This is a genomic window from Blautia sp. Sow4_E7 (genome assembly GCF_052116245.1).
In the GTDB taxonomy this organism is placed as follows: Bacteria; Bacillota; Clostridia; order Lachnospirales; family Lachnospiraceae; genus Blautia_A.
Genome location: NZ_JBQKLL010000030.1, coordinates 1 through 42,273, shown reverse-complemented (window position 1 = coordinate 42,273; position 42,273 = coordinate 1). Strand labels below are relative to the sequence as shown.

The window sequence follows — 42,273 nt, the reverse complement described above, 5'->3', positions numbered from 1 at the left end:
GCATTTTTCGTCATCATAAAAAACACCGCCCTTCTGATATTTATTATATCAGAAAAGCGGTTCCAACAATAGCAAAACCCTGCAAAAGCAGGGCTTTGTCTACAATCTGAGCACCTCAGATGAGGTGCTTTTTTCATGTTGTGAAAGCTTCTTATTTATTCTTTACTCGTTAATAATCTTTAATGTATCTGCATTACCTGAATATCTGAGTTTGTAGATGCCTTTTTTACATCAGATATATCTGCATTTGACTTCTTAAACCAGTTGCAGATGCTTTTTTGAAGGCCAATGTATCTACAACTTGCACTTTCTAAAAAATAAAGATACTTTTTAACCTACCAATCATGCTCAATTTCATCTGCAACTTGCTCATTTTTAAGGATGAAGATGCTTCTCTCCACAAGAATACATCCTCAACTTGCTTTTTCTTATACTTGAGGATGCTTTCTGCCGTCAAAACGCATCTTCATCCGCTGAATTTTCAATCTCGCAGATACATCCTAGATTATGTTTGAAAAAGGCTTTCTGTAAGATGTGCGTCACAATTTGCGGGAATGATTTTTCAAACACGCTCTATCCACACACCATAACAGTTATATCGCTTAAAAACAATACTTTTTGTTTTGCCTTTTGTTAAAGTACATTTCTTTATCCGCTTCTTCTATTTCCAGTTTCAGCTCATTTTCATTATTGGCAATAGAACCATGCTTATCCGTTCTTGGCTTTAGCAATACTGCATACTGCCTCTGCTCTTCATAATTGTAACGAACCATTAAAACACGACATTTTTATCAATATTTCTAAAACAAATCCAGCATATTGTCCAGATATATTTTTTCCCTGACGTGAATCTGATACTCCGGTTTCGTCATATAATAAAGCAAAAATTCCAGAATCAATGCACTTCCAAGACTACGGCCTTCGATTTTAAAATTGGAAAATCCCATTGGCAGATAAACATTTTTTATATCTGAAATTCCGATAAAGCCCGGATTCGTCATTGCCTTTGAAAAAAGATATCCCTCCTTTGCATTCGGCGCACTACACCGATGATCCAGGCACCGCTCTCCCAGATTTTTGCGGCTTACATTTTCATAACAGCGTTTCCGGTCTTTGCAGCCAAACCAACAGCATTCGTTACAAAGAAACTCCACTTTTTCCTTCTGTTTTTTCGTCAATCCATCCAGCTGTTTAAACGCTTTATTCAAACGAAAATCCGGCACTACATAACGAAATTCATCCCGTTGTATTTCACTAAAAAGCTGCTCAAATTGTGTAAGCACTTTCGTTGTTGAAGATACAAGGTAAAGTCCCGGATAATTTTTTTTCAGATAATTAAGCAGCAGTTCTGAATGAACAATTACACCATTTTGAACTGCTCCTTCACTTTCCAAAAGCTTACACAATGCATTACATTTTTCATCTGAAAGGTGTTCCTCGCGAAGCAATGAATTGCTGAATGTCAGCCGCGCAGAAATCCCCCATTTCTTCATCAGCGCCAAAGCTTCACCAGGATCGCAATCTCCAAATCCAACTCGACCGCCGCCCCAGATACAATCTGCCGGAGCCCCATAAATGGAACCAATCTCACACCAGTCATAAAAATATTCTCTATGCTCATAAAACAACGGCAAAAATTCCTGATATAACTCATAAAACTCGAACAAGCCAGGAAGATGATAATAGGCTTTGTTTGTCATCTCTGTTATTTCTCCCATGAAAATCACTGATATCTGATATTCTTATATTGTACTGCTTTTCCAATATTTTACACTTAATCAAATCTCTGTCAATTGATATTTTTCTCCGGTTTTAAAAGCCCCTTCACTTGATATCCAAATTAATCTACGAAAAACAGCCGGAAGAGTTCTCTCACCCCTTTCCGGCCGTTGTTAATTTACATAATTTTATTTTCCAAGATATCCAAGTACACCCTCTGCAACCAGCTCTTCCCACCCTGTTTCAGATTATAGGCATTTAAAAATACCACATTTTCCGGCTTCTCTGTGACAAACAATTCAAGTGCCGTAATAAAACCAGCTAGTTCTTCTTTTCCAGTCTTAAATGCACGTCCGATCCTTGCATTGTGGCTTGCAGCCATACGGCAGGCCTCAGTCAGATCCTTTCGTCCCACGATCAGGCCCGTACTCTGTGGTCCACGGATATGCTTTCCACCACTGAATACACACAGATCAGCACCAAGTTCCTTCGTATAATACCAGAGATTAGAGCTTGGCGGAAGCTGTGCCGCAGCGTCCACAACAATGGTAACTCCGGTCTTCTTCAGTTCCGGGATTACTTCCTCGCAGGTAGGGATTCCCTCCTCATATAATGTTGCCGGGAAAAGAAATACCGCAGCTGTCTTCTCATTTACCGCATTCACCATAGCCTCAACAGTTGGCTCAACAGAAACAATTTTTGCTCCTGTCCGGCCTGTAATCTTCCAATAAGGAATAATCTCACGGAATTTTCCATCAAACATGAGAATCTCATTTTTCTCAAAATTCTCCACATGAGGCAGCTGATCCAACTTCTTTTCATCTGGTCCGCAAATTGCAGCTGCAGCGGAAAGAATTACTCCGCCATATAACGAGCCACCCATAAAACAGGTGGCTCCGCATATAGCTATATGCCTTTCACATTTTGTAGCAATTCACTCCAGGACCAGCAGTGTATCTTTTATAATCTCTGTCCAGCATTCTGCTATTCTTCTGTGTCCTGCCCCACTGGGATGTACCATATCAGTAGAAATGTAAGCAGAATTGTCCAGCAAATGCAAACCATTCGTATAAAACATATTTTTTGCCGTTGCATTCCGATAGATAATCTCCCGGAAAACCTTTGCCCTTTCCTGATTATTCTGGTTATTTCCAAAAATGTCTGTTACAAAAACCGGACGTCCGTCCTTTGCAAAAAAATCCAGAAACTTTATAACTCTTTGCTCATATTCCTCATCTGAGATCGAGGTTCCAAGCATATTTATTTCCAGTTCCAATGTAGCAAAATCCCAGTCTTTTCTGGATACCATATATTCAGCCACCGAAGCCTCCATAAATGCAGAACCGGCATAGCCCTGATTAATACAATCTACTCCCAATGCTTCCGCAATAAGAAATGGATATGAAAAAGGCAAGATCAGGCTGAGACTTCCATGAGTAATAGAAGAGCCATAAGCCAGATAACGTACTGATGGAGTATCTTCTTCCCTTGGCGGTTCTGTTTCCCCCTCTTTGCCATAATAATGGCAGATGCCGCCAGGAAGAAGCACACGCACAAGCCGCGTACAAAACGGAAGATGCTGCTCTTTTTCAATCATTTCCAACTTCTGCAGTTCTTCTGGATATCGTATGGAAATGACAGTCTCCCTTATATTTTACATTAATTCAAATGAGTGAAGACTTGTAGTTCCCCCTCCTGTATAGGTGAAATACAGCGCCTGTACTCCATCCGGAATATCAACCTTTGTTTCATATGTTTCCCACACGTTTGTATATTTAATTTTTACAGTTCCCAGGACAGGTCCATCCCAGGCGGTTTTTATCTGGAAGGTTCCATCGCCATATCCCCTGGTCGTAATACGCATACCATGTACATTCTTCATATCAAAATATTTAAAGCCAATCGTTGTGGAGTCTTTGATATTTGCAATATAACCTTGTTCCTCATCTCCATCTTTTCCATCCTGCATTACCCTTGGATACTTATCCCCATCCACATAAACGGAAGGCTGATCCGTAAATAATCTACAGGCAATATACGCCGGATATACTCCTTTTCCCGGAAGTGGGCCTCCATTTAATCCGCAAGATGTAAGCTCCGCCTGTTCAAAGCTTCCGTCTGGATTCATATGCAGCTTTTCCGCACACCCCTGTCTGCTGTACCAGGTTCCATTTGTATGACGATGATAGAAAATGTACCAGTCTCCATTAATTTCAACAATGCTTCCATGATTGTTTGCCCCATATGCCATCGGCATGTCAGCTGGTTTATCATGATTAATATGTAAATCACAGTTGCTGTTCAATACTCCTCTGTATTGAAAATCACCTACTGGAGATTTACTTGTCGCATAACAAAGCTCATGCATTACTTCTGAAGAATAAATAAAATAATAAGTATCCCTGATTTTCCGAATAGAAGGAGCTTCAAAAAAAGCATGCTTTTCAAAGCTGGTGCCTTTACTGTATTCGCAGCCTGGAGCTACAAATGCTGGTGCTTTCCTTATTGTAATCATATCTTTCTCCAAAACGGTCACCATTGCTCCTGTTCTGGACTTATCCCCGATTCCACAAAATCCAGTGTAAAGATATGTAACCTCTCCCTCAGTCAGCACTCCTGGATCAAACTGCGGCTGATCTCCTTCTTTTTCCCCAAGAAGAGTTCCATCCGGATAATGAACATAGCCGTAGAACTCATAACAACCAGCTGGATGGTCGCAAACTGCAACCGAGACTACCGAAACATGATCCAGAACATAATACAGATAATACCGGCCGTCTGGTCCCACTGTCACATCTGGTGCATACAAACACATTTTTCCGTCTTTATTCAATGGATCCTCATTGCGTGGATAAATAATTCCTTCATATCTCCAATCCGAAAGATCATCAACTGGTGCTGACCAGCATACATAATCTCCCATACAGAAAACGTAGCCATTATAAAAATCATGAGAACCATATACATAAACTCTTCCGTTAAATACATAAGGTTCTCCATCCGGGATATACTCCCATGATGGTAAATATGGATTAAATGCTTTTCCCTTCATTTCACATGTTCCCCTTTCATATTAATATACTTTAACTTTCCCAATCTATACTGTTGGTTTCCTAAACTTTTCCAGCTAATCACTTGAGTTTTCTCCTTCCAGAACAAATCTGTAATACAGTAATCTCCTTTTTCATAACCATAACCGTCTTCTGCATCCTCATACAACACACCATGTCCATCGCATCCCGGATATATTTGTAAAATAATATCCCGGTCCTTCATGTCTGCCGTATTGGCTCCAGGCTCCTGAGTTGGAATTACGGAACCAGCACGCACAAATACTGGAATCTGCTCTAATGGTACTTCTACCTCTATCCACTGTCCGCCAGTATAAAATTTACTGGTATTCCAATCATACCAGTCTCCCCCTGTGGGAAGGTACACCAGTCTCTTTCCTCCAGGATTCACAATTGGGCAGACCAGCAAGCTATCCCCCAGCATATACTGATCCGAAATACTTCCCACCGTTTTATCCTCTGAAAAATCAAATATCAGAGGTCTCATAAGCATTCCGTCATTTTTGCACGCCATAGCTGCCTGTGAATATAAATAAGGCAACAATCTATAGCGCCCTTTTATGCACACTTCCGCAGCTTCATAAAAAGTTGTTCCTGTCTTCCCTAATGCCCAGGGTTCTCTTCTCACATCTGTCCCATGTGCCCTGAAAACAGGTAAAAATGCCGCATACTCCATCCACCTTATGTAAAGCTCCCGATACGCCGGATCTTCCATTCCTTTATCGAACTCACCGTTCCAGTACCACTGTCTTCCCTTTTTTACAAAAAAAGCTCCTATATCCAGCGTCCAGTAAAGCATTCCACTGGCAGCATACTGAAGTCCTGCACATACCTGATTTTTCAGGCATTCCCAACTGGCAGCAATATCGCCAGACCACATAATTGTCCCATATCTCTGACTTCCAGCCCAACCGCTTCTTGTAAGATTTACAACTCTCTTTTCAGGAAAACTGTCACACTGCCCCTCCCAGATTGTCTGCGCATGGTACATTCCAAAAGCATTTACTTTTTCAGGCGGCATCACTGCAAAGGTATCATGAACATATTCACTATATGCCTGGCCGGCCTCTGGCTCTATGGTATGCTCCCATTCCGGAGTGATTGGTTCACTGGAATCGGCCCACCAACCATCAATTCCATGACATGCAAGCTTCTTTTCTACCTGCTTCCAGTAAAGCTCCCTGCCCTCTTCTTTAAACGCATTGTAAATCTCTGTTCCCGGGAAAAGCAGTTTCTTTTCTGCAAATTCTTTATAATCTGCTGTGATACTGCTCATATTTGGCCAGATAGAAAGCATAAAGTGAATTCCTTTTTTATGCAGTGTTTCTATCATTCCAGAAGGATCTGGAAATCTGTTGGAATCAAAAGTTTTCTGTCCCCACTGTCCGTCTGGCCAAGACATCCAGTCCAGGACAAGACAATCCACTCCAATATCACGTCTTTGGAATTCATCCGCAATTGCCAGAATTTCTTCTTCACTTTCATAGCGTTCCTGAGACTGAATATAGCCATATGCCCATTTCGGAAGCATAGCCGCCTTCCCTGTGATCTGCCTATAATCCCGAATTATCTGAAGCATATCACCTCCACCCAGAAAATAATAATCCAGGTACCAGTCCGCTTCCGTCTGTAAATAAGCCTCAGCCCTGTTTTCTGTAAACAAAGCCGCAGACTGTGTGCTCAGTAAAATTCCATACCCTTTACTGGATACCAGCATAGGAATCCCGATTTTTCGGTTTGCCTGATGTATATATTGCGTTGTATTCCGAAAGTTCCAGTCTCCATTTTCATTCTGTCCGAGTCCCAGAATTATTTCTTCTGGCGCAAAGTCAAAGTATGTCCTGGTACGGTATGCACATCTGGAAAAAGCCTTATCGCCTCCGCTTATTTTCCGCTTTACACCATCTGCTGTAACAATTTCTTTTACTTCCAGATTTTCGTTTTCTACCGTTTCGTATATATCAAACTTCTCCATCATTCTGGATTCTTTCGTCCGTTCTTTTCCAAGAACGGTTCCTGCACCGTTCATATAGCATACAGACCCGGTGGCTTTATCCACACTGATGCTCACACGCTCCGTTGCAACAATCGTTTCATTCTGCCTGTCAAGCCAGTTCCACAACAAATCCTTTTGCGGCTTCTTATATTCCTTTCCCTGCTCCTGGCAAAACTCTTCCTGATCTGTATATGAAATCCGAATTGCAGTTTCTGTTTGTGGACAAATGCGGATCAGGCTTTCTTCCTGTTTCAGATATATCCCGTCATCCTGCTGCCAGACTTTAAGAATGCAGCTTTTTGCCGGATGAATTACATTCATCATCTTCTTTTTCCCCGTTGCATTTGTATTTTTACTTTCCAGGTATTACTTCTTTTTGCTCTCCATTGACATAAACAATAAATTTATCTCTTAAATCACAACCTCTGTCTTTTTTTATTTTCCAGTTTGTAACTTTTCTATTTTTCCACTCCATTGACAGGAGCAGACCATTCCTCAATCGGACTCCCTCTGCCTTTCCTTCGGAAAATTCGTCGGGCAGTGCAGGTAAAAGCCATATGCAGTCATCCTCGCACTGTACAAGCATTTCAATCATCGCAGCAGCAGCCCCTAAATTACCATCAATCTGAAAAACATACCCGTCCAACATAGGATGATTGTCCATAAGATTAGGAAACGTACTACCAGAAAGCAGTGCCTGTAAATTCTCGTATACCTTTTGTCCGCTTCTAAAGTGTGCCCACAGCCCAATGATCCAGGCCCTTGACCACCCGGTATGCCCGCCTCCTGCTGCCAATCTTCTTTTTAAAGTGACCTCTGCTGCCTGCATAAGCTTAGGCGTTTTCTTCCAGCTGACAGAATGTCCCGGATAAACTCCATATAAGTGGGAAATATGCCGATGCCCCGGTTCTGCTTCCTCATAATCTTCCTGCCATTCCTGAAGCTGTCCGTATTTTCCAATTTTTAAGGGTGGAAGTGCCTTTAATATCTCTTCAGCCTGCTGCCTGTATTTTTCTGGTTTTCTTAATACTTCACAGGCTTTTTTATACCCTTCCAACAACTCCATCAGGATTTCTACATCCATAACAGCTCCCTCGCACATGCAGCCTTGTCTGCCATCTTTCATAATATAGGTATTTTCCGGTGACACAGAGGGAGATGTAACAAGTGTCAGATCATCTGCTCGGATCATAAAATCTGTAAAAAATTCCACACAAGCCTGGAGGATTTCAAAATGTTCTTTCAGAAATTTCTTATCTCCTGTATATTCAAAATGTTCCCAGATGTGCGTTGCCAGCCACGCTTCTCCCATAACCCAAAAGCTGGCAGGAATATAAAAATCCTGGGGTGCTGTATCCGCATAGATATCTGAGTTATGATGCGCCACAGAGCCTTTGCATCCATACATTTCCCACGCTGTTTTTCGCCCATTCTCACAAAGCCTTTTCAAAAAATTAAAATATGGAAGATGGCACTCACTTAAATTTCCACTTTCTGCAAGCCAGTAATTCATTTCTGTGTTGATATTGATTGTAAATTTGCTGTCCCATGGAGGAGTCAGACTGTTATTCCAGATTCCCTGGAGATTAGCTGGAAGACTGTTTCCTCTGCTTGATGACAAAAGCAGATATCTGCCATACTGAAAATACAAGGCATAAAGTGCAGGATCTTCTTCCCCGTTTTTTATTGCTTCAAGTCGCTTATCTGTGGAAGTCAGGTCTGCTTTCTGTTGGTTTTCTGCTCCCAGCGTAAGTCGCATCCGTTCTGATATTTCTATAAAATCTTTTACATGTGTATCCCGGCATTTTTCCCATTCCTGTTCTGCTGCCCGACTGATTTTTTCACGGCATACTTCCTTAAACTTTTTTTCACGGAAACTGGTTTCAATATTAATATAAATAACTGCTTCTTTCGCACCTTCTACCAGCAAATGCTCTCCGATTGGATATACATCGCCTTCATCTGTATACACGGCCAGCTGTACAGAAAAAGAGATTCCTTTTCCTCCATCGACCACAAAGCCAATTGTATTTTCCTGTGCCCATACCTCGTCTGTCCTGTTGTGACATCTTTCCAGATGACAACAGAAATCAAGTGTTCCTTTGCCTTCTGCTTTCATATGCAGCACCATCACCTGTTCTGGAAAAGAAGCAAACATTTCTCTTTTATATTTCGTACCATCAACTACATACTGCACTGTACTGATCCCTTTATTCAAATCCAAGGCTCTCCTGTAATTATGCCATTCCCCACCATTTTTAAATTTAATATACAGTTCTCCCGCAGACTGGTAAGCTCTCTCAGAATTAGGTGTTCCTGCCAGAGCCTTTAAGGACAGAGATTCCGCATTTGCAATATTTCCTTGGCGTATCATTTCCCGAATATATGGCAAATACTTTTTTGCATCTGGATTAATTCTATTCAGAGGTTTTCCACTCCAAATACTATCCTCATTCAGCCAGATAGTCTCCTGATCTGGACTGCCGGCAATCATTGCACCCAGTCTGCCGTTTCCTACCGGTAATGCCTCTTCCCAGTTTTTAGCTGGCTGCTCATACCACAGTTCCATACTTTTTCTCCTTGTAAAACGGTCTGATTTATTATGCATACACATCTATTTTTCTTACACCAGGCTCTTTATCACTTAACAGAAGACAAATATACCTGCTTTGTTCTTCCATTTTCAGCGTCAAATGTGTCAAAGCCGGACGCTTATCTGATATATACATTTGTTTTAAATTTTTTCTGTCTTCGGACAACGCCACTGCAAACTCTGTGTAAACCATATCTTCGAAAGTAAAATTTATTTCCCTGATTTCTTTTGTTCCTTCCAGATCCAGCATTAACCAATGCGAATATTCTGTTCCTCCCAGCTGTATTGGTTTTTCTGAATCTCCGCAATGCCAGAATGTGCCCTCACTTCCATCCACTATATTTCGTGCTTCATTCCCAACTCTTTCACTGCTGAAAAATACTGGTCTATACATACTTATCTGATTTAGCCTCTCTCGTTTTGGTGCTTCTGTCAGATATGGTGGTGGAGACAGAAGATTCCAGTTTTCTCTTGTTCTCCTGACTTTCTCACCCTCATGTTGAGCTTCTTCGTTGTCCCATACCTCTACTTCCAGCTGAGTCACAATCCCAGACTCACTTTTTGCCTGAATCAAAGCTTTTCCCGGAAAACAAGCATGAAGTTCTATGGCTCCAAGACCATCTGACAGGTTTCCATTTTCCTCAGACATTACATATTCCCAACCTGTTGGAAAATAAATTCCACCATATAAAACAGATAAAGTTACTGTATCCTCACCACATACCCTCTTGCCTTCCTTATCAGTCAGGCTGACACAAAGCCAGATATCTTCTGTTCCATCACATGCTACTTTATTTCGATCCGCTTTTAAAATAATCTGATCTGCCTTTTTACACAGTGCATGTGCCGGAGCCGGAATACCCTTAAATTTTTTCCTGTACCAGTACCAGGTATCCAGCGGAAGACGGTAATAATCAATCATTCCCATATGCCCCATATCACCTAAAATACTTCCATGATGAAATCCGCACCATATTGCTTTTCCTGAACGCCATGGATGATCAATCTCTACCCCATCGGTATATCGTGATTCAAATTTTCCTGGTCTGTCAGATACCGTACTTCCATATTCAGATACAAAATTAGGAAATCCCGGATCATGGAAAATGGCAGCCCCATCACCATTATATCCAGCAATATCTCCTAGCACATCAAAACCACCTCTCTGTGCACCACCAATTGCTGCCGGTCTGGTTGGATCCAGTTTATGCGATAAATCAACCAGCTGTTTCAGCAATTCCCGGGTCTTCTGTTCTGTTCCCGCATCCGTAAAAAAAGGCTCATTACACATGCTCCAGACAATAATACTTGGGTGATTTCTATTTGCACGTATCATTTCCGCCAATGTATTTTTGCAACTTTCCTCAAATGCATTCTCATCTTCCTCATGGACTGGATAAGCACTGGCTGTCCAATAGCCTTCCTCTTTCGGTCCTCCAGTTCCCCAGAAGCAGTTCTCTGACCAGAAAAGAATTCCCTGTCTGTCACATTCTTCTGCGAAATATGTATGATGAGGATAATGAGACCCACGGATAAAATTCATTCCGCACTCTTTTATCATCTGAACATCTCTTTTAATTCCAGATCTTGGAACAGCATCAGACCAGCCTGCATGATCCTGATGAACGTTTGCACCATGTATCTTGTAATGCTCTCCATTTAAAAAAAAGCCTTTCCTTGCGGAGAAATGAAACCACCTGATTCCAAACTCCGTTATACATCGGTCAATTTTCTGATTATTTTCATAAAGCAAACTTTCCATTTCATATAATTCTGGATTTTCCGGGCTCCATAAATGGGGATTTTCTATCTGTATTCTTTGCAAAACCTCTGTTTTTTGTATCTTTTCTGTATTTTCTATAGAACAGCATTCTTCTATTCTGCTGATTTCTTTTCCCTGAAATCTGATTATTGACACCAGCTGATATTCTGCATCTGCATTTTTGCAGTTATATGAAAGCTGTTTTTCCAATTCTGTGCGTATTTCGATTACGGCCCGTTGTCTGGAAACTTCTGGTGTAGTAACCCAGATTCCATACCAGGAAATATGTACTGGTTCTGTTACAATAACCGAAACATCCCTGTAAATACCACCGTTAAAAACATGTTCTCCTGCCCTCGGTGCAATTTGCGGATTCCACAGGTTATTAACCCGTACAAAGATTAGATTATCACCGGGCTGCATAAAATCTGTTATGTCTATTATAAAAGCTGTATAGCCGCCTTTATGCTCTCCTGCCTTTTTTCCATTCACATACAGTTCCATTTCCTGAAAAACGCCTTGAAATTCCAGACTGATTCTTTTTCCAAACCACTCTTTTTTCATGGTAAAATGCTTCCTATAGCATCCATATCCTACATAGAACTCGCTTTCCATAAAATAGGGAATTCCAAAGGAGTGGGGAATACAGATATCATACCATTTGTTATCATCAAACTCTGGATTCATTCCCTCTGACCAATCTCCATGAAGGAACTTCCACCCTTCATTCCATAATTTTTTTTCTCTACTCATATCTTTTCCTTTATTCCTTTTCATAAATCCATGCTTCTGCTGTAAAATTTTTTTCAGCATTTCCAAAGTGTTCCAAAATATTTTTGTTTTCCAGCCTGGTCAGATCCATATCTTCAGAATTATCAAATCTGTGAAAAACAGCCAGTCCCATGTTCTTCCATTCCCGTAATACTAACTGGCTGCCTTGAGGATTGTTATAACTATTTGTTGTATATTCCTGCAAAATCGTACAACCATTTTTGATAATATCTGCAGCCTTTTTATAGAATTCAATTCCCTCACTGACGAGCTTCCACTGTTCCTCTGACAAATCATGGATATCCCCGCTTAAGCACATTCTTCCAAGAAAAGTCGCTGCCAGGGAATAAACAATTCTTTCCCGGCTGTCACCAGCTCGCAGCACGGCCCATATCTGGCTTTGTTCCGGCCGTATAACCCGATGCATATTCGCTGCAATCAATGGAATTGCTGTTGTTTCATGAGCATCAGAAAAGCTTGCCTGGCTTGCCAGTTCCATCATGGAGGAAACCAGTCTGTGGCCGCCACTGGAACAGTTTTCTATTACAATTTCCGGAATTTCTTCTTTTATTTTTCTAAAGAAGCTTTGAGTGGCTGCTATTTTTTTATATAAGCCATCTCCCAGACTGTCACCGCCGTCACAGCCCATTCCAATTGTGTCATTGTAATCCACCTTCAGATATCCAAAGCCGCCTTCTTTTAAGGTTCCAATCACTTCTTTTGTAAGATGTTCAATTACCCACGGATCCTCCATATCCCAGAATCTTCTTCCTGAAACTGTCAACGGCATTCCATCTTTTTTCAACAGATGCTCCGTCTCATTAAAATACGGACTATGAGGTCCTACCACCTCAATTTCAAACCATAACCCAGGAACCATCCCTTTCGAACGGATAATGTCAGCTGCCTGCTTCATTCCTCCTGGGAATCTGTCTTTATTTACTTTCCAGTTTCCTACACTTTGCGCCCAGTCCTGAGGCATTCCGTACCATCCTGAATCAATAACCAGATACTGTATTCCTTTTTCTTCTAAAACATCACTTATCTGTCTGATGCTTTCTATATCCGGATTTCCCCAGCTTGTGCAGTACTCATTAAACATAATTCCCATATGGTCATCTACCGGCGAAATTTCAGGGTGTTGGACTTTTACCAGCTTGTCACAAACCTCATACATAGAATTTCCTTCCGCGATTACAGCTGCTGGAGTAACAAAGCTCTCTCCTGACGGAATCTTTTTATACCAATGTCCAAAGTCTCTATCTGCAATTCCGCCTGTTACCTCAAATTTTTGTGATTCTTTACAGGAAATTTCAATCTGCCATGAGGACGCCATTCCCAGTTGAATTCCCACTATGTGCCCTGTTTTACTATCTTCCAATGCAACAAAAGGAAAATATTTTCTCACTGGCATAGAACCCACATTTCCAAATTTTTCAATTCTGGAAGCACAGCCATTCCAGGATTTTTCAAGATGCAGATCTTCTATTGTCTCTGTCCGTAGCTTTCCTTCGGCACTCCAAAAGGACTGTAACCGATGGATTTTATCCGCCTCAATATTTTTAAGAGCAAAAGAAGCGATCATTTCTATAGTGACTTCCTGGTTACTTCCATTCACAAATTCACTCCATACTTTTTCTGCTTCTCCATCTAGTTCCCTATGTACTTTTAGAATAAGTCCCGTATTATTTTTATAAATCTTTACAGACTCCGTTTCTCCTTCTATACTTTCAGAAATAGAAAATCCTTCTATAGTTTCACTCCTGCTCATGCTCATGCCACTTGTAAAACCACCGGCATAACCATCTCCCATTAATTTTATTTCTGCATATAATTCCATGCATTTTCCTCACTTAATCTTCAAATTTAATCCAGCTCCATCCGACAATTCTGTTTCCAGCTTCTCTCTGATTGCGTCTTCTCCCGCCAGATAAGAATCTGCCAGAAAAACAAACGGTACCATCTGGTCTTCTTCTGGTACATTATATTTCTCAAACATTTTACGAATCAGCTTTCCATTATCACCTTCTCTGGAATTCAGGCTTATCATGTGAAAACCGGATTCAGTTCCATTACAGTTTATTGTTTCCGGAAGGCTCTCCATAAAAAGTTTTACCCGATTGCACTCGTCGCAGTCTTCTCTGTAAAAATATACTGCTTCCGCCTCCCCCACAGCCTGATAAGCTGCTGGAAGAAGCTCATTTATTTCCTCCTCACCTTCCAATACATATCCGTTCACCAAAATTACAGGATAATTTAATCCATCCTCTTCCATCTCATTTTCCTGTAAAACCTTGGCTCCCAGCTCTCTTTCTTCTGTTTTAAACATATTATAAAAAGTGACCTCACAAGGAATTTCATCCTTATAAGCACCTGTTTTTTCGTCGATTATTTCCTGCAATTCTTTCTGAACATTGCAGGATCTGCATCCATTTTCATAAAACACCTGCAAGGTTATCGTATCTATCTTTTCAGCTTCTGCTTTTACACTAAAAGCGTTTGCTCCCAAAGCACAAATCGCTACCAATCCTAATAAACCTGATCTTATTCCCGTTCCCAATCCTTTCTTCATATGCCCACCTCTTAAAAAGCAAGGACGGACACCGTCCTTAACAATGCCCGTCCTTTTAGTTACCATGTCATAAAGCTTTCTCTGTCATTTATTTGTTCTCATAAGCATCATAATAGCTCTGCCATGTAGCAAGATAATTTTCTACACCCATATTATTCAGTTTTTCAATATAAGTATCCCAGTCTTTATCTACATCTAATTCACCAGTAATAAATTGAACAGTTGCCTGATTTACATAACCTCCAATTGTAAGAGTACCCTCAGAAATTGTCTGTGCATCAGCTCCTTCAAATACAAGATCTGGCACAAGTGAATCTAATTCAGGAGAGTATTTTTCATATGCTGATGCAGCTTCCTGCAAATAATACTCTGTATCATGATCCGGGTCATCTACTTTTACCTGGTTTCTCTGCTCAGTATCTCTTGACCAGATACATGCATCAGGCACATATACTGTTTTGGTATATTCTTTGTCAAATCCGTTTCCAAGCCAGTCATACTTTTCAGCATCATACTTATGGGTTTCGTAGGCAGGAGTTCCTCCACCTAATGAAGTTCCATCTGTTGTCCAGTCCCAGCCAACGCCCTCCGGACCATAAGCCTGTACATTACTTGCTTCCGGAGATGCCAGGAAATCAAATAACGCTACCGCAATTTCCGGATATTTACAGTTTGCAGATACACTTCCGATACAGGAACCAAAGTATGTCTGAATATTACGTGCCACAAGTCTTACACCCTCTGGACCAGCTACAGGTTCCATAATAGCCCAATCCTGCCATTCACCATCCTGATTTGCCCAGAATTCAGTACCACCTGCATTTGGACCGCCAGCCGCATACATTGCAACTTTATGTCCATTTTCGCTGTTTAATGCTGCGTTAAACTGAGTATTATCCTGTGTAAATGTCTGATTATCAAGAAGACCATCTTTATACAATTTGTTAATAAATCGAAGTGCTTCCTTATATTCATCCTTCATCACAGAATACTCGATTTTTCCATCATTTACTACAAGCCCTGCTCCAACTGTCGGATTTGTGTTGCTAAGTGGGTTATTGCACTGTACAAAAGAGTTAATCAGCCATACAGTAGGATCTGTAGCCCAACCGCCAATGAATCCAGTCATAGGAATTTCATCGGCCTCACCATTCCCATTAGGATCCTCATTCTTAACTTTATAAAGGAAATCATACAATTCATCTGTTGTTTCCGGAACTTTTCCATCGCAGTATTTCTCTACCCATGGCATATAGATCCACATACGATTCTGGAACACGCAGTGAAAGCACTCATTGTCATCACCATAGGTATAAATATTGCCATCACTCATAGTAATGTCATCTTTTCTTGTAGGGCTGACCTCATTCAGATGATTCCAATTCGGTGCATCTTCAAGATAGTCTCCAAGAGGAACCAGTAATCCCTGCTGTCCATATGACTGGACCTCGGCCTTACTCCAACCGGTAGATAAGAAAATATCAGGAAGACTGCCTGGATCTGTCATTACCAGGTTCAGTTTTGTTTTTGCATCATCACCATCTACATCATACACATAATCCAGATGAATGTTTGTTTTCTCTTCAATCCAGTCTGTAACATAGTTGTCCTGGTAGGTACCGCCACCAGTAGTCGGTGCATTGACAAATACTGTCAGATTCAGCTTTTCCTTCAATGGAAATGTTACATCGCTTACGGAATCAAATGCAAACGGATCTGAATCATCAGCTTTAACCATCTGTACATTGCTGATGGAAACTCCTGCAGCCATTGATAATGCCATAACTGTTGCTAAAACTTTTTGTAACACAACTTTTCTTTTCATGTAAATCCTCCTTACATACACCTCTTTGTTTTTATAATTCACAGGGAATCTGCAGCCTCCCCGTTTCTTATCCTGTATAAATCATCCCTTTACAGAACCAACCATAACACCTTTTACAAAATATTTCTGTACAAATGGATAAATCACCATTAATGGAATCGTACTGATAATAATCGTTCCATATTTTAACATTTCACTTAAATACTGATTCTTCGCTATTGTCGCCGGATCTACATTTGATGAACTAAAGTTTACCTGAGACATCAGCAATATTTTTCGAAGAATAAGCTGTAATGGATATTTTTCCTCAGAGTTCATATAAATCATCGGACCAAAATAGGAATTCCACAGTGAAACTGCAACCCACAGGCTAAGTACCGCGATAATGGGGGCTGACAATGGCACAACAATCTGGGAAAAGAATCTGAAATCAGAACATCCATCCATTTCCGCTGCTTCTAAAAGCTCTTTTGGAATATTCTGGCTGAAATAGGTTCTGGCAACAATAATATTATAGGCACTAACTGCTCCTGGTAAAATAATTGCCCAGATACTGTTAAGAAGTCCCATATTTTTTACCAATAGATAACTTGGAATCAGTCCCCCTGAAAACATCATCGTGAACAAGATCAGTCTCATGAACCATTTTCTTCCTCTGAAATCCTCTCTAGACAATGGATATGCTGCAAGTAATGTAAGTACTACACTAAGCACAGTTCCTGCTACTGTATAAATAATAGAGTTTAAATAACCGCTCCAGATAGACTGATATTTAAATACCGCCTTATAACTGTCAAGTGTGAACTCTACTGGCAATAATCTGACTTTTCCAGCCATCAGCGCATTTCCTGAACTAAATGAACAACTGATAATATAAATGATTGGGTATAACACGATCAGAAGAAGCAGTGTAAGCATTATGTAATTGACCGTATATACAACCTTATCCTGTGAAACTTTTTTCTTCATTTCCCTCTCCTCCTTACCTGGACACTTTATAAAAATCCGTTTCCAGTGAGCTTGTCTGCTACCTTATTTGTAATAATAATTAGCAAAAGTCCCACAAGTGACTGGAACAATCCAATTGCCGTAGCGTAGGAATAATCGGGGAACGTAGATACCAGCGACACCTTATATGAATATGTACTTATTACTTCAGACATTGCAATATTATTCTGGTTCTGCATTGCAAGAATTTTTTCATATCCAACATTCAGAACGCTTCCCATATTGAGAATCATCATAATCACAGCTGTTGGCATAATTGCAGGCAGATCCACATACCAGATTCGCTGCAGGAGAGTTGCTCCGTCAATGATTGCTGCTTCATGCTGCTGCATATCTACACCAGACAACGCTGCAATATAAATAATCGCTCCAAATCCAATTCCCTGCCATACTCCAGTCCATACATATAAAGATGGAAAAAGAGAAGCTTTTCCAAGAACATTGATTCCCAGATGTTCAAATAAAAACTTTCCAATTACACCCACTCGATTATCTAACATCAGGTTGATAATTCCTACAAATACAATTGTTGAAATAAAATACGGGCAATAACTAATCATCTGCACTGTCTTTTTGAACTTCACATTCTTTGCGTAGTTCAAAGACAATGCAAGAATAATAGAACAAGGCATAGATACTACCATTGAATACAATGAAATTACAATGGTATTTCTCAGACATTCCTTAAAATTATAATTGTTAAAGAATCTAATAAAGTTATTCAGTCCATGATTGGATGTCCATGGGCTGTTCCAGATTCCCAACGTTACCTTATAATCTTTAAAGGCAAGTAAGATACCATACATTGGTACATAAGAAAAAATAATTAAAAGTATAAGCGGCAATGCGATCATAACATATAACTGCCAATGTGCGACCATATACTTTCCCAGGTGCTTATCATTCTTTTTCATATCAGGCACTCCCTTTTGCTTTTTCAGAAGTTTTCTTCCGTGCCCTTATCATTCCACACTTTCAGAAAAAAGTATATATTCCGTTGCTTTTTAGCAGTATTCAATTCTTCACATTGCCGTATTTATCAGCTTTTTCGGTATTCTGTGGTGCTAAGACCAGTCATTCTTTTGAATGCCCTGCAAAAAGAATTTGCAGAATAATATCCTGTTGCCAGTGCAATATCCCCCACTGACATATTGGTTTGTTTCAGCATTTCCTTCGCTTTATCAATCCTTACGCTTCCCACATAGCTGGAAAAATTAATTCCCATAGACTGCTTGAACATAGAAGACAGATAAGGCTCACTAATATTAAATACGCCTGCAACCTTAGCAAGTGATAACTCACCATCTCCATAATTAGCATCAATATATCCTACTATTGCAGGCATCAAATCCTGACAATTCTCGCTCTTCTTTCTTTCATTAATAGCAGAGCAGATATCTTGATACAGATTCAGTGTATTTGTTATCTGTGCAAGCACCGGAATATGCTGATTCTTCTCCATCAGCTCATAATATTTATAATAATCCGCTGTCTCTAGGCCAAGGTTTCCAATTATCCGCAATAAAATACCCTGAAGTTCAGTTACAATTAACTGCTGCAAATATGGCGAAATGCGATTATCCATAATATATTTGGTCATAACCAGTTTCAGCGTATCATGAAGCCCCTGTTCATCTCCAGCAGTCATCACTTTTGTCAAACGGGCTGCCATTTCTGACGACGGGAATATCGGCATCTGACCTTCAGAAGCATGATACCAGATTATGGAACTTTCCACCTCTCTCAGTTCATTCTGAAAAGCAATAGTAGCTGTCTGATAAGATTCGTGTACCTCTCCAAGAGAATCCACGATCATACCACCATAGATAAATATTCTTTCCGCAATATTTCCAGGCAACCCCCTTTTGACGTTCTCCACAACTTTTTCCATCTGCTTTCTCAGCGCATTTTCGTCCTGAGCTTCCATATTCATAATCAGACTTACCTGATTCTCACCAGTATTCGCATAAAGACTTCTCGGAAGTTCCCTTTCCAGCATTTCCATAAGTGATAAAAGGCATGTATTCAGCAATGCCAGCTGCTCCGTCTCTATTTCTTCTGATAAAAGCATTTTAAAAACCAGCACACAAAATTTTCTTCCCTGCTGATAAATCCCCATGTACTCTGCTGTTCTTCCCGTTTCCTTCTCTGAAATAACATTTTCAAATAATATTTTGTATACAAAAGCATTTCGAATATAAACTTTCTGTTCCTCCAGCTGATCCGTTATCTCCTTGTTAACTCCTGTAAGATAACGGAATGTATCTGAAAGACGCTCGAATGCATTTTGATGCCCTTCCTTCTGCTCAATGACTCTGGATGTCTGCTGAAGCAGCTCGTTCAGTGGAGTGGCAGTCCGCGCTGACATGTGAAAACTTAACAATATCCCGACAACTCCAGCCAGCAATATACATACACTAACCATTAAAATACTCGTAAGTCTTCTTTGATACAACTGATTCTTGGGTAGAAGCATCACATAGGTATAATCTTCAGAAGAGTTTTCTCTCAGAAGCATATAATCAGTCCCGCCAACTTTTACAGAATGAATTACCTTATCAGCATCTTTTCCATCCTCGTCCTTGTCGTTTTCGATAATCTTCTGCAGATCTCCAGAAAGTATGTCATCTGTATTATTGCAATATAAAATGTTTCCAGAAGAATCTAATATGTATTGAATTCCATCTGTACCCATTACTGGCATTAATTCGTTCAAAATTCCTTTTTTCAGGAAAATTCTTACCACACCGTTGCTGCTGTCATCACCATTCAAAGGCAGTGCCTTTGAATAACATAAAAGTTCTCTCTTCTTCTCTCCCAAATACAGGTAAGTTTCCTCAGAATGTATTCCCCGTTTCATACTGTCTTCTGATAAAAAATTTTGCCAATCTTCGTAAGATGTATCTTTTTCCCTTCTTAAATGAAGATTATAAAAGTCTTTATAATCATATACTATTTCATCATTTACAACCAACTGGCTTTTGTCAAAAAATATATAATATGCAAACACTGATCTATTGATATTTTTTACATTCAGTAATTTCTTCTGCAGATCAATTACCTCATATGTATTCGGGTACTCTACTACATTTTTCTGAAACCTGAAAAGATTTACATCCGTTTGCCCTGCCAGTGATTCGGCTAGTGAACGGACTTCGTCCATAAGCGTATTAATTCTTACAGCACTGTGATGTAGCTCTTCCTGTTTCGCCTGCATGTCATCAGCAGTAATTACCGAAAGAACACGGATATAATAGCTACTGCATATAATAAGCGGAATAATTAAAACAATAATATAAGTAACCAAATACTGTCTTAGAAGTTTTTTATCTTTTTTCTTTTTTAATTCTTCCATTTCAATTTCTCCAATAAACATATTTCATAACTATTGGCATTTTACACAATGTTTTCTGAAAACATCTGACACTAATTATATGTCACTGAACAATTATCTTTCCATTATACCATCATTTTTTACATTCTGTGAAAAAATTTATAATAATTTTCTGGATTTCTGTGAACTTGTATTCACAAAAAACACCTCGCTGAATGTTACCAGTAAACAATAACTTTGAAGCACCATAAAAAGAAACCTCTTATAAAATCATTTTGACATTCCATTTAAAGCATGATAATATAATTAGTATAAAAAAGGTGCTACTGATAGACGGTTAGTCCGATTTTATGTATACACAAAATAGTCGCTCAGTTTGTCGGACCGGGGCGGCTATTTTTGTGGCTTATTAGTATCCTTGCCGAATGTGTATCCGGCACAAAAGCAAGTAATGCCAAAACTCATTACTGCAATAAAGTCCAAAATACTCATTGGCTTAGCCCTCCTTTCCGTTTGATTCCCTTCCGGGTTTCTATGTAATCAGAGGGTCACAGTCCCTCTGCCGAAGGACTAACCGCCTACCGTTATGGTAGCACCCAAATATAATTATATCAGTTGTATTCTTTTTTTTACAATTAGTAATCGTCTCTAATTTCTGCTTATCTCAAAGGATAAATTTTCTATTCCCCCAGCGTCAACATCGTATCAATACAAGCCTTCGCCTTCACTCTCACATTCTCATCCAGCTTGATCTCTTCTCCGCCCTGACCGCAGACGCAATTATAGACATCCATCAAGGTTGTCAGCTTCATATTGTGGCATACGCAGTCCTTTGACAGCGGATAAAATTTCTTGTCCGGGCACTCGTACTGGAGATGCTGAACGATGCTGTTCTCGGTGCCGATAATAAATTCTTTAGCATCGCTTTCCTTGGCATATTTCATAATTCCGGTAGTACTTCCAATATAATCTGCCATTGCAGAAACCTCTGGCAGACACTCCGGATGAACCAGTAACTTCGCTTCCGGATGAGCGGCTCTGGCTTTTTTCACATCTCTCACGGACATTCTAAGATGAGTAGGGCATCCACCATGAACAAACTTAAATGTCTTCTCTGGCACTTGTTTTTCAACCCATGCACCAAGATTACAGTCCGGGATAAACAGGATCTTGTCATTGTCGATATTCTTCACGATCTTCACAGCAGAGGAAGAAGTTACGCACACATCACAGATGGTTTTCAGTTCAGAAGTAGTGTTGATGTAAGCCACAACGGTATAGTCCGGATTGGACTCTTTCAGTGCCGTAAGCATCTCCACATCCAGCTGCTCTGCCATTGGACATCCTGCACCACTGTTGGAAAGGTAAACCGTTTTCTCCGGAGAAAGGATCTTCACTGTTTCTGCCATAAATCTCACACCACACATCAGCACGTTCTTCTGCGGAGCCTTGGCAGCCTGCTGGCTTAATCCATAAGAATCTCCTGTGTAATCTGCTACCTCCAGAATCTCATGGTTCTGGTATGCATGAGCCAGAATGCAAATATCTTTTTCCTTCTTTAAACGCAGAATTTCATCCTGCAGCTGTCTTGTTGTCATCATAATCGTTATTCACTCCTGTTTTTTCACTTATTACGGAACCCTCATTCACTGCTAGAGCGTGTTTGAAAAAGGCTTTCTGCAAGATGCGCGTCACAATTTGTGGTAGATTTCGCTCGAATGAGGGCGCCGTAGCGGGCTACGGCAACCGAATTCGGGTGAAATCTCCCACAAAGTGGGGCGTGCAGATTGCGGGAATGATTTTTCAAACACGCTCTAATGGCTCCACTCTTTTCAGACATTTTCTTAGGATTATATGCCCTGTCATCCTCACTGTCAAGAAAAAAGTTTACAGCTATCTTGTCAATTGTAAAGTTTGGTGTTATACTACAAGGCATATTGCTCGGCCAGACAACTAACCGAACATATTTATGCAACCATTCACATGAGAATTTCTAGACTATTCTCTGTGAACGCCAACCTGACTCAAAGTAAAAGGACTTACAATTATGAAAACAGATATCCTGATCGCAGGAAGCGGCTGCTCTGGTCTTTATTGTGCGCTTAAGCTCCCTCGCGATAAAAAAATCACTATTATAACCAAATCAGACCTTATCAGCAATGACTCTTATCTTGCCCAGGGCGGCATGTGTATGCTGAAAGAGCAGTCTGACTACGAAAGCTTTTTCGAAGACACCATGAAGGCCGGTCATTACGAAAACGACGAAAAATCTGTAGAAATCATGATTAAGACTTCACCTGAGGTCGTAAATGATCTGGTCTCCTACGGTGCTCGCTTCCAGCGTAACGAAGATGGCAGTCTTGCTTACACCAAGGAAGGTGCCCACTCTACTAACCGTATTATTTACCATGAAGATGTGACAGGAAAAGAAATCACCAGTTCCCTGCTCCGGCAGGTTCAGGAACTGTCCAACGTAGAGCTTCTGGAGTACACCACTCTGGTTGATATTCTGGAAAAAGACAATCACTGCTATGGTGCCGTGATCCGTCGCCCTGACGGTTCTCTTGACACTATCACCGCCACCTACACGGTTATGGCAAGTGGCGGAGTAGGTGGACTTTACAAGCATTCCACAAACTTCCGGCATCTTACCGGCGATGCTCTTGCCATTGCCAGCAAGCATGATATTGAGCTACGGAACCCGGATTACGTACAGATTCATCCAACTACATTCTATACCAGACACCCTGAGGACCGCAGTTTCCTGATTTCCGAGTCTGTCCGCGGCGAAGGCGCCAAGCTATACGATAAGAATATGAACCGTTTCGTAAATGAACTGCTGCCCCGTGACCTTCTTTCAGAAAAGATCCACGAGCAGATGGCAAAAGACGGTACAGACTTCGTCTGGGAAGATCTGCGCACTATCCCTGCTGAGACTCTGCGCCAGCATTTTCCAAACATTATTGAACACTGCAAGGAAATGGGATATGATATTTTCAAAGAATGTATTCCGGTTGTTCCGGCACAGCATTACTTCATGGGCGGTGTAAAGGTTAATTATGAAAGCCGATCCTCCATGGAAAATCTTTATGTCGTAGGCGAAGCAGCCTGCAACGGCGTTCACGGCAAAAACCGCCTTGCAAGCAACTCCTTACTGGAAAGCCTTGTCTTCGCAAGACGGGCAGCACAGGATATGACAGAGCACGATCTGGCTTCTTTGGCATCTGTCCAGGCAAATACAGACGAAATTGCCGGTTTCCTCGCTTCCCACACAGATTTTAGCCAATACGAAGATGCACAGGCTCTTGCAGAAACTTATCACCACCTTGCCACACAGGCCATCACCCTTGGCCAGAATCCAGAAGGCAGAAAGGAATTTTTGTATGTATGATCAGGTAACTCTCGGATTAAATGTTGATCCGTTCATTTTAAGCGCATTAAAAGAAGATATCACAAGCGAAGACGTATCCACCAACAGCGTAATGCCAAATCCCACCCCAGGCGTTGTAGATCTTATCTGCAAACAGGATGGAATCATCTGCGGACTCCAGGTTTTTGAACGTGTTTTCACACTTCTGGATCCATCCACAAGAGCTGAATTCTATGTAAAAGACGGGGACCACGTAGAAAACAAACAGCTTGTTGGAAAAATTTACGGAGACATCCGCGTGCTCCTTTGCGGGGAAAGAACCGCCCTCAATTACCTCCAGAGAATGAGCGGTATCGCTACCTACACAAGCCAGGTTGCAGCCCTTCTTGAAGGCACCGGGATCAAACTTCTGGACACCAGAAAAACCACCCCGAATAACCGTATTTTCGAGAAATATTCCGTTCGCGTTGGCGGCGGCAACAATCACCGCTACAACCTTTCCGACGGCGTTCTTCTGAAAGATAACCACATCGGTGCCGCAGGCGGCGTAAAACAGGCCATCTCCATGGCAAAAGCCTATGCTCCTTTTGTCCGTAAAATCGAAGTGGAAGTTGAGAATCTTGACATGGTAAAAGAGGCTGTAGAAGCTGGCGCAGACATTATCATGCTGGATAACATGACCACCGAACAGCTGAAAGAGTCCATCGACTACATCGCAGGCCGCGCCGAAATCGAGGTTTCCGGAAATGTGACAAAAGAAAACATTGCCAGACTCACCGGTTTGGGTGTAAATTATGTATCAAGCGGAGCACTTACCCATTCTGCTCCTATTATGGATTTATCAATGAAGAATCTTCATCCGGTGGAGTAAATTTTCACCGAGAAACAAGCAGACAGGAGATGAAAAAATGAAAGGTGAAGAAAGAAGAAAACAGCTTTTGAATATCCTATCTTCCAGCAATAGTCCCGTTTCCGGCGGTACTTTATCTAAGGAATTAGACGTCAGCCGTCAGATTATTGTCCAGGATATTTCTCTCCTGCGTGCCAACGGAGCCACCATTTTTTCCACCAACAAAGGCTATCTACTCCAGGAAGACAATAAATATTCCAGGGTTTTCAAGGTTTATCACACAGATGACCAGGTAGAAGAGGAATTGAGCACCATTGTAGACGCCGGCGGCCAGATTCGAGACGTATTCGTCTACCACAAGGTTTACGGTGTCCTGAAAGCCGACATGGGAATCAAATCCCGCCGTGACATCCGCGCCTACATGGAAGAGATCAGCACCGGCAAATCCAGCCTGCTGAAGAACGTAACCTCCGGCTACCACTACCACACCATCGACGCCGAAAGCGAAGAAATCCTGGACGCCATCCAGGAAGAACTCCACCAAAAAGGCTTCCTTGCGAAATTACAGGACTACGAACCCGTAGATTTCTGGGGCGGGCAGGAATAAAAAGCTTCGTTTCAAAAAATAAATTTTTTTCAATTTTTGAAAGCGGGATTCAATGAAACCTTTTTCATTGAATCCCTCCTTTACGTAAAAGGGCTGAGTACAATTCTCAGTTTGATCCTTGATGTTCCAAAAGAACTTATTTTTTAGTCTTCTTAAAGAGATTTTAAATATTCTTCTACATTCCAATATCGAATGCCATCTAATTCTGTACTTTTCCCTCTATAAATCACATATTTTCCAGTTATCTTTCCATATCTATGAGTCGTCATTGCACACTTCTCCTCATTTTTGAGATGACGATACTGTGCTGGAACCTGTTCTTTGCTATATTTTACTTCATAGATTTCACAGGTAAGTGCTTTCTGGTCATAAACAACCATATCAAATTCTCCAACTGCAAACTGAAGCTTAAAGACTTTTTTATCCGGCTTTGCAATCTTTGTTTCAAGCAGGATTATTTCCTCCATCATCCTTCCCCGGATTTCCCCAAGTAATCTTTCCAAAATCCGCTTTCGCTCCTCGGCAGACAATTCCTGGAACTTAGCATCAAGAAGCATATTCTCTACAACAGCACCAGCCTGGGCATATCTCATTCCAGGCTGTGTGATAACGGTTATCTTATCGTGTTTATTAACGTCCGGCAAATATTCCAAATCAATATCCATTACCAGATCAAGCATCTGCATAATTCCCAAAGTTACAGCATCTACATCCATATGCTCTTTAATATTAATTGGCTTCTCTCTGTCTTTCAGCAGATTCTTAGCCGTAACAGAAATATCATGGGATTCAAAAGTACTTTCAACAACTTTACGTGTAAACCTATGGTTAATATTTTCAACCACACGATTAATTACATTCGTTAATTCCCCTTTCTCATACAAATCTAAAAGCTGGCGAAAATGACCGCCATACTCATACATCTTAAGAGAATGTTGGATATTCTTTGCAATCGCAGTATCAATATACTCTTCTGCGTTCCTGGAATTAGCAAATGTGGCATCTGTATTATAGTTAACGCCCCCAAGACTCATTGTCCCTCCATAACGAATATATTCATCTATCCCCTGTATTCCAAGTACTTCTTCAAATTCCCGATATGGAATGAATGTGGTATGAAGCAGTATACATCTGTCGTATAGCTGCTCTTCTTTTGAAAATGCAAAACCAAGAGAATCTGTTCCAGACAAAACAATTTTCATTCCACTGCTTGCATAAATGTCAGAAAAGAGAGCTGCTCCCTCGATAAAATCTTCCATCAAAGTCACTTCATCAATAAATATATACTTATATCCTTGCTCTTCCAACACCCGAAGATCTGCATCCACGTCTGCTAAAGTATCCTTTGATTTCACTTGGATAAAAGCAGCCTTCTTAAATTCTGCTTCCGATAATTCAGTGAGGATCTGACGGATCATTGTTGTCTTTCCAGTTCTTCTAAGTCCATAAATAATAAACACTTTATCTTGCGGAATACCAAAAATGTAGTCTCTAAGTTCCTTAATACACTCTCTTTTCTTATACTTACGCGTAATAGCAATCTGCGCTTTTAGCCGCTTTCCTACTCGTACTGTTGTCTTAAAATCAAGCTGATCAACTTCTTCAAAATTCTTTTCCGGACCTATCTGCAATTTCAGCTTTTTAGCTCATCTTCCAGGTATTTTCTTTTTTCAATCCCTGCATTCAGTTCAGGAACTTCTTCAAACCCTATATATTTTTCACTTCTTTTACCATTGCGTGTAACTCTATGATAAAAATATTCTTTATCCTTTATCTTTTTCTTTGTAATACTGCCCTCAGGTAAAAGAGCAATCTCTCGCTCAATTTCTTCTATTCTATTTACTAACTCATCTTGTCCCATATTCAACACCTCCTGCAACGAGTTATACCCATTATACCCCTTTGTCATTTGTTTTCAAGGGTATAACAGGTATAATTTTTTCTTTTCCATTTCAGTTATATCCCTTCACTTTCCTTCATACATATAAAAGATGTAAGAAAGGGGGACTTTTTATGCAGACCAACTATACTCGCCTAATTAACAAATCTCACCCGCTTCCACCTGACTACATTCCTGAAAACCTGGTTGACATCGGCATTCCCTTCGACGCACTCCCAGACGATCCAAAGCGCCTTCTGGAAAAAAAGACCGCCCAGTCAGCACTTCGCCTGGTAAATGCTGCCTGCCAGGAAGGGCTGTGTCTCTACGGAATTTCCGGCTACCGCTCCTACAAACGCCAGCAGGAGCTCTACACCGGCAGTCCCTATGTGGCTGCTCCCGGCACCAGCGAACACCAGAGCGGCCTTGCCCTGGACCTTTCCTGCCCCGCCATCCGCATGCAGCTCATCCCGGAATTCGCCCACACTCCCGAGGGAAAATGGCTTGCTCGCAATGCCTCCCTCTACGGCTTCATCCTCCGCTATCCCCAGAACAAAGAATCCATCACCGGCGTCCCCTACGAGCCCTGGCACATCCGCTATGTCACCCGGGAACTGGCTGGATATCTGAAGCTCACAGGGCAGACACTGGAAGAATATCTGGATTTTCAAGAAAGATTGCAGGTAAATGACTTCTAAAACCTTGCATTTTTTAATTGCATTTTGCATATACTGCAATTTGCAATTTTTACATATAAAATTAGAAACCCTACTATTTATACTACGACAAGTTCTTATTACCTCAATCACAAAATTTGCCTCATTTCTCGCACATAATTTCCCCATATTTTCACATACTATCCATACACTACAAAATATGGAAACCTACGAAAAGTACAGGAGGAACAGATAAATGAAAGCGACAGGAATCGTAAGAAGAATAGACGATCTGGGCCGGGTGGTCATTCCAAAGGAAATCCGCCGGACCCTGCGAATCAAAGAAGGCACCCCACTTGAAATCTTCACCGACCGTGAAGGCGAGATCATCCTGAAAAAATACTCCCCAATCGGAGAGCTCAGCCTTTTTGCAAAAGAATACGCCGAATCCCTCTCCCAGTCCACCGGCATGCTTTCCTGTATCACCGACCACGACCAGGTAGTAGCTGCTGCCGGTCCAGGAAGCAAGGAATTTATTGGAAAAATGATCAGCAGCCAGCTGGAAGGCGTCATCAATGACCGGGAATCCAAATGTCTTGGCGCCAAAGACCGCGGCAAAGTCCCTGTAGTAGACGAACAGCCCGCCCCTGCCGCATCCCAGGTCATCCAGCCCATTATCGCCGCAGGTGATGCCATCGGCAGCGTCATCCTCATGGGAAAAAATGACAGGGACATTCTCGGCGCCAGTGAAAAGCTTCTGGCTCAGACTGCCGCCGGGTTCCTTGGACGCCAGATGGAGCAGTAAATAAAACAAAACTGCTGTAGCCATTTAAGTTTTCTCTTTAAAGTCCTTTAAATGGTACAGCAGTTTTAATATTTAATTCTCTATCACTGAAGCTACCCGGCTTCATTTTTCCTACTTACCCTGCTCCCGCATCTTCTGCCTCTGCTTCGTAATATCAAAATACTCTGCCGCCACAATCCCATGCTTTACCAGCGCGTCAAAAACCGCCTTCTGCTCTGGCGTCATCGCCATGCCAACAGTAGAATTGTAATCCGTAAGCACGCACCCTGTCTTCTCGATCATCCAGAACAGCGCCGAATCATTCTCCGGAATCATTTTCCAAATCTCCTTCTCCGGATACGGCAAAAGCTCCATCATGATCTGAAGATGGCCTTTTGCCTCAATCAGTATATAATCCCCATCCGGCATAATGACTCCATCTGAAAAATTCGGAATCAGATCAGCTTTCTGCAAAAGCTCCTCTGTAATCTTCACCACAAGTTACCCCCTGTAAATTATTTCTTAATACATTCTCATTTATTGTACGCGATTTTTGCCGCACACACATTTTCGTTTATTATAACATGTCGCGTATCTAAGCGCCACCTATTTAAATTTTCTCATTTTCAACAAATAATGAATAACTCCCCATTTTCTGGACACCCTATAAATACAGACAATACAACAGCTGTGAACAGAATGTATGTAGAGGTGAAAAGAATATGAGGAAAAACAGAACAGCAAAATTTATTTTCAACGGCGCGCTCCTTGCAGTTATGGCAGTTCTTGGAGTCACCGCCTACCAGGTTGCCAACAAATCAGAACATATTCAGGAAGTGCTTCCATTGGAAAGCACCAAAGAAAATGACACCGCAGGCGCTGGTGACGCTCTTTCTGAGGGCGCTGACACACTCACAGAAACTGGAACCAATCTGGTAGAAGCAGATATGAATGGAGCTTCCGATACCGGACTTCTGGACAGCGAATCCCTGATCAGTGATGCAGCAGATGGACTTACCAGTGCCAACGCTGCAGATGCTTCCACTTTAAACGACACAGACGCAGCCTTAAACTCCTCTGATATCGGAGAAAGCACCAGCGTAAACGCCCAGGTTTCCCTGCACAAAGGACCGGAAGTCAACTTTTCCGAGGATACATTAATGGAGTGGCCGGTAAATGGACATGTTCTCATTGATTACAGCATGGACCAGAGCGTTTACTTCCCAACCCTGGATCAGTATAAACTGAGCCCGGCGATTTCCGTACAGGCTGTGGAAGGTGCACCTGTAGTTTCCGCAGTAAACGGAACCGTATATTCTATCGAAAATGACGCCGAAACCGGTACTACTGTCACCATGGAGCTTGGAAACGGCTACCAGGCAATCTACGGCCAGCTTACTGACCTTGACGTTGCCGAAGGCGACACCGTCACCAAAGGCTCCATCATCGGCTACGTTGCCGCTCCAACCAAATACTACAGCGAAGAAGGCAGCAACCTGTACTTTGCCATGAAAAAAGACGGCGAGCCGATCGACCCGATCACGTATCTGCCGTAATAAAACACCCCAAGCGTTATTGTTCACTTTTCAGCCAGCGACACGCTTCGCGATACCTCAATGAGCAGTAACCCAAACACTATTTACTTTCTCTTCAATAAATATCATCATTCACAAAAGCAAAAAAACAACGTATAATAAAGCAGGTGGGAAAATCCGCAGTCGGTGCCAATCTCCTACCTGCTTTTTTTCCAGTCCTCTAAGGCAGCTAAGGAACCGTAAACTGTCATGATAATCCTCCTCACACTTTAGCCTTCCTTCGGACTGCAAATAATATACCAGCTTACCGATTGCTTTTTATAAAAATAAGGAGCATTGTCTGCCCGTGAACAGCATGACAATACTCCTTTACATAGACATTAATTTTATCCCAAAATCAATAAAAACAAATGTTGCTTACATTATGTAATAGTTTCACCATTTAAAATTTTTCTTCCCCAATATAAATTTTACATTCAGAAAAAGGAGTCCCATGAACTACACCTACATCGTCCAGTGTGCCGACGGCACCCTTTACACCGGATGGACAAACTGTCTGGAAAAGCGCCTGAAAGCCCACAACAGCGGCAAAAACGGCGCCAAATACACCAAAACCAAACGCCCGGTCACCCTGGTCTACTACGAAGGCTACGCCACCAAAGAAGAAGCCATGAGCCGTGAATACGCCATCAAGCAATTAACACGGGCAAAAAAATTAGCCTTAATGAAGTTTTAAAAGGAGGTCACAGCTTCACGCTGCGGCCTCCTCTGCTTAATTCCGTCTAGTAATCAATTTCCCATTTTCTAATAAACCAAATTGTATCTTAATATTTGTGTTTTCCCACACCAATAGTTTCTTCTTATGCTAAAAGTAAAAAACTTTCTGCAATATTCTATTTAAGCTCCCTCATCAAATCGGCATCCTCGCCACAAAACAATACATCACAATAAAATGACACAAACTTCCCAGCATGATAAATACATGGAAAATCTCATGTGATCCAAAGTTCTTATGCTTTGCATTGAAAATTGGAAGCTTCAGCGCATAAATCACGCCCCCAATGGTATAAATAATTCCTCCAGCCAGCAGCCAGCCAAATCCTGCCTTCGGCAGCGCATGGATAATAGGGACAAATGCCAGCACGCACAGCCAGCCCATTCCAATATACAGCACCGACGAAATCCATTTCGGGCAAGTCACCCAGAATGCCTTAAACACAATTCCCAGAATGGCCGTCGCCCACACAAGTGCACAAAGAGCATAGCCAATCTTATTGTGAAGCACGATCAGGCAAACCGGCGTATAGCTTCCAGCGATCATAACAAAGATCATCATATGATCCAGCTTCTTCAGCCTGCGGTTCACCTTCGCCGTAGAATCAACCGAATGATAAAGGGTACTTGCCGCATAAAGCAGCATCATAGTAAGAATAAAAACGCTCAGCGCCACAATATGAATATGATCGCTCCACACAGATGACCGGATCAACAAAGGCGCCGCGCCAACTGCTGCCAAAAGAAACGCAATCCCATGTGTAATCGCACTTCCCGGATCTTTTAATTTAAACTTCATGATCGCACCTCCTGCAAAATCTCCGAAAACATTTCCTAAATACCATTTTCCTGCTGAAAGCATTTATGATTTATCTGCTTTCTCCAAATACTTCTTCGTATTTGTTTTTCATACTTGATTATGTAGTTTTCATTACTATGTAATCAAGTATGTGATAACTATAACACTTTTTTCGAAAATTGCAAGGGTTTTCATAAAAGTTTTATAATAAAAGTAATTTATATTTACTGTCACTCACAAAACCTAGAATTCCATTAGCACCCAAACACAAACTGCATTACTATAAACATAATAAACAGCAGCTTTTCTATTTTTTCCAATCTCAATAATACATCAATGCATTGTTCCTCATTTCAGACTCTCCACCTCCGTGACCTCCATCTCCGGGAAATAGGCCGCCAGAATTTCTTCCCATCTGCCCCCTTCCTTCGCCATCTCATTCCCCCCATACTGGGAAAAGCCCAGCCCATTCCCTTTCCCTTTGCACAAAAACCGCACCATTTTTCCCACCTTCTGTACGGAAAAATCAGCCGACGCCAAATGCATTCCCTGACGGAAAGTCTCCCCCTCGATCCAGCTTCCATCCGCTGTCAACGCTGTAATATAACCTGCACTGTCCCTTTTTTTAATCACCAGCTTAGCAGGAAGCTGGCTGGCAGCCACATATGTACTGTTTACATAAGCAGGTGACTCTTTGTCCTGACTGCTGTCCACAGATTTCAGATAAGCGTATTCCGCACTGTGAAAAACCTCTTCCCCATCCCTGGTTTTGCCGCTGCTAACCTCATGATAAGGAACCAGCTTCAGCTCTCCATTATAAGTAAGCACCTGTCCCGCCGTTGCCTCCGCCGCGACGCCATATTGCTGTAATTTATCCGCCATCCCCAACAGCTTCCCAAAACCGATTTTCCCACAAAAAGCAGTTCTATCTCCCGGCCAAAACGTCCTGCCAGCATTTACTTTCTCTACTCGCTCCCGTAACGCAGTCTTGTTTTCTGATATCATTGTAATTTCTTCACTTGCCCTTCCTTCCGTATTCTCTTCACTTATCTCATTTAAAATTTCCCCTTCACTCTCCCCTGCCCCCAACCGCCTGTACACCTCCGACCTGGCAATCACCGCCTGCGCCTTTACCGTCTCATCCTCATAATCCCCTTTCAGCTGCGCCACAAGTACCAGCGGAACCAGCTCCTCCACCCCCGGCGAATGCAGCAAAAGTGCTTTATCCGGCCCATTCAAAACAATTGTACACACATAAGGCAATAATAAAATAAACGGAATAAAAAAGCCCGAAGTTCCAAATCTCCGAAACCCTTTTCTCATACAACACTCCCGCCGCTGCCGCTTATCTCCCACATCCATTCCAATAAACGACACGTCCCAGCAACCTTTTCTCCCTATTATATGTCCAATTGCAAAAACTTATTAACCGTAGTATACTGTAGCCATTGTTTATTATCAAAAAGGAGGTTTTCTATGGCCGCACTATTCCTCGCGCCCCTGTACATCCTGATCAACGTCTACGTAGTAAATTGGATGATCCGCTGGATGGGCGCCTGCCACAGACTTTTCCAGACAATGACATTCCGCATTACCTTTGTAGGAGTTTACATAATATTAGCAACTGCCCTGATCACCGGCTTCCTGATCAAAAAGCCCGCTGCACTACACCGCATTTTGAAGCATATCGGCAACTATTTTCTTGGCACTTTTCTTTATATTCTTATGGTAATTGCCGTTGTTGACCTTGGCCGCCTGATTTTGAAATACGTATTCCACACCCCTTTTATCGGACAGCGCAGCACCTTCGTGATCACCGGCCTGATCTGTACCATACTGATCATCAGCCTCAGTGTCTACGGAATCCTTCACGTCTCTCATGTGAAGACCACACCTTATGAGGTAACTGTTGCAAAAACAGTGGACGGTATGGATTCACTGAAGGTTGTTCTTCTGGCTGACACCCATTTTGGCTACAGCATGGGAACCGCCCAGGCCAGACGGATTGTGAAAAAGATCAACGCAGAAAACGCAGATGTGGTCTGTATCGCCGGAGATATTTTCGACAACGAATACGACGCCATTTCCAGGCCAGATGAGTTAAAGAAACTCCTGAAGGGGATAAAATCCAAATACGGCGTTTACGCCTGCTGGGGCAACCACGACCTCAACGAGCCAATTCTTGCAGGCTTCACCTTTAATGGAAAAAAAGAGGATTACAACGATCCCAGAATGGAAGAATTTCTTACAGACGCAGGCATCCACCTGCTAGACGATAAATCAGTTCTGATCGACAACAAATTTTACATCGTCGGCCGCCGGGACGCCTCCCGCTGTGAAAAAGTAGAAGGCTCCCGACAAACTCCAGCCCAGCTCACAAGTTCTCTGGACCAGAGCAAGCCAATTATTTTTATTGATCATCAGCCAAAAGAGCTGGAAGAAACCGCTGCTGCCGGTGTTGACCTTGATCTTTGCGGTCACACCCATGACGGCCAGATTTTCCCCGGAAATCTCATCATCCATCTATTCTGGGAAAATTCCTGTGGCTACCTTCAAAAAGGTAATCTGCACAATATCGTCACATCCGGAGCCGGAATCTGGGGCCCGAGCATGAGAGTGGGCACCGACAGCGAAATCTGCCCGATTACGATTAACTTTGGAAAATAATTTTCAACCCTCGCCTAGCGCCAGACTATAGTTCATCTGGTGCAAACTTAAATATCTGATAAGGATATTTATAGTTTGCCAGCTTCACACTTATTGTACCTGACAAATTCAATTAACAACAAAAGCTACATTTCACAGCTTCCCATTCCGGACTGCCTCTGCACACGCTTCGCCCCATGCAGGGCCGTTCTTTCTCATGTGAAACATCCCGTATCCGGTTTCCTCTTTTTCCGCGCAGCCCCGCTCTATCCACGAAAGCCTGTCCAGCACCCTGCACATGCATTTTTTCCATCACATTTCTCTGTAAAAATTTTCCCGGCATAATTTTTCCAGCCACTTCGCCAACTCTGTATCCGCTTACTCTCCAGCCGATCAGAGCCGCCAGCCATCCTCTTATAGTCCCAGCCTGTCCACATTCCAGTCCCTTTACTCTCTGCAAAGCCTTCCCATTTTCCCCCAGCACTCCTGTGAAAAAACAGGTCAGCAAAGTCACCATCATATTGAAACGTTCTTTCAAACTGAAATTACTTTTTCTGCTGAAATATTTTTTCAATTCTTTCATAAAGGTCCTCCTTTTTGGCATGCCTGTCCATACTCAAAAATGCCTGTTACTGCCGCTGTCTCATCATGTCTATGCGTCCCTTCTTGGGCTCTTTTTCTGCCTTTTGCAGCTTACACGGACACACTACAGTAAACACCAGCGCACTTTCCATGATTGTGCAGGTCTAGTTTATATGTATGCCAGCCAATCGCACCCATAGAACTATTTTTTCTGTTTTCCCAATTTTTAATGCCCCTCACCTTCACCATTGCCCAGAAACTTTTCCCAATTTTCCCCCTTATTGACACGCTTGTCCCCCACTGCTACAATAATCCTAACATCAACTTTTACCGCTTCCACAAAGAAAGGAGCACCTTATGGCAAAAGAACAGATTGCAGTTGCAGAACTGATCACAAACATTATTCTTGGAAAAACCGACGGCGCCAGTCGCGTGGATTTTTTTCCTCAGAAACAAAAATTCCCCTTTGACAAGCCTTACGAGCAGCCATTTCCCCGCGCCACGCCAGAAAGCCAGGGTATCTCCTCTGACATGCTGGCAGATCTGCTCCGGGATCTGGACACCTCCAACTATACAGACATGCATCATTTTATGGTCCTCCGGAACGGCAAAGTCATCTGTGAGGCCAATTTTGCCCCATACCGCAGCCGCATCTGGCATGTAACCCATTCCATGTGCAAAAGCATTACCGGCATGGCCATCGGTCTTCTCGTGGAGAAAGGCAAGCTCTCCCTGGACGAAAACATCTACGATATTTTCCAGAAAAACCTGGGCACCTTCACCAAGATTTTCCGCCCCAAAGTCACCGTGGAGAACCTTCTCACAATGACCAGCGGTATCACTTTCAACGAGTCTGGAATCGTCTCCGGCAATGACTGGCTTACCAGCTACATGAATTCTTCCATCACCGGCAACCCCGGGGAAAATTTCCTGTACAACAGCCTGAATACCTACGTTTTGTCCGCCATTGTGACAGAACGCACCGGACAGACTCTCACCGAATACCTGGAGCCGCGGCTTTTCGCTCCCCTTGGAATTACCCGCTATTTCTGGGAAACATGTCCGAAGGGCATTACCAAAGGCGGCTGGGGACTTTTCCTCTGCACCGAGGACATGGCAAAACTTGGTCAGCTTTATCTTCAGAAGGGCAAATGGAACGGCGAACAGATCATCCCTGAATTCTGGGTGGAAGTTTCCACTGCTAAGCACAAGGAAAGCATTGAAGGAACTTTCGGCTATGGTTACCAGCTGTGGATGGAAGCACGCCCGGGAAGCTTTGAATTTAACGGAATGCTCGGCCAGAACGTGATCGTTTACCCGGATATGAATATGGTCGTAGTCACCAACGCCGGCAACAATGAGCTTTTCCAGGATTGTGTCATGCTGAATATAATCCGCAAACATTTTCCACTGGATTTCCATCCTGCGGACGTTTTACCTGAGAATCCATGCGCACATTCCCTCCTGAACCGCCTCACTGCAGAGCTGGAAAAAGGCACCCGCGCGCCCCAGACTCTCCCTGCCCTCAGAAAAGGGGGCTGGAAAAAAAATCCGTCCGGACTTCGCCGCAGTTCCAACGCCCGGACAAACACCTGGAATTATGTAAAAGAACTTCCTGCACCAGATCCAAACCAGTTCACCAGACAGCTTAATGGCAAAGTTTTCGAACTTTCTCCACAGAGCATAGGCCTTTTTCCATTGTTTATCCAGGTTTTCCACAATAATATGACGGAAGGTGTGCAAAAGCTTTCCTTCACCTGTGAAAAAGGGGATTTCTTTGTAAACTTCCTGGAAGCCGGAGAATGGCACAATATTCCAGTAGGTCTTGGCAAGTTCAAAGAATCCTGGCTTACTCTCCACGAAGAAAGCTACCTGATTGCAGCCTCTGGAGAATTTACCACAGATGAAAACGGCACCGCTGTCCTGAAGCTTGACTTTACTTTCCTTGAAGAATGCGTGCGGAGAAAGATCAATATTTTCTTTCTTCCCGAAGACGAAATCCTCATCCGCTGGTACGAAACGCCGGGCAAAGGCATGATCATGGAAGGACTGGAATCCATCACGGAAGAAATCTCCAACAACTTCCTCTACGGTGCCTTCAAAGGCGCTGGTGGCCTGGATCTGCTTCATAAAGTAATGGAACAGACCATTGAGCCTGTTTCCCATGGCTATCTGGTGATGCCAGCTGAGGAAGTTACCGAAGAGACAGATCCGATAACTGAGGATTCATCAGCCACCACTGCCCCTGAGCAAATCACTAACGATACGCTGAAGACAACAGAGTAAGTTTTATTTCAGTTTCAAGCAGCATTTACACATTCCACTGTTTGTGTATGGTACGCCGGATAGAATTTTAAATCTTACAAAAACGCAAAAAAGTCTCACCTGAATAACTAAGATACGATCCAAATTATTCAAGTGAGACTTTTTCTCAATTTTCATACCACAAAGTCCCGTCCGGCCCTGTGAACGTTCCATCCCCATTATCTGTATAAACTCCAGAAGCATTGTTCATCCATTCCCCGCTTCCGCTTTCATACAATGTCTGGGAATTATACCCGGAATCATCTGTTACATTCACAGAAGAAATCGCCTCTTCAGAAGGTGTCTCTGGGGCATCTTCCGTCGCTGCTTCTCCACTTGACGCCTGTGTCCAGCTGCCGCCGCCATTTTCATAATAAAGGCGTCCGCTTCCATCATACCAGTTTCCATCTGTGGCACGATATATGTAATTCGCCCAGGAGCCATCTGTTGCCCATACTGTCTTCTGCTCATCCGTCAAAGTAATTCCTCTGGTCTCCGCAGATTCTGTATCCGAGGAACCACCGCCATTGCTGTCTGTGTTTCCATCTGCTGCATCTAAAGACGAACTGTTTTCGTTATTTTCAGTACTTCCATTCTGGGTTTCTTCCAGCTCAATACTTAATTCTGCTGCTTCATTTCCATTATTCTGTCCATGACCGGCAGCTTCACGGGCATTCTCTAATCTGGCCAGCTCATTTTCATCAAGATCACTTCCTGCGATCATATCTACAGAATTTTCTCCATTCCGGTCCGGCTGAAACTCTACCAATCCCCCAGCCGCAGCCTGTACCGCCTCAAAAGAGACTCCCACAAAAGCCTGCGTTCCTACCAGGATCACCCCCAGCATCACCGCTGGAAAAACCTTTTCCTTCAGCTTCCGAAGGTTCTTCATATACAAGATCCGATCCTTAAACACTCTTTTTCCATCACTGAAACCGACAGACATATACGGAATATGGTTCTGGCTTGCTGCAATCTTTAACAGCAGTTCACCATACTTCATCCGGTCCTTCATGGTATAATGTGCCGCCATTTTTCCATCACAGAGATTCTCAATATCCTTCTCTGCCTCCCTCTCCATCCATTAAAGCGCTGGATTAAACCAGTGGATCGTAGTAACTACAAGCATCAGCATTTTGTACCACAGATCATGTCTCATATAATGTGACAGCTCATGGGAAAAAATAAATTCCAGTTCTTCCAGTGAAAATGCTTTCTCTGGCACATAAAGCCCAGGATTCCAAAGGCCTGCCAGCATAGGAGAAGTCAGCCCCTCCCACACCAACAGCCTGGGTGGATTCTTAATATGCTTTTTCCTGCAGATTCTGAAATATAATTCCTGCATCTCCTCATTATCCGCAGGATAACTCCACCGCTCCATTTTATGCAGGGAAAAATAATACCGCATTCCCCGCATAAATCCGAAAAATGCAATTCCACACAGCCAGATAATTCCCATTACGTTCAGAATATTATTCAGCGGTAATGCACCGTAATCAAGCTGGAGCTTAGCTGCAGCTTCGTTTATTTTCTCAGCTGGTTCTACAGCTTTCTCAACTCCAGGCTCTTCCGCATTACCTGTCAGGCTGCTTTCTTCTGCCGTCTTTCCAACCTGTATTTTCACCAGACTTTTTCCCGAAAAGTCAATCGGCACCAGCAGAAAAACCATAATAATGAGCCACATGCAATATTTCCACTTAGATGAATATCTCTCTTTCGTAAAATGTCCTATCCCAATGGCCACACTGATCATCACTGCTGCCGCAACATTCATCTTCAGAATCTGAATCATTATTGCTGTCATAAGTTCTCGTCTTTATCCTCCAACTCCTGCAAAAAGTCATGAAGTTCCTTAATGTCCTCCTGATTCATTTTCTTTCCCTGATACAAAGAAGCCACAAATTTCTTCAAAGAATTGCCATACAGCTTCTCAAGTACACTCTTGCTCTCACTCTGCTGATATTCCTCCTGGGAAATCAGCGGTGTATAAAGGTTCATCTTCCCCTGCTTGGTCACCTTAACGAAATTCTTCTTCTCCAGTCGGGTAAGAAGGGAAAGAATGGTAGTGGGTGCCAAAGCTTTTTTCTCATTCACTACACGCTCAATCTCAATTCTGGTCATAGGCGGCTCATACTTCCACAAAACCAGCATAATATCCAGCTCCGAATCCGGAAGCCGGTTAATCGTTTTTTTCATATTCTAATTCCCCCATATCTTTATTTATCGCTTTTACACATATTACCAATGTACAATATCTGGTTTCCTGTTCACTCCATTCGCAGCAACACGATTCGCGAAATATTACCTGGGAACAGTAACTAATTTCATTCTACACTTGTAGTAGTATTTTGTCAACACTTGCAAATTCTCTCATATAAAGCTATACTAAAACCAACAAACCACTATTCATAAATATGCGCAGCCCACACTCCAGCTACTTAATAAACATAGCTGCGCCCTCAGGAGGTACCTTATGATTTCCCAGGAAAAACGCCTGATCATCACATTTCACTGCACCACCGATGCCATCGCCATGGAAAAGTCCTGTAAGGCAGTCGGTGCTCCCGGCAGACTGATTCCAGTTCCAAGAAGCATCTCTGCCAGTTGCGGGCTTTCCTGGTGCTCAGATCCTGACAACCGCCCAGTTCTCGAGGAACTGCTACACGAACAAGACCTGGAGCCTGAAGGAATTTATGAATGTATAATTTAAACTAGAGCATGTTTGAAAAAGGCTTTCTGCAAAATGAGGCGTGCAGATTACAGGAATGATTTTTTCAAACAGACTCTAAGTAATAGGAGGAATTTTTAATGGAAACAAAAACAGTAGACGCAAGAGGAATGGCTTGCCCACTCCCAGTTGTAAATGCCAAGAAAGCATCTGAAGAAATGACCCAAGGCGGCACTCTTACCGTCCTGGTTGACAACGAAATTGCAGTTCAGAACCTGACCAAGTTTGGCAACAGCAAAGGTTTCACAGTCTCCTCTGAGAAAAAAGCCGAGAAAGACTTCGCCATAACCTTCCAGATTCCAGCCAATAGTGTACAGCCTTCACCTGCCGCTTCATCTGATGAACCAGCCTGCACTCCGGATTCTAAGAAACATGGACTTGTCGCTGTCCTCTCTGCCAACACAATGGGAAATGGTGAAGAACAGCTTGGAAAAATCCTTATGAAATCCTTCATCTTTGCCCTTACCAAGCAGGATCAGCTTCCAGAAACCATTCTCTGCTATAACTCTGGTGCTTACCTCACCTGCGAAGGCTCCGACTCCCTGGAAGACCTGAAATCCCTGGAAGCCGAAGGCGTAAAAATCCTCACCTGCGGTACCTGCCTTGATTTCTATGGCCTGAAGGAAAAACTTGCAGTCGGCGGAGTTACCAATATGTACGAAATCGTAGAAATTATGGAGAACGCCGGAACTATCGTTCGTCCGTAATTCTCCTGCAACATTATAACGAGCAAAACCCGCTCTGCGAATTTTGCTCGTTATATATCTACCAAATATTTATTTCTTTTATCCTCATGCTCTTTATATATTCATTGTCGCCCAGGCAATTTCTTCTGTTGTAATATAATCTGCTTTCCAATCTATATATTGTCGCATCATCTGTTCACCTGTAATATCCCATTAAAAAGTTCTGCTTTTACTTTCTTTTTGCCAGAATACACCGGCATTTCCATTTTGCTTCCAGTTTTTATTACTTTCTCTGAAGCATTAAAAGAATACGTCTTTGCCTCAGCTGAGACAGGAAAACAAAATAGAAGAATAATCATAATTCCCCATATTATCTTTTTCATAAAAACCCCCACAGTTCTTATTATTTCTTTTTATAATTGTACCTGACTCCATTCTATTATGCAAGTGACCTTTTGAAACAAAAAAAGACCGAAAACCCTTTTTCAAGGACTTTCGGCATTTCATGAAGTGAAGCATCGGGGATTCGAACCCCGGACAACTTGATTAAAAGTCAAGTGCTCTACCAACTGAGCTAATGCTCCATATTAACTTGTAAATGCGATTTGTATGTTTGGCATTTAAAATGCCCAGAGCCGGAATCGAACCAGCGACACGAGGATTTTCAGTCCTCTGCTCTACCAACTGAGCTATCTGGGCATAAGTAGCGGGAATAGGATTTGAACCTATGACCTTCGGGTTATGAGCCCGACGAGCTTCCAGACTGCTCCATCCCGCGATATATTCTTTTGAAACCAAAGCCGATGATCGGACTCGAACCGATAACCTGCTGATTACAAATCAGCTGCTCTGCCAATTGAGCCACATCGGCGCGTAACCACTGGCTACAACAGATGAATTATATTCATCAAATGGATGGAGAAGGATTCGAACCTTCGAAGGCATCGCCAGCAGATTTACAGTCTGTCCCCTTTGGCCACTCGGGAATCCATCCATATGGGACCTATAGGGCTCGAACCTATGACCCTCTGCTTGTAAGGCAGATGCTCTCCCAGCTGAGCTAAGATCCCACAATATTTAATTGGTGTTGATTTTCATCAACAGCGACCCGGAAGAGACTCGAACTCTCGACCTCCGCCGTGACAGGGCGGCGCTCCAACCAACTGAGCCACCGGGCCAAATAAAGGTTTGCACCTTCAAAACTACATACATGTTACATCCTAATGGAATGGAATCATTCTTCAACCTTGCGATTGTTGGTCAAGCCCTCACCCTATTAGTAACAGTCAGCTCCATGCATTACTGCACTTCCACCTCTGCCCTATCTACCTCGTCGTCTTCAAGGGGGTTTACTTCTTAACGAATGGGACATCTCATCTTGAGGGGGGCTTCACGCTTAGATGCCTTCAGCGTTTATCCCTT

The 42,273-nt window shown here is 42.4% G+C and carries 38 protein-coding genes, 7 tRNA genes, 1 rRNA gene and 1 pseudogene; 12 read left to right on the top strand and 35 right to left on the bottom strand.

Annotated features, from left to right (window positions below; all coding sequences use genetic code 11):
- Nucleotides 1-505: 505 nt before the first annotated feature.
- From ACTQ50_RS14455 to ACTQ50_RS14375, 17 genes are all read right to left on the bottom strand, one after another.
- The gene (locus ACTQ50_RS14455) at nt 506-556 is read right to left on the bottom strand and encodes a DUF6783 domain-containing protein (protein ID WP_441484775.1); all 51 of its coding nucleotides are present in this window, start codon (nt 554-556) and stop codon (nt 506-508) included.
- Between the two features lie 46 nt (nt 557-602).
- The gene (locus ACTQ50_RS14450; protein ID WP_441484774.1) at nt 603-773 is read right to left on the bottom strand and encodes a hypothetical protein; all 171 of its coding nucleotides are present in this window, start codon (nt 771-773) and stop codon (nt 603-605) included.
- 27 nt (nt 774-800) lie between these two features.
- Complete coding sequence (locus ACTQ50_RS14445) at nt 801-1,700, bottom strand: hypothetical protein (protein WP_441484773.1); 900 nt, start codon at nt 1,698-1,700, stop codon at nt 801-803.
- A gap of 197 nt (nt 1,701-1,897) precedes the next feature.
- Nucleotides 1,898-2,602, bottom strand: coding sequence for an aminotransferase class V-fold PLP-dependent enzyme (locus ACTQ50_RS14440; protein WP_441484772.1), 705 nt, complete (start codon nt 2,600-2,602; stop codon nt 1,898-1,900).
- Nucleotides 2,603-2,653: 51 nt separating this feature from the next.
- On the bottom strand, nt 2,654-3,316 hold the full coding sequence (locus ACTQ50_RS14435; RefSeq protein ID WP_441484771.1) for an SGNH/GDSL hydrolase family protein: 663 nt from the start codon (nt 3,314-3,316) through the stop codon (nt 2,654-2,656).
- 57 nt (nt 3,317-3,373) lie between these two features.
- Nucleotides 3,374-4,771: a family 43 glycosylhydrolase gene (locus tag ACTQ50_RS14430; protein ID WP_441484770.1), complete on the bottom strand. Its 1,398-nt coding sequence runs from the start codon at nt 4,769-4,771 to the stop codon at nt 3,374-3,376.
- Nucleotides 4,768-7,110 (bottom strand): TIM-barrel domain-containing protein, encoded by a 2,343-nt coding sequence (locus ACTQ50_RS14425; protein ID WP_441484769.1) that lies wholly within the window; start codon nt 7,108-7,110, stop codon nt 4,768-4,770. The genes ACTQ50_RS14430 and ACTQ50_RS14425 overlap by 4 nt, the downstream gene beginning before the upstream one ends.
- 28 nt (nt 7,111-7,138) lie before the next feature.
- Nucleotides 7,139-9,355: a glycoside hydrolase family 95 protein gene (locus tag ACTQ50_RS14420; RefSeq protein ID WP_441484768.1), complete on the bottom strand. Its 2,217-nt coding sequence runs from the start codon at nt 9,353-9,355 to the stop codon at nt 7,139-7,141.
- A 31-nt stretch (nt 9,356-9,386) separates the two neighbouring features.
- Nucleotides 9,387-11,894, bottom strand: coding sequence for a glycoside hydrolase family 2 protein (locus ACTQ50_RS14415; protein WP_441484767.1), 2,508 nt, complete (start codon nt 11,892-11,894; stop codon nt 9,387-9,389).
- Between the two features lie 10 nt (nt 11,895-11,904).
- A complete protein-coding gene (locus ACTQ50_RS14410; protein WP_441484766.1) occupies nt 11,905-13,752 on the bottom strand; it encodes a glycoside hydrolase family 36 protein in 1,848 nt (615 codons plus the stop codon).
- Between the two features lie 9 nt (nt 13,753-13,761).
- Nucleotides 13,762-14,484 carry a hypothetical protein gene (locus ACTQ50_RS14405; protein WP_441484765.1) on the bottom strand — a complete coding sequence of 241 codons (723 nt, stop codon included), beginning with the start codon at nt 14,482-14,484 and terminating at the stop codon, nt 13,762-13,764.
- A gap of 88 nt (nt 14,485-14,572) precedes the next feature.
- The gene (locus ACTQ50_RS14400; RefSeq protein WP_441484764.1) at nt 14,573-16,309 is read right to left on the bottom strand and encodes a hypothetical protein; all 1,737 of its coding nucleotides are present in this window, start codon (nt 16,307-16,309) and stop codon (nt 14,573-14,575) included.
- 81 nt (nt 16,310-16,390) lie between these two features.
- On the bottom strand, nt 16,391-17,278 hold the full coding sequence (locus tag ACTQ50_RS14395) for a carbohydrate ABC transporter permease (protein ID WP_441484763.1): 888 nt from the start codon (nt 17,276-17,278) through the stop codon (nt 16,391-16,393).
- Nucleotides 17,279-17,304: 26 nt separating this feature from the next.
- Nucleotides 17,305-18,231, bottom strand: a complete 927-nt coding sequence (locus tag ACTQ50_RS14390; RefSeq protein ID WP_204454043.1) for an ABC transporter permease subunit — start codon at nt 18,229-18,231, stop codon at nt 17,305-17,307.
- Between the two features lie 125 nt (nt 18,232-18,356).
- Nucleotides 18,357-20,672 carry a helix-turn-helix domain-containing protein gene (locus ACTQ50_RS14385; RefSeq protein WP_441484762.1) on the bottom strand — a complete coding sequence of 772 codons (2,316 nt, stop codon included), beginning with the start codon at nt 20,670-20,672 and terminating at the stop codon, nt 18,357-18,359.
- A gap of 659 nt (nt 20,673-21,331) precedes the next feature.
- Nucleotides 21,332-22,252 (bottom strand): quinolinate synthase NadA, encoded by a 921-nt coding sequence (nadA, locus tag ACTQ50_RS14380; RefSeq protein ID WP_441484761.1) that lies wholly within the window; start codon nt 22,250-22,252, stop codon nt 21,332-21,334.
- A 41-nt stretch (nt 22,253-22,293) separates the two neighbouring features.
- Complete coding sequence (locus ACTQ50_RS14375) at nt 22,294-22,437, bottom strand: DUF6783 domain-containing protein (protein WP_334301671.1); 144 nt, start codon at nt 22,435-22,437, stop codon at nt 22,294-22,296.
- Here ACTQ50_RS14375 and ACTQ50_RS14370 point away from each other — a divergent pair.
- From ACTQ50_RS14370 to ACTQ50_RS14355, 4 genes and pseudogenes are all read left to right on the top strand, one after another.
- Nucleotides 22,375-22,608: pseudogene (locus ACTQ50_RS14370) on the top strand (DUF6783 domain-containing protein); the annotation flags it as partial. The gene ACTQ50_RS14375 and the pseudogene ACTQ50_RS14370 sit on opposite strands and share 63 nt — an antisense overlap.
- Before the next feature lie 90 nt (nt 22,609-22,698).
- The gene (locus tag ACTQ50_RS14365; RefSeq protein WP_441484760.1) at nt 22,699-24,042 is read left to right on the top strand and encodes an L-aspartate oxidase; all 1,344 of its coding nucleotides are present in this window, start codon (nt 22,699-22,701) and stop codon (nt 24,040-24,042) included.
- Complete coding sequence (nadC, locus tag ACTQ50_RS14360; RefSeq protein WP_441484759.1) at nt 24,035-24,892, top strand: carboxylating nicotinate-nucleotide diphosphorylase; 858 nt, start codon at nt 24,035-24,037, stop codon at nt 24,890-24,892. Before ACTQ50_RS14365 ends, nadC begins: the two co-directional genes overlap by 8 nt.
- Nucleotides 24,893-24,929: 37 nt before the next feature.
- Nucleotides 24,930-25,478: a transcription repressor NadR gene (locus tag ACTQ50_RS14355; RefSeq protein ID WP_441484758.1), complete on the top strand. Its 549-nt coding sequence runs from the start codon at nt 24,930-24,932 to the stop codon at nt 25,476-25,478.
- Nucleotides 25,479-25,630: 152 nt separating this feature from the next.
- Here the strand turns inward: ACTQ50_RS14355 and ACTQ50_RS14350 are convergent, their stop codons facing one another.
- The gene (locus ACTQ50_RS14350; protein WP_441484757.1) at nt 25,631-27,109 is read right to left on the bottom strand and encodes an AAA family ATPase; all 1,479 of its coding nucleotides are present in this window, start codon (nt 27,107-27,109) and stop codon (nt 25,631-25,633) included.
- Between the two features lie 2 nt (nt 27,110-27,111).
- A complete protein-coding gene (locus tag ACTQ50_RS14345; protein WP_441484756.1) occupies nt 27,112-27,339 on the bottom strand; it encodes a hypothetical protein in 228 nt (75 codons plus the stop codon).
- 152 nt (nt 27,340-27,491) lie between these two features.
- Here ACTQ50_RS14345 and ACTQ50_RS14340 point away from each other — a divergent pair, with 152 nt between their 5' ends.
- Together ACTQ50_RS14340 and spoVT are read left to right on the top strand one after the other, a co-directional pair.
- The gene (locus ACTQ50_RS14340; RefSeq protein WP_441484755.1) at nt 27,492-28,055 is read left to right on the top strand and encodes a M15 family metallopeptidase; all 564 of its coding nucleotides are present in this window, start codon (nt 27,492-27,494) and stop codon (nt 28,053-28,055) included.
- Nucleotides 28,056-28,269: 214 nt separating this feature from the next.
- Nucleotides 28,270-28,818: a stage V sporulation protein T gene (spoVT, locus tag ACTQ50_RS14335; protein ID WP_441484754.1), complete on the top strand. Its 549-nt coding sequence runs from the start codon at nt 28,270-28,272 to the stop codon at nt 28,816-28,818.
- A gap of 111 nt (nt 28,819-28,929) precedes the next feature.
- Here spoVT and ACTQ50_RS14330 read toward each other — a convergent pair whose 3' ends face one another.
- The gene (locus tag ACTQ50_RS14330; RefSeq protein WP_441484753.1) at nt 28,930-29,295 is read right to left on the bottom strand and encodes a hypothetical protein; all 366 of its coding nucleotides are present in this window, start codon (nt 29,293-29,295) and stop codon (nt 28,930-28,932) included.
- A gap of 224 nt (nt 29,296-29,519) precedes the next feature.
- Between ACTQ50_RS14330 and ACTQ50_RS14325 the strand changes: the two genes are divergently transcribed.
- Nucleotides 29,520-30,353 (top strand): peptidoglycan DD-metalloendopeptidase family protein, encoded by an 834-nt coding sequence (locus tag ACTQ50_RS14325; protein ID WP_441484752.1) that lies wholly within the window; start codon nt 29,520-29,522, stop codon nt 30,351-30,353.
- Between the two features lie 472 nt (nt 30,354-30,825).
- Nucleotides 30,826-31,068: a GIY-YIG nuclease family protein gene (locus tag ACTQ50_RS14320; protein ID WP_441484751.1), complete on the top strand. Its 243-nt coding sequence runs from the start codon at nt 30,826-30,828 to the stop codon at nt 31,066-31,068.
- Nucleotides 31,069-31,242: 174 nt separating this feature from the next.
- On the opposite strand, the gene trhA is transcribed toward ACTQ50_RS14320, so the two are convergent.
- Both trhA and ACTQ50_RS14310 read right to left on the bottom strand, forming a co-directional pair.
- Nucleotides 31,243-31,905 carry a PAQR family membrane homeostasis protein TrhA gene (trhA, locus tag ACTQ50_RS14315; RefSeq protein ID WP_441484750.1) on the bottom strand — a complete coding sequence of 221 codons (663 nt, stop codon included), beginning with the start codon at nt 31,903-31,905 and terminating at the stop codon, nt 31,243-31,245.
- A gap of 348 nt (nt 31,906-32,253) precedes the next feature.
- Nucleotides 32,254-33,228 (bottom strand): SpoIID/LytB domain-containing protein, encoded by a 975-nt coding sequence (locus ACTQ50_RS14310; protein WP_441484749.1) that lies wholly within the window; start codon nt 33,226-33,228, stop codon nt 32,254-32,256.
- Nucleotides 33,229-33,381: 153 nt separating this feature from the next.
- Between ACTQ50_RS14310 and ACTQ50_RS14305 the strand changes: the two genes are divergently transcribed.
- Nucleotides 33,382-34,572, top strand: a complete 1,191-nt coding sequence (locus tag ACTQ50_RS14305; RefSeq protein WP_441484748.1) for a metallophosphoesterase — start codon at nt 33,382-33,384, stop codon at nt 34,570-34,572.
- A gap of 112 nt (nt 34,573-34,684) precedes the next feature.
- Here the strand turns inward: ACTQ50_RS14305 and ACTQ50_RS14300 are convergent, their stop codons facing one another.
- The gene (locus ACTQ50_RS14300; RefSeq protein WP_441484747.1) at nt 34,685-35,134 is read right to left on the bottom strand and encodes a hypothetical protein; all 450 of its coding nucleotides are present in this window, start codon (nt 35,132-35,134) and stop codon (nt 34,685-34,687) included.
- A gap of 356 nt (nt 35,135-35,490) precedes the next feature.
- On the opposite strand from ACTQ50_RS14300, the gene ACTQ50_RS14295 reads away from it, so the two are divergent.
- Nucleotides 35,491-37,419 (top strand): serine hydrolase domain-containing protein, encoded by a 1,929-nt coding sequence (locus ACTQ50_RS14295; RefSeq protein ID WP_441484746.1) that lies wholly within the window; start codon nt 35,491-35,493, stop codon nt 37,417-37,419.
- A 145-nt stretch (nt 37,420-37,564) separates the two neighbouring features.
- On the opposite strand, the gene ACTQ50_RS14290 is transcribed toward ACTQ50_RS14295, so the two are convergent.
- Genes ACTQ50_RS14290 through ACTQ50_RS14280 form a run of 3 tightly spaced genes read right to left on the bottom strand, consistent with a single transcriptional unit; the run spans nt 37,565 to nt 39,633 of the window.
- Nucleotides 37,565-38,518 carry a hypothetical protein gene (locus ACTQ50_RS14290; RefSeq protein WP_441484745.1) on the bottom strand — a complete coding sequence of 318 codons (954 nt, stop codon included), beginning with the start codon at nt 38,516-38,518 and terminating at the stop codon, nt 37,565-37,567.
- A gap of 3 nt (nt 38,519-38,521) precedes the next feature.
- Nucleotides 38,522-39,241 (bottom strand): M56 family metallopeptidase, encoded by a 720-nt coding sequence (locus ACTQ50_RS14285; RefSeq protein ID WP_441484744.1) that lies wholly within the window; start codon nt 39,239-39,241, stop codon nt 38,522-38,524.
- Nucleotides 39,238-39,633, bottom strand: coding sequence for a BlaI/MecI/CopY family transcriptional regulator (locus ACTQ50_RS14280; RefSeq protein ID WP_441484743.1), 396 nt, complete (start codon nt 39,631-39,633; stop codon nt 39,238-39,240). The genes ACTQ50_RS14285 and ACTQ50_RS14280 overlap by 4 nt, the downstream gene beginning before the upstream one ends.
- 277 nt (nt 39,634-39,910) lie before the next feature.
- Between ACTQ50_RS14280 and ACTQ50_RS14275 the strand changes: the two genes are divergently transcribed.
- Together ACTQ50_RS14275 and yedF are read left to right on the top strand one after the other, a co-directional pair.
- The gene (locus tag ACTQ50_RS14275) at nt 39,911-40,147 is read left to right on the top strand and encodes a DUF3343 domain-containing protein (RefSeq protein ID WP_226822647.1); all 237 of its coding nucleotides are present in this window, start codon (nt 39,911-39,913) and stop codon (nt 40,145-40,147) included.
- A gap of 98 nt (nt 40,148-40,245) precedes the next feature.
- The gene (gene yedF / locus ACTQ50_RS14270; protein ID WP_441484742.1) at nt 40,246-40,872 is read left to right on the top strand and encodes a sulfurtransferase-like selenium metabolism protein YedF; all 627 of its coding nucleotides are present in this window, start codon (nt 40,246-40,248) and stop codon (nt 40,870-40,872) included.
- A 167-nt stretch (nt 40,873-41,039) separates the two neighbouring features.
- Here the strand turns inward: yedF and ACTQ50_RS14265 are convergent, their stop codons facing one another.
- From ACTQ50_RS14265 to ACTQ50_RS14225, 9 genes are all read right to left on the bottom strand, one after another.
- The gene (locus tag ACTQ50_RS14265; protein ID WP_441484741.1) at nt 41,040-41,234 is read right to left on the bottom strand and encodes a hypothetical protein; all 195 of its coding nucleotides are present in this window, start codon (nt 41,232-41,234) and stop codon (nt 41,040-41,042) included.
- A gap of 128 nt (nt 41,235-41,362) precedes the next feature.
- A tRNA-Lys gene (locus tag ACTQ50_RS14260) sits at nt 41,363-41,435 on the bottom strand.
- 42 nt (nt 41,436-41,477) lie between these two features.
- A tRNA-Phe gene (locus tag ACTQ50_RS14255) sits at nt 41,478-41,550 on the bottom strand.
- 5 nt (nt 41,551-41,555) lie between these two features.
- Nucleotides 41,556-41,629: transfer RNA gene (locus ACTQ50_RS14250), tRNA-Met, on the bottom strand.
- A 20-nt stretch (nt 41,630-41,649) separates the two neighbouring features.
- A tRNA-Thr gene (locus ACTQ50_RS14245) sits at nt 41,650-41,722 on the bottom strand.
- Between the two features lie 41 nt (nt 41,723-41,763).
- Nucleotides 41,764-41,845: transfer RNA gene (locus ACTQ50_RS14240), tRNA-Tyr, on the bottom strand.
- Nucleotides 41,846-41,848: 3 nt separating this feature from the next.
- Nucleotides 41,849-41,921: transfer RNA gene (locus tag ACTQ50_RS14235), tRNA-Val, on the bottom strand.
- A gap of 34 nt (nt 41,922-41,955) precedes the next feature.
- Nucleotides 41,956-42,029 (bottom strand) — tRNA-Asp (locus ACTQ50_RS14230).
- Nucleotides 42,030-42,107: 78 nt separating this feature from the next.
- Nucleotides 42,108-42,273 (bottom strand): 23S ribosomal RNA (locus ACTQ50_RS14225); the annotation flags it as partial.

Bases quoted from the DNA above. Each gene is read 5' to 3' on its own strand.
- ACTQ50_RS14450 (WP_441484774.1), bottom strand. From the start codon at position 773: ATGGTTCGTTACAATTATGAAGAGCAGAGGCAGTATGCAGTATTGCTA.
- ACTQ50_RS14445 (WP_441484773.1), bottom strand. From the start codon at position 1,700: ATGACAAACAAAGCCTATTATCATCTTCCTGGCTTGTTCGAGTTTTAT.
- ACTQ50_RS14440 (WP_441484772.1), bottom strand. From the start codon at position 2,602: ATGGGTGGCTCGTTATATGGCGGAGTAATTCTTTCCGCTGCAGCTGCA.
- ACTQ50_RS14435 (WP_441484771.1), bottom strand. From the start codon at position 3,316: ATGATTGAAAAAGAGCAGCATCTTCCGTTTTGTACGCGGCTTGTGCGT.
- ACTQ50_RS14430 (WP_441484770.1), bottom strand. From the start codon at position 4,771: ATGAAGGGAAAAGCATTTAATCCATATTTACCATCATGGGAGTATATC.
- ACTQ50_RS14425 (WP_441484769.1), bottom strand. From the start codon at position 7,110: ATGATGAATGTAATTCATCCGGCAAAAAGCTGCATTCTTAAAGTCTGG.
- ACTQ50_RS14420 (WP_441484768.1), bottom strand. From the start codon at position 9,355: ATGGAACTGTGGTATGAGCAGCCAGCTAAAAACTGGGAAGAGGCATTA.
- ACTQ50_RS14415 (WP_441484767.1), bottom strand. From the start codon at position 11,894: ATGAGTAGAGAAAAAAAATTATGGAATGAAGGGTGGAAGTTCCTTCAT.
- ACTQ50_RS14410 (WP_441484766.1), bottom strand. From the start codon at position 13,752: ATGGAATTATATGCAGAAATAAAATTAATGGGAGATGGTTATGCCGGT.
- ACTQ50_RS14405 (WP_441484765.1), bottom strand. From the start codon at position 14,484: ATGAAGAAAGGATTGGGAACGGGAATAAGATCAGGTTTATTAGGATTG.
- ACTQ50_RS14400 (WP_441484764.1), bottom strand. From the start codon at position 16,309: ATGAAAAGAAAAGTTGTGTTACAAAAAGTTTTAGCAACAGTTATGGCA.
- ACTQ50_RS14395 (WP_441484763.1), bottom strand. From the start codon at position 17,278: ATGAAGAAAAAAGTTTCACAGGATAAGGTTGTATATACGGTCAATTAC.
- ACTQ50_RS14390 (WP_204454043.1), bottom strand. From the start codon at position 18,231: ATGAAAAAGAATGATAAGCACCTGGGAAAGTATATGGTCGCACATTGG.
- ACTQ50_RS14385 (WP_441484762.1), bottom strand. From the start codon at position 20,672: ATGGAAGAATTAAAAAAGAAAAAAGATAAAAAACTTCTAAGACAGTAT.
- nadA (WP_441484761.1), bottom strand. From the start codon at position 22,252: ATGATGACAACAAGACAGCTGCAGGATGAAATTCTGCGTTTAAAGAAG.
- ACTQ50_RS14365 (WP_441484760.1), top strand. From the start codon at position 22,699: ATGAAAACAGATATCCTGATCGCAGGAAGCGGCTGCTCTGGTCTTTAT.
- nadC (WP_441484759.1), top strand. From the start codon at position 24,035: ATGTATGATCAGGTAACTCTCGGATTAAATGTTGATCCGTTCATTTTA.
- ACTQ50_RS14355 (WP_441484758.1), top strand. From the start codon at position 24,930: ATGAAAGGTGAAGAAAGAAGAAAACAGCTTTTGAATATCCTATCTTCC.
- ACTQ50_RS14345 (WP_441484756.1), bottom strand. From the start codon at position 27,339: ATGGGACAAGATGAGTTAGTAAATAGAATAGAAGAAATTGAGCGAGAG.
- ACTQ50_RS14340 (WP_441484755.1), top strand. From the start codon at position 27,492: ATGCAGACCAACTATACTCGCCTAATTAACAAATCTCACCCGCTTCCA.
- spoVT (WP_441484754.1), top strand. From the start codon at position 28,270: ATGAAAGCGACAGGAATCGTAAGAAGAATAGACGATCTGGGCCGGGTG.
- ACTQ50_RS14325 (WP_441484752.1), top strand. From the start codon at position 29,520: ATGAGGAAAAACAGAACAGCAAAATTTATTTTCAACGGCGCGCTCCTT.
- ACTQ50_RS14320 (WP_441484751.1), top strand. From the start codon at position 30,826: ATGAACTACACCTACATCGTCCAGTGTGCCGACGGCACCCTTTACACC.
- trhA (WP_441484750.1), bottom strand. From the start codon at position 31,905: ATGAAGTTTAAATTAAAAGATCCGGGAAGTGCGATTACACATGGGATT.
- ACTQ50_RS14310 (WP_441484749.1), bottom strand. From the start codon at position 33,228: ATGAGAAAAGGGTTTCGGAGATTTGGAACTTCGGGCTTTTTTATTCCG.
- ACTQ50_RS14305 (WP_441484748.1), top strand. From the start codon at position 33,382: ATGGCCGCACTATTCCTCGCGCCCCTGTACATCCTGATCAACGTCTAC.
- ACTQ50_RS14300 (WP_441484747.1), bottom strand. From the start codon at position 35,134: ATGAAAGAATTGAAAAAATATTTCAGCAGAAAAAGTAATTTCAGTTTG.
- ACTQ50_RS14295 (WP_441484746.1), top strand. From the start codon at position 35,491: ATGGCAAAAGAACAGATTGCAGTTGCAGAACTGATCACAAACATTATT.
- ACTQ50_RS14290 (WP_441484745.1), bottom strand. From the start codon at position 38,518: ATGGAGAGGGAGGCAGAGAAGGATATTGAGAATCTCTGTGATGGAAAA.
- ACTQ50_RS14285 (WP_441484744.1), bottom strand. From the start codon at position 39,241: ATGACAGCAATAATGATTCAGATTCTGAAGATGAATGTTGCGGCAGCA.
- ACTQ50_RS14280 (WP_441484743.1), bottom strand. From the start codon at position 39,633: ATGAAAAAAACGATTAACCGGCTTCCGGATTCGGAGCTGGATATTATG.
- ACTQ50_RS14275 (WP_226822647.1), top strand. From the start codon at position 39,911: ATGATTTCCCAGGAAAAACGCCTGATCATCACATTTCACTGCACCACC.
- yedF (WP_441484742.1), top strand. From the start codon at position 40,246: ATGGAAACAAAAACAGTAGACGCAAGAGGAATGGCTTGCCCACTCCCA.
- ACTQ50_RS14265 (WP_441484741.1), bottom strand. From the start codon at position 41,234: ATGAAAAAGATAATATGGGGAATTATGATTATTCTTCTATTTTGTTTT.